This window comes from Mesorhizobium sp. M1329, from assembly GCF_040318035.1.
In the GTDB taxonomy this organism is placed as follows: Bacteria; Pseudomonadota; Alphaproteobacteria; order Rhizobiales; family Rhizobiaceae; genus Mesorhizobium.
In genome coordinates this window covers 1-56321 of the sequence record NZ_JAMYLN010000030.1, presented here as the reverse complement: position 1 = coordinate 56321, position 56321 = coordinate 1, and the positions used below count along the sequence as shown (strand labels likewise).

Sequence of the window (56321 nt, the reverse complement as noted above, 5' to 3'; positions counted from 1 at the left end):
GTCGTCGGCCAGGATCTTGCGCAAGGTGTCGGGCGACCATGTGACCAGTGCCGCATCGGCCGACTGGCCGTTCTTTTCGAACTCGCGCAGCACCTTGCGTGCCGCTTCCGACGCGACATCCTCGCTCGGCGTGTATGCGGCCGCCGTTGCGCGGCCGCGGCGCTGGCGGGATATCGATAGGAGAATGGCAAAAGCGGAAAAGCCAAAACTTGCAATCAGCAAAACCCAGAGCAGGTTTACGGTATAATCTGACATGGAATGTGATCTCGCCTCCGGCCGGCCGATAGCCGTTTTTTATTTGTTTTTCTGGTTCGCTGCCGCGTGACGACAAACAGCTTCCCCCGCTCCCCATTTTTGCAACGCACAAAGAGGCTATCGGTTCCGGACGATTGCAATGCCGGGCGTCATTTTCGACGCGCCGCAGCGCGGCGGCATCAAGTGCGCACGATGAGCGGCACCATCCCTTCATACCGATCGGCGAGAAAGGCGACGACCCGGTCGCCGACACGCTGGAATGTGAGGTCGACCACCGTCGAGCCGACACCCAGATGCCGCAATGTCAACGTGTCGATGCCGATCGGCAGCCTTGGGCGGGTGACCCGGATTTCGCTGTTCCAGCCGTCGATTTCGAGGCCAAGGCAGGCCTGCATCAGCATGAAGGCCGATCCCGCCGACCAGGCTTGCGGCAGGCACGCGACGGGATAGGCGATGGGCGCTTCGCCCGGCGACCGGGTAAAGCCGCAGAACAGTTCCGGCAGCCGCATGTTGAAATGGACAGCCGATTCGAACGTGCCGCTCATCAGCCGGACCACGCTGTCGCGCACGCCATAACGTGCCAGGCCGGCACCGCACATGGCGGTGTCGTGCGGCCAGATCGAGCCATTGTGGTAGGACATCGGATTGAAGAATATCGCATCGTCGGCCAGCGTCCTCACTCCCCAACCAGAGTGGAACGACGCGGAGAGCAGCTGATCGGCGACCATCTGCGCCCGTTCCGGCTCGGGCAGCCCGACATAGAGAAGATGGCCGGCATTCGACGTCCGTACCTTGCAGAGCTCGCCTGCACCATCGATCGCCAGTGCATAGAAATTGAGATCGTCCATCCAGAAATGGCGTTCCACCGCGGCGCGCATGGTTTCGGCGCGTTCCTCCCAATGATCGGCCTTGTCGTCCTCGCCGCGGCGGCGGGCGAGCGCCGCCAGCCCACGGAACGCGGCAAAGACATAGCCTTGCACCTCGACCAGGGCGATCGGCCCCTTTGGCATGCGGCCATCGGCATGGAAGACGGAATCGAAACTGTCCTTCCAGCCCTGGTTGGCGAGGCCGGTCTCGGCGCCGCGCTGGTAGGTCACGAAGCCGGTCGCGCGGCTTGTCTCCTCCGTCCATTCGGCCGCTGCACAGAGCGATGGCCACAGGCTGTCGACGAACGCCATGTCGCCGGTACGATCCGCATAGGCGCAAGCGAGATGAATGTAGAGCGGCGTGGTATCGACACCGCCGTAGTAGCGGCCGAACGGGAGCTCCCGCAGTGCCGCCATCTCGCCCTTGCGGGTCTCGTGCATGATCTTGCCCGGCTGCGAATCGCTGAACGGCGACGTTTCGGTTGCCTGATGCTGTGCGAGAAAGGCGAGTACGCCGCGCGCCAGCCCAGGATTCAGCCACAGCATCTGCAGTGCGGAGATCACCCCGTCACGGCCAAATGCCGTCGAGAACCAGGGTATGCCGGCATAGGGGTAAGGTCCGGTTGCAAGCTCGGTGGTCAGCAGCGCCACATCCGCGCGCGCGCGTTCGATCCAGTCGTTGAAGACGCGGCCGGAGCTGTGCACCGTCGCACCGTGGCGGCGTTTGGCGCGCATGCCAAAGCGAGCGCGGGCGGCGGCAGCCCGAAAACGGTCGCGGTCGGGTGTCTCCGCCACTTCCGGGCCGACCTCGATATAGAGGACCTCGCTGCTGCGCTTCGTCACCGCAACCAGGAAATCCGCACGGCTGGCGGTCAAATTGTCCGGTGCCCGCGAGAACGAGATCGCCGACAGGCGCACGAGCTGGTCCAGCCCGTCATATCGAAGCACCACGGATGTCGGACTGGTCTCGGCGGCGTGGGCTATTCCGCGCTTGAGCCGGGTCGAACCGCGCACCTCGAACATGTCACGGAAATCTGCTGCGAAATGCAACGAAACCCGAATGGCCGACGATTCCTGGCTGTAGTTGGAAAGGGTGATGCGCTCGAACAGCCGGTCCTGCCAAAGCAGCCTGACGCGTTCTATGTGGATCGCGCCCTGCGGAATGTCGCGACCACCGACACTCTGGATCGGCAGATTGGTCAGGTTCGAGGTGAAAAGCACATTGTCCTGGCTGAGCGATGCGCCCAGCAGCGACATTTGCCGGCCACCGACCGTCAGCCGGAATTCCGAAAGCACACGCGTGTCGTCTCGGAAAAAGCCGTCGCCGGCGCCGCGGATGTCGCCATAGGCGTCGGCCACCGCGAAGCAGTCGCCTTGCTTGAGGGCGAACAGCCGGTGCGGCTCCCGGGGCGCAACCTCGTCGAGGGAGGCAAGGGCTACGGCTGGATCAAGCTTACGCTCGTCGAGTTGATTCATACGTCACAAGCTCTGTCGTTTCGTTCCAACGTCCACAATGACGCCGATCAGGATGCTCTCGCTTCACCGGGAGCGCCGATCAGGCGCGAATAGGCAGCCACATAGTCGTGGGCCATTCTCGTGGCAGAAAAACGGTTTTCGAATACGGCTCTCACCTGTCGCCGGTCGAGGCGCAGCAATTCCGGTATCGAGGCGACAGCAGCATCGACTGAATCGACAAGGAAACCGGTCACGCCGTGGTCGATGATCTCCGGCAGGGCACCGCATTTCCAGGCGATTACCGGCGTGCCGCAGGCCATAGCCTCTATCGCGGCAAGACCGAACGGCTCCGGCCAATCGATCGGAAACAGCAGGCCGGCCGCCTTGCCGAGGAATTCCGCTTTTCTGTCCTCTTCGATCTCGCCGACATAGTCGACACGGTCGCCGTCGATCAGCGGCTCGACGGTGTCGTGGAAAAAGGCGCGGTCGTCATCGCCGATCTTTGCCGCAAGCTTCAGTTTCAGCCCGGAGCGCAAGGCGATCTCGATGGCACGGTCCGGGCGCTTGTCGCGCGACAGCCGGCCGAGAAAGGCCAGATACGGCTCGTCTGCATCCGTCTCGAAAGTCGACTCGTAGATATTGATCGGCAGCCCGTGATGGATGGTCGCCAGCCAATTGGCCCTGGGTAACCCGGTTCTCTGGCTGCGCGAAATGGAGATCATCGGAAAGCGCGGAAAACGCTCGTAGGCCGGGGCCAGGTCGACATAGTCGAGCCTGCCATGCGGTGTCGTCACCGTCCGGTCGGGCATGTGTTCGAAGAAAGGAAAATGCAGGAAGTGGCTGAGATGGAAATGGATAATGTCGAACTGTTGCGCTCGGTTCCTCACCTCGGCCAGCATCGCGAGATGCGCCGCGGTTTCGGATTTGTGCGGGCGCGGATCGAGACGGAGCGCCCGCTCGCGACACGCTACCAATTTCGCCGACGTCTTGGTATCGCCGCTGGCGAACAGGGTCACGTCATGGCCAAGCTCGACCAATCCCTCGGTCAGATAGGAGACGATGCGCTCCGTCCCTCCATAGAACCGGGGTGGCACGGATTCATGGAGCGGCGCCACATGGGCTATTCTCATGTTTTGGCATTTCCCTCAAAAAGACTGCTCGTGGCATCGAAATGCATCAGCCGCGCTAACGTTCCCGTACAATGGCAAGATGTCACTCAATTGGGGCAAGATGTCACCCAATTGGAGCTGCCGGGCGCTTCCACCGCTGCTCGTCTGGTCCAGCCAACATTTTCCAGGCCAAGCCCTCTTTTGCCGGGAACCAAAGTCGAGTTCGCGAGTTTAGTGGGGTTCGATCGCACGCATCCGGTCGACGGGGAGGAAATGATGGACCGCTTGCAATTCTTTTCGCCCGTGCGGATTTTGCGCGGACAGGGACAGCCCGTGGAGGAGATCGACAACGTTGCCGAAGCTATGGCATTCTTGCGAAAATGGCCGGCCGGGCGGCGCGGGCCGGTTTACCAGTGCGCCGTGAATTGCTGCGCTGCGGCCATGGCCGGCCGGATGTCGGCCGAGGAAGCGAGAAAGGCTTTTGCCGGCTTCGCCCGGATCACCCGCCTGCTCGAGGGCGATAGGCCGTTGCCGATGAGCGGCGAGGATCGGCATCGCGATCACGCGTTGAGGCGATAGGCCAACTGCCGCAGATCGTCAGAGCAAGGGTATTCAGCCTGAGCGCCCGATCGGCGACCGCGAACAGGCGTTTGAGCTGAGCAACGGCGCCGTTTTCGCTGATGTAATCGCAATAGGCGATGTAATCGGGGTCGCGTGACAGATGGCGTTCCTCGGTGATGGCGCGGAGTGCGTAGACGGAGTTGAGCCCGAACAGGATGGCGGAATGCCGCAGCGCTTCAGCGGGTCCTGCGGCGGTGAGGAAAGGCACGGAGATCAGCCACCAGCAGAGGTTTTTCGAAACATAGGCCGGATGCTTGATCCAGCGATACGGTCCGCAGGTGATGATTCCGCGATTGGTGAGATTGGAAAATCTCAGGCCAAAGCTCACGGTGGACCAGACAAAAATCAAGATGCAGAAGAGGATCGCCGATCCCCAGAAAACCTGGAGCGCCGGTGAGGGCATCACCGCTGTCCAGTTGGCGCCCGTTTCGTAGTTCAGGTAGGCACGGGTAGCGGCGTTGATGGGTTCATAACAGGCAAGACAAACCAGCCAGCCGAACACGGTGGGTTCGACGCCGCGGATATGGTTGTCGAGGACACGCAGCGTGAAGACGTAGCCGACGACCGCGACAAGAACATCCACCATGAACAGGAGATCGATTGCAAAAGCGTGCCAGCGCATGATGTCGAACTGATACGGTTGTTCCAGCCCGGCCAGGATCGAACCCAGTGTGGAGCACAGATAGACGAACATCAGCGGCAGGAAGAAGCCTTTGACGATCCAGCCCCGCACATGCTGGCATATCTGCTCGGTTCGCTGCGGCACGGCGCCGCTAAGAACGAATGCACCGATTTCGGCATATGAATCTTCCGGATCGGTCTGCCGGCGGTCGACATAAGCAACATAAAACGGCGTGGCGACGAGCAGCGCCGGCAAGGTGTCGTAGAGCGCTGTCCAGTAGGGGCGTAAAACTCACGCCGGTATTCCGGCACTATCCAGTAGACTGCGGCAATGGTCGTGAGCGTAACGAAGAAGCCGATGAGCTTGCGCACGACACGCTCGGCTTCAAGCGCTCGCATCGGCTTGGCCTGCAATCCCGTTGAACGCCTTCGAAACGTCTGGAAATAAGCCGTGTCGACCGCGATCATTGCTGCAGCAGTAGCTGCAATGACAGTCATGGCCTGCAAATGCGCAGGCCAGCTTCTGTCGACGGGCATCGCGACGGCCAGCGCAAGACCAAGCAATCCTGCAAGGCCGGTGAGGGGCGCGGTCGCCGATTTCGGTTGGAGCGTCGTACTACTACTCCCGTTGTCGTGAGGATCGATCGTCGTTGCCGGCCGCGTGGTCGCCGCCACGGTTCAACTCGAGTGGCGCCGCCACCGGAGCCGCTTGAGCAGCCGCTACACTCCGCCGCTGCCGTTAGACCCGCCGCTGCTTGTTCCGTCGTTGCCGCCACTGGATCCGCTGCCGCTTGATCCGCTGCTGCCGCTTGATCCGCTGCTGCCGCTCGAACTGCTGCTGCCGCTCGAACCGCTGCTGCCACTCGAACTGGTGGTGCCACTCGAACTGGTGGTGCCACTTGAGCCGCTGCTGCCGCTTGAGCTGCTGGAACTACTGGTGCCGCTCGATCCGCTGCTGCTAGAGCCGCCGATGGGTCCCTTGTTGAAGTTGCGTGGGGAGGGATGGTTGTTGGCGCCCTCGCTTACATTTTCGCAGGTGCACTTGCGCTGATACTTGGTGCCGAAGGCACTGCCTTCATTGCTCGCCTTCTGGCAGACCAACCTATGGCAAATCAAAGTCGCTTCGGTTGTCTCGGGGGTAAGGCTCATGATGACTATTGCGGTTGTCGTGGCCGCCATGCCCGTGATCGTGAACCGGAGTAAATTCCGAAAATTGTGCATAGATACCTCGCTTTCTGACGCCTCGCTTCTCGGGCTCACGCCCAAGCTTCCTCGTTGTCGAGTGGGTGTTTGCGACAAGGCGGCATACGGATCGCTTACGCCTCAGCGATCGGGGCTTAGTGGCGGCATAAAAAGTTGGACGAAGCGCAGACAATGGTGCCGCATTGCGGTATTTCGACCGGAAAAGGCCAAAGATGCACTTTTGGGGGAATGGATCATGTCGAAACGGCTTAGACTGGTGCTGGGAACCGCCGGCGCAATTGCCGTCGCCATTGTCTGGGGGATCGTCGCCACGTCGATGGGTGTGCCATCGATTCTGATCACCGTAGGAGCGGTCGCGATCGGCGCGGGCATCTACAGCTATCAAAACCGGAACTGATCCGGTACCCGGCGACGCGGCATAGCCCAAAACTCCCACGGTCGCAGACTGCCTGCGGCAATGCTCAGTGTACGAAAATTACCAACGACAGCGTTCTGTGGAACGAGTGGCCTGCCGAAGCTATTGTGGTGGCGGTCCGAGACACCCCCGCCTCGGGCCACTGGCTCACCCAGCCGAGTGGTCCGCTGCTACCCAACGGCAGCGGACCCTTCACCGGAGGGCGGACCCCGGAAGACGGACATTGTGCCGAATCGAGGGAGAACGATGGTCGTTGACGAGATTGCAGCGCGGCGCCTGAAAATCCTGATCGAGCGATATATGGAGACCAGGAAGAGGCGCCACGATGTGGTTTCTACCGCAGCGGCTGAGATCGCGATCAGGGCTGTCATGCCGAATTGCCCGGTCTCGCGAAAAGCCCTTGACGAAATGATTGCGGCATGTGCGTTCGAACATGGGCTGGGGGTGCTGTTCGATCGACCTGACGCATGAAAGCCTAAACGCCATGAATCCCAACGCCAAAATCGCGCGGTGCTGTCGTGTACGAATTCGAGGCTGCTCCTGAGGCGCTTGCGACTACGGCGCGTCGCGTCGATCGGCCTCATGCGATGTGCTTCAGGTTCTTGTTTTGATACATGTTGTTATCGCAGAACCGCTGCACATTTTTGCGCGACATGCATTAGACAAACCGACCAACCGGAGCAGCCATGCCGAGATATTTTTTCCATTTCCGAAACAATGAGGGCCGCTTGACGGAAGATTTCGAGGGTCAGGAGTTGGACGGTTTGTCCGCGGCTCAGGATAACGCCATGGCTTCGGCCAAGGAAATCCTGGCCGAGGGCCTGCTCAGCGGCAGCCCGGTCCTGACAGGTCTTTCCTTCGAAATCTGCGACGAGAACCGGCAGCTGCTTTTCCGATTTCCCTTCTCGGAAGCTGCCGAAAAGGCTGGCACTCGACCGTGATGGCCAAAAGCCCTGCAATGCGGGCGAGCTTTGATCGAGCCTGGCTAAAAAACCGCATGTCGCGGCAAGACGGTCGTTGGTGCAAATCAGCACCATAGCCAAATTAGTAGCATAGCTGCCGGCACAAAGCAAGAACAAACATGGCTTGCCTTGCCTAAAAGGCGTGCGTTTCAGGAATTCGAGGGCAGGCGCCGGTAAGGGGCGCCAAGCGACATTGCGATTTCCAACCGATGTGTCGATTTGTCGGGCCGGGTGTTCGTCAACTTCCCGAAACGTCTTCGCAGGATGCTGTGATCAGGAGTTCCTTTCTCCCGCGGTTACGTTTACAGGACGCTCTGGACAGTGTCGTTTGCGCGCCAGCAACTGGACCGGGCTAGGCCCGGCGCACAGTCCTCCTCCGTAGAGGAACCAGTGCGGCGTCGTTTTTGGAGAACAATGATTTGTGGTGGTCAAATAAGCAAAAGAGATTCAAGGGAACGTGGGATGACCGACTGGACGGGCTGTTCTCAGCAGAGGTCGACTACGCCAGGAAATCCATTCTCGATGTTGGCTGCAACATGGGTGTTGTCGCCTATGAGATATCCAAGCTAGGACCGAGTTCGATCCATGGGATCGACATTCTCAAGCCGCATATCGAGACGGCCAGGATGATCTTCCTGGGTTGTCCAGTCCAAAGCCGGTTCGATTGTCTCGATCTTGGCAGCCGGAAGCTGCAAAATGTTCTCCAACCGCAGTACGACATCGTCATGCTGCTGGCGGTCTACCATCACATGCAGTGGAGCCTCGGCGCGGACAAGGCGCGAAGCGTGCTGTGCGATATCGCCAGGCGTGCTCAAACGATCGTTGCCCGCGTCCCTCCTGGCAAGGATAAGGAGATGATCGCGGTGCTTTCGGATGTGGGCTTTTCAATTAAAAGCAATCACACATCGCCTCTTGGAAGCCATCTCATGGTCCTCGTGAAACACTGACCAGGCATAGCGCGGCCGACGACGAATGGCGCAAGAGCCGCGTGGCTGGGGTCCGCCATGCTCGCATGCGAGGAACCGACGGTCATGGGGCCGATGACGTGCAAGGATCCGGTTCGGCATTGACTGCGGTCGGGAACGAAGCCACAGACAGGTGATCGAAACCGTCTCGTGCTTCAAGACAACACGAAGACCGGACGGGATCGCAACGGGCGGCGACGAGATGATTGCAAAGAAACGAGTGTCAACGGCCCCAGCATATCCGCTGATCAAGCGTCTGATTGGCGAAAATCTGCCGCCGCACAAGATACTGTATGTGACAGGTTTGCTGTGCTCGATCGCTGCTGCTGCCGCGGTCGGCGCGACGGCCTGGATCATGAAAGTCATGATCAACACCATCTATGTCGAGCGAGACGCTGCCGCTGTATCGGGTATCAGCGTCGTCATCATCGGCATTTTCCTGGTCAAGGGCATAGCTGCCTACTGCCAGACCGTCACGACGGGAAAGATTCGCCGGGCTATCGTTTCGGACCTGCAAAACCGTCAATTTTCTCGAATGGTGCGTTTCGACATCAGCCGTTTCGCGAACCAGCATCCGGCAAAATTCATCTCCAAAATCATGTTCAACGCGCGCGCCGGGGCGACCGTTATTCTCACCCTCACGAGCAGCGCCGTCTCTGATCTGCTGACCCTGATTGCCTTGGCCAGCGTCATGGTCAAGCAGGACCCGGTGATGTCGCTGATATCCGTGGCGGTTCTGCCGATGCTGTTCCTGTCAGTCGGCGCGATAACCAGGAAGCTCAAGGCGCTGGCGAGGGGCGAGACGGAATTGGCCGCGCAGGTCCAGTCGATCGGCACGGAAGCCGTCGAAGGCATCCGCACCATCAAGTCCTTCCAGCTCGAGGACAAGGCGGTTGCCAGCTTTGCAAAGGCCGTCCGCAAGATGGAAAGACGTGGCATCCAGATCAACCGGACGTCAGCATTGATGAGCCCATTGATGGAGACCGGCGGCGGCGTGATCATCGGGCTTTTCGTTATGTACGCCAGCTGGCAGACCCTCGACAACGGCAAGACGCCCGGCGAATTCATGGCCTTCATTACCGCGTTCCTGCTTGCCTATGAACCTGCCAAGCGGTTGGCCCGGGTCAATGTCGACATCCAGAAGCAAATGGTCGCCGTCGAGCAGATGTATGATTTGATCGACACGCCCGAGCAGCGGCGACTCGCAATCGCGGGCGAGCGCCTGACCGACATCGATGGTGGTATCCGCTTTGAAGATGTAGCCTTCTCCTATGACGGCAACAGCCCGGCACTGGAGGGTGTTTCCTTCGACGTGCGACCTCGTGAGAAGCTGGCGATCGTCGGCCGCTCCGGCGCCGGCAAGACCACCATCGTCAATCTGATCCTGCGCCTGATGGAGCCTGACAAGGGCAGGATCCTGATCGACGGAAAGGACATTTCGAAGATCAGCCTGGCCGACGTTCGCGACAATATCGCACTTGTGTCACAGGACGTCTTCCTGTTCGAAGGCTCGATCCGCGACAACATTCGCGACGGCCGCCCGAACGCCACGGATCAGGAAATCGAGTCCGCTGCGAACCTCGCCCGGGTCACCAGCTTTGCATCGGCGCTCGAAAACGGGCTCGACACGCTTGTCGGGCCGAGCGGCACCAATCTGTCGGGCGGGCAGAAACAACGCGTCGCCATCGCACGCGCCTTGCTCAAGAATGCTGCGGTAATCGTCTATGACGAAGCGACATCGGCGCTTGACGGTGAAAACGAACGGGCGGTTATGGAGGCAGCCTTCGACAACACATTTCAGCGCACGGTGATCTGCATTGCGCACAGGCTGTCTACGATCAAGGCGGCCGATCGTATTCTCGTGTTTGACGCCGGACAGCTTGTCGATGCTGGAACGCATGACCAGCTTGCCAAGCACAGCGAGATATATCGTTCGATATTCCACCTGGAGACGCCCGATCCGATGGCCGAAAGCGGCAAAAAGCTGCGGCAGAGCGTATTGCGCTGAAGGCCGATGACCAGCTTTTATCACGGTTCCTATGTCCGGTATGTGATTGGTGGACTGGGCCTCCAGGTGCGCCGGTACAAAAAGGCGGTGCGCAGGTTGTTTTCCGGTCCCAGGCAGCCGCGTTCCATTCTTGAGCTGCAGGCCAAGGTTGAGGCGTTGATCGTGCGCAGGGACTGGAAAGGCCTTGAAGCCGGTAGCAATGAGATGGCTGTCACGGCCGATCACAATCGCGACCCGGAGCTGATGCAGAAGGCGGGCCAGGCGTTCGAACGGCTTGGCAACTTTGCGCGGGCAGCTGAGCTTCGGCTTTCCGCGCGCCGGCTGCGGAAAGGGAAAAGCGCCAACGAATGGACCGGCGAGAATCTCGGATCGGATACACTGCTGATCGATCTTGTGGAGGATGACCCGCGCAGCCTTGGCCGGATTATCCGCCACGCGCGACTGGCCGGCGCTGCCGCTTCCTATTCGCAAAGCGCAACAATTCGGGTCGAGCCGCGCCTGGTATCAATTGTGCAACGAACGTTCCCGAAGGCGACCGTGGTCCCGGCGCAGCAGGATGTGGTCGGCAACAAACGTGCGACTTTCGAAGATCTCGCCTGGGTTTTCGGACGCGATGCCGAAAAACTTGCTGCCGACTTCGTGCCGCTGCGGGCAGATCCTGAACTCGTCGAGACATTCCGCAAGCGCTATCGCTCGATGACGGATCTGCCGTTGGTCGGTCTCTCCTGGGGCAGCAAATCCCACACCAAGGACGTGCCTGATTTTCCTGAATGGGCACGGTTCATCGCCCAGACACAAGCGACATTCGTTTCGCTCCAGTACGGACAGATCAAGCCGGCGTTGCGGCGCCTTCGCAAGGGCAACGACGGACGTCTTATCTTTGACGATAGCGTCGACCAGATGGTCGACATGGACCGTTTCGCCGCACAGGTCGCCGCACTCGATGCTGTCGTGACCATCAGCAATACGGCGGCCCATCTTGCCGGAGCCCTTGGCGTGCCGACTGTTTTCCTCATCGACGATAATTTTCAGACGGCATGGCCAGTGACCGGCGACCGGACACCCTGGTATCCGAAGGGCATTGTCATTCGCAAGGAGGGGCGCCCTTGGTCGCTGGTGCTCGACGAGGCCGGCCGGCGGCTCTCGTTGATCCTGACGACGCTTTCCGACACTCCCCGGGGACGATAGAACATCGCCGTGCAGAACAGACGAACCATCCTTCAGAAGGCAAAAACCGCCGATCTGCGCCCGCAGGGCGCCGTCGGCAAGCGGCTGCAGAAGGTTCTCGAGCGGGCAAAGGAACTTCTTAGACGTCCCTCGCGCCACGGCGACGAAAGTGCCGAAAGGCACATGAGGCTGATGGAGGAAAGTGTGCAGCGTGGTGACTGGCAAACTGCTCGCGACCATGCACTGGCGCTTGGCGTGCTTGGTGAGCAGCTTGGCGATCTCGGCCTGATCAAGAAAGCGGGGCGTGGACTGAGGCGTCTCGACGGAGGAAATCGCGTCTGGCAGTTGATGGCGGCGAGCAAGCAGCTGCGCGGCAGGCCCGATTGGGATGGCAGTGATCTTGCGGGTCGCACGCTTCTCGTCGATCGTCGCGAAGGCGACCTGGCGATCTTTTTCCAGTTTGCGTCTTTGCTTGGTCCAGTGGCCGCGGCTGCCGGTCGATGCATCGTCTTCGTCGAGCCGCGACTGGTGCCGCTTTATCGCAGAACATATCCTGCGCTCGATGTCAGGATTGAAGGGGCAGAGGACATGGCGGCGGTGGACGCCGATGTCGTTGCCGGTTTCGAGACACTGGCAAAGCATTTCTGGCCGGACGACCCGGCGGCACGCGCGCCCTTCGTTCCGCTGGAGCCGGACCGCCGACTGGTTGCCGAACTGCGCGGCACCTATCTCGATGGCGGCCCAGGTCCCCTGATCGGATTTGCCTGGGGAAGCCTCAACAAGAGCAAGGATCTGCCGGCTCTCGACGATTGGCAGACGCTGTTCGCCAGCCTGCCGGGGCGCCTCGTCGGTCTGCAATATGGCGATGTCGGGCCGGCCCTCTCCGAGTTCGAGCGCCACGCGCCGGGGCGCATCATCCATGACGCTTCCGTCGACCAGTTGACGGACATGGACCGCTTTGCCGCCCAAATCGCGGCGCTCGACGCGGTGGTGACGATCAGCAATACCGGCGCCAACCTGGCCGGAGCGCTCGGCGTGCCGACGATTGTCATGCTCGACGACGGGTTTCGACTGTCCTGGCCTGCCTTCGGCGAGACCGTCGCTGCATATCCGAGCGTTCGACTGGTCCGAAAAGGCGGCCGAGCCTGGGCGTCGGCAGTACAGGAAGCAAGCGGACGGGTCATGCAAATCATCAGCGGAGCTGGCGATGGAAGGTAGCCTACTTCTCGGCCGGTTGCGCCGCGCTGTCGCGCTTGCAGGCTACAAGTACAAGGTCTGGTTCCGACGTCACCGCCGGCAGCTCTTCCTGCGCTGGCGCGACGGCGACATTGCCGATCAGATGGCGGATTATCGGCGAAGCGTCGAGTCCCGCGATTGGCCGGCGGCACTGCCGAAAGCCCTGGCTCTTGGATCCATTGCGAAGTCGAGGGGCGAAGTCCACCTGATCGACGAGCTCAGCAAGGCGCTGATGCGGATGGGCGCCTATGGCGCAGCCGCCGAACTCAGGATCGCACGACGCCACATCGTCAACGGCCGCGTCGATGGCGAGTGGCTGGGCCAGGATATTTCTGGCCAGACACTGCTGATCGATCTGATGGAAACCGAAAAGCAGGGGCTGGCCACCGCGATCCATCATGCGAGTTCCGTCGGCTGTGCCCTGGGGCGCACCGCCCGCTCGATCGTCCTGGTCGAGCGCCGCCTGGTACCGCTCTTCCAGCGCACTTTTCCGACCGCCGATGTGCGGCCGGTCGGCGCTGGCGGCAAGGCCGCCTATGCCGAGGCGCAGGCGTTCGCCGGCGTCCAGCATCTGACTGCCGTTTTCGAAACCGACGAGGCGACGATCCGCGAGCATTTCGTGCCCCTGAAGCCGGATCCGGCCCGGGTCGCTGAACTTCGCGCCCGCTACCGGAAGGAAGGACGGCCGTTGGTCGGTATCGCATGGGGCAGCTCCAATCCCGGCAAAGACCTGCCGCCGCTTGCCGCCTGGCGAAACCTGATCGGCCGCCCGGACCTCCGGTTCGTCTCGCTGCAGTACGGCCAGATCGAGACCGATCTGAAGATCCTGACCGACGGTGAGCCGGAGCGCATTCTTCATGACAGATCGGTCGATCAGCTCGTCGACATGGACCTTTTCGCCGCGCAGGTTGCCGCGATGGACGCCGTGGTGACCATCAGCAATACCGGAGCGCATCTGGCTGGTGCGCTCGGCATCCCCTCGGTTTTCATTCTGGGCGACGGCTTCAAGCGCTCCTGGCCGGTCGAGGGCGACCGCACGCCCTACTATCCATCGGCCGTGCTGGTCTCGAAACGGGAACGCCCCTGGTCCGTGGTGATGGACGAGGCCGAGTCCATTCTGGCGCCATGGGTCACAAAAGTGAGTGGCTAATGCGTGTCGTCCAAAGCGCGTCACTGAATAGGCTTCGACGCGATGCGCATTAAGGGGTTCGGCCGACGGACCGCGGAATGGAGCGCCCGTGTCGAACAGTCGTCGCAACAGGCCAAAAAACATAAGGCATTCCGAACCGGGATATAGTAAAGGCCCAATTCGCCCCGCAGAGGATCGCAATTCTTGCTGGCATTTCTGCCTTGTGTTCGAATCAGCCGTAGGCTTAGGCGCCCAGTAATTGGGTTCGTCTGGCCGGCAGCGGTTCGGGCGCCAGCTCTGATAATCTAAAGGAGGTCTCTCCCATGTCCTTTCTAAAATTTTTCCAGGCCAAAGCGCCGCCTCTTCCTCTTATCGTATCCTTTCCAAAATCAGGGCGCACCTGGCTGCGTGTCATGCTGGACGATCTCGGCGTTGAAGTTCAATACATTCACGACGGAACCGACCACAAGTTACTTCGACCGAAATCGAGCCTCAAGGAGAATAAATCTCGATACAAGAAAAGAAGAACAATAATGCTTGTTCGCGACCCAAGAGATACGGTGGTCTCAGGGTACTTTCAGGTTCAGAAGCGCCACATGCTTCCAGCGGGATCGTTCAGCGATTTTATCAGAAGCGACAATCATGGGATTGAAAAGATCATCAGATTTAATCTGCAATGGTTCGCGGCCATGCCCCGGATGCGCGAAATCCGGTATCTTCAATATGAAGATATGCATCGGGATACGGCTGGTGTCCTTCGCGCGATCCTTGGATTCCTGAACCAGCAGGCTGACGATCGGACGCTTGTCGAGGTGGCGAACAACCGAACGTTCGACAAGATGAAAGTGAGTGAATCGACCGGTGATCTGTCCGATCGATACGGCAAGATATTACAGCCGCGCGATGCGAATGATCCCGAAAGCTTCAAGGTGCGCAAGGGCAAGATAGGCGGTTACGGCGAATATCTTTCCGACGACGACGTGGCCTATTGTGACGAGCAGTTGGCTAAGTTCGAATATTGGGAGAAGCTGGACAAGGTCTTTAGCACGAACGGCTTGTGCTACTCTCGCGTCGATAACGGCGCCCGGATCGCCTTGGGTTAGGGAGCATTGCCGACATGGTGATGCGGACCGGATTCATTTGCGGCTGCGGCCATAGCGGGACGACGTTGATGGCGACGATCCTTGCGTCGCATCCCGACGTCTACTTGCCGCTCCAGGAAACCAACATTTTCTTCAAGTGGACGCCACTGGCCATGTTCCGCTTCTGGAAACTGAAGCGGGCGGCGCTCGATGCTGGAAAGAACGTGCTGCTTGAAAAGACACCGCGGCATATCCGCCGTGTCGCCCGCATTCGCCGGCTCGTGCCCGGCGCGCGTTTCGTCATGCCGGTGCGAGATGGGCGCGACGTGGTAGCGTCCCTGATCAAACGACTTGGCGACCCAAAGGAGGCTCTCGACCGCTGGATCAACGACAATGCGCTGGTGCTTGCGGAACAGGGAAAGCCGGATGTGCTGATCTATCGCTATGAGGACCTGGTCGAGAATCCGGCCAAAGTCGTCGAGCAGATATGCGGCTTTCTCGATGTAAGCTTCAGCCCGGATCTCCTCGACTACCACAAGAACCCGCAGCAATGGTTCAAGCCGACCGACGCCAGCGTCGAGACGCAACATGAGGTGCTCCGGAACCAGCAGGTCAATCAGCCGATCTACGACGGAAGCGGGAGATGGCGCTCCGAACTTGGAAACGCCGAGTTACAGGACCTGGTACAAGGACGAGGTGCCCAGCTTATGAAAGCATTCGGTTATGCATGATGCCGGTTCGGCATCTGCTGGAAATGCCGTCTACCAATCAATCTTGTCGATCAAACCCGTTTTGAACAGGCTGTGAGCTCCTTCGTACAGCATTGACTGTTCGCTCATCGCGCTGAGAGCGGCTTTACCGCTCGATACCTCATGATACTGGCGATATTTGGAAGCGCCGTTCCAATACTGACCTTCCGCCACCGCGACCTGCGCCTTATCGTTGAAATCGGCGAAGAACTTGAAATGAAGCAGGCCGGCCAATCCCTTTATATAGTTTCGCCAGTAGGGCAGCGGTGAGTGAATCGACGTAAAAATCGTCTGGCGATCAACATATATCAGAGGGAACTTGGTCAACTTGTGCTGCCTGGCGAAAAGCCGGGTTCTCGGGCCGCCTGTGATCTTGAGATGCCGGGGGCTCCTCGTCACCTCGTAGCCGCTGCCGTCGAAATGGTCCGCAACTTGCCATGGCGGCACGATGGGATCGAAGGGTACGTCCCAGATGTTTCCGCTCGGATACATGTCGATCATCGGCGCCAGCAGGCGTGTCATTCCGCGCCGCTTGAGCCAGTCGGCCATCGCACCGAGCGGATGCTGATCCATGCCGTCATAGACAAGATATTCGTCCGCATCCACGGTCAGATACCAGCGAGGCTGACCATAAATCTGCACAATACGCTGCCGCCAAAGGTTTCCCAGGTCCGACTGCGAATAGGTGATCGGCGAGCTGAACAGATCGACGTCTGGCTGCTCGGCCAGAAGCTCAGCTGTGCCGTCGGTCGAGCGATCATCGAGGACGGCGAATCTGGTGACGCCGAGTTCGCGATAGTGCTTCAGGAACGGGCGTAGCCTGTCCGCCTCGTTGCGGATGACGAGGATCAAAGGCAAGTCATTCGCTTTAAGGGGCGTTATCGGCCGCAGCGATGACACTTCTGCCCGTCTTCCGAAGGTGTGTCTCAGCCGATATATGGCGGTGTCGGTAATCGTCCGGCGGACAATGGCAGGCCAGGTTGCTTTGCTCAAGCCGTCGATTCCCCTCATGGCGGTCACCGCCCGGCTGGAGCTGGCGCTGATCCGCTGTTTGCAGTTAATTTCTACATGCAGCACCGTTAGGCAAATCGCAAGCAGTTGCGGAGTTCCGGCGGGTGAGCTTTCCAAGTGTTGCCGATGCGCGCTGGCCTCTATAGACATCGTCGGATGGCAACAGGCCGGAGCCCAGACCCCATGTACGCCGGCATTCGTGGCACCGAAATTCAATTCGACAGGCCGATCCTGTTCGTGCGCCAGCGTTATGCGCCTTTTGGTGGCGGCGAGATCATGCTGGAAAACATCATGGCCGCATTTGCCGCGCGTCAGCGGCCGGTGGCCGTGCTCTCCGGCGAATGGCCGCGAAACGACGGCATAGAATTCATCCATTGTGCCGGCCGCCGGTTTCCGCGTTCGCTGCGGGCGACGTCCTTTGCTCAAGCCGCCTGCCGCAAGATCGCCGAGATGCCGCCGGCTCTGGTGCAGAGCAACGATCGCCTGCCGTGCTGCGATGTCTTCCGGGCCGGGGAGGGCGTTCATGCCGCCTATCTTGCCGAGCGGCGGCGTTTCGAGACGCGGCTTGGCAGGGCGGCAATGGCGCTGAGCCCCTTTCACCGCCAGACGCTGCGCCTCGAGCGCGCAACCTATGCCAGTTCGCGGCTCAAAGCTGTCATTGCCATTTCGAAAATGGTGGCAGAGGACATTGTCCGTCACTACGATTATCCGGCGGAAAATGTGCACCATATTCCCAACGGGGTGGATCTCGACCGCTTCAAACCGCAGCTGCGCCAATTGCATCGGGCGACAATCCGCGCGCGCCTTGACGTCGACGCAAACAGGCCGGTCGTCCTGTTTGTCGGCTCGGGCTTTGCGCGAAAGGGGCTGCTCGCACTGATGAAGGCGGTCGCCAGGCTCGATGACGAGCCTGAATTGTGGGTCATCGGCCATGATTCGCGCGCCAACGCCTTCAGGCAGGCCGGTGACAGGCTCGGTCTCGGCGCACGGCTCAAGATGCTGGGGCCGCAGAAAGACATGCTGCCGTGGTACGGCGCGGCCGATATTGCAGTGCTGCCTTCCATCTATGATCCTTTCGGCACAGTGGTCATCGAAGCCATGGCCAGCGGCTTGCCCGCTGTGGTAAGCACCGGCTGCGGAGCGCGCGAGCTTGTCGAGCGGTTCGAGCCGACGCTCGTTTGCGACGCGGCCAGCGAAAGCGACCTCGCAGCAGCGCTCGCGCACGCGCTGCAGTTGTCGTCACGACCTGAAACCGCAGCCCGGGTGAGGGCGGCGGCCGAACACTATGATTTCAATGTCATGATCAAGCGAATGATGGCGCTGTATGAAAGCCTTGATCTGAAATGATTTTCGACTTTGTTGAATTGGGTTAGTACCGTCAGTGTGCCAACAGGCCGGGAGCCGATGCTGCAGATGCATTCGAATGACAGTGGCAGCTTTGATGCCGGAACATTCTGACCGTGCCGGCGCTCTCGGTCATTATCATCACCCGCAACGAGGAGGCGTCCATCGCGCAATGCCTTCGGTCGGTCCATTTTGCCGATGAGATCGTCGTTCTCGACAACAACAGCAGCGACAGAACCAGGGAGATTGCCGGTGCTCTGGGGGCCAAGGTTCTGATGACCGTTGATTGGCCCGGTTTCGGCGCGCAAAAAAACCGTGCGCTGGCCGCGGCAACGGGGGATTGGATCCTCTCGCTGGATGCAGATGAGTGGGTGGAGGCGCCGCTCGGCGCGGAAATAAGGGCCGCAATCGCCGACGCAAAAGCCTATGACGGCTTCGAAATACCGAGAAGATCGCGCTTTTGCGGTCACATTGTCCGCCATAGCGGCTGGTCGCCCGATCTGGTGCTCAGGCTCTTCCGTCGCCGCTCCGGGCGCTTCAGCGACGACACCGTGCACGAGAAGGTATTGGTGAACGGGAAGGTCAGCCGATTATCCCAGCCGATCGAGCACGATTCCATCACCGACTTGGCAGATGCCCACGACAAGATCGGCCGGTACGCAGAAGCGTCCGCCGCGCAACTGCTTGCCGAGGGCAAAAAAAGCTCGATAGGCAAGGCGGTCTTACGCTCCGTCTGGGCCTATGTGCGCAGCTATGTTTTCCGGCTGGGATTTCTGGACGGTTCCATTGGTGCAATGGTGGCCGCGTATTCGGCCAGCTACACCTATCAGAAATGGGCGCGTGTCGCAGTGGGAATGCGAGGCCAGGGCCACCAAAAAAGCAAGGCTGAGGCCAGGACAAATCTGTGACAAACCGGCTTGGTTGACCGCAATTGTTGCCGAGCCATCGCCAACTAGTTAGTGTACGACCGTTAAAATCGAAAGCCAGGGTAGTGAATATGACTGATGCGTTTAGGGTATTTATCGGATGGGACAGCCGCGAGCCGATCGCGTACGACGTCGCGCGACACTCGCTGCTCAAACATGCGTCGGCGCCTGTCTCCGTCATTCCGATCAAACAGGACGAGATGCGTGCCCGCGGGCTGTATTGGCGGGAAAAAGATCCGCTCGCCTCAACGGAGTTCACCTACACGCGCTTCCTCACGCCCTTTCTCGCCGACTACACGGGTTGGGCCCTGTTTTGCGATTGCGATTTCCTGTGGCTTGGTGACGTCGCAGGCCTGCTGAAATATACGGACTCGGACAAGGCGGTCTATTGCGTCCAGCATGACTATACGCCGAAGGCCACAACCAAGATGGATGGCGTGGTCCAGACGTCCTATCCTCGGAAAAACTGGTCGTCGCTGATGCTGTTCAATTGCGCGCATCCTTCAGTCAGATCGCTCACGCCAGACGTCGTGAATCAGGAAAGTGGCGCCTATCTTCACCGAATGCAGTGGGTTGCCGACAAAGATTTGGGCTCATTGCCGGTAGAGTGGAATTGGCTCGAAGGCTGGAATGAAAAGCCTGCGGTCGGCACACCCAAGGCGGTCCACTATACGAGCGGCGGCCCGTGGTTTGCCGAGTGGCAGAATGTCGACTACGCCGACTTGTGGATAGCAGAACGCGACGAGTTCCTGGCTTCCGATCAAGCGGCATCTTCTCAGAGCGCAGTTCGATAAGAACATCGTGTTTGGCGGGTGACCTGGGCGCTTGCGAAAGTGGCATTGATTTTCGTGTCGCCAAGGGCGCAGCAACCAGCCGTCAGGCGCTGGGCGTCGACAACAATGCATGGTGCGGCCGTGGGGCGGGATGGGGGCTGATTTCGCCTAGGAATCTGGCAGTTTCGGCAGGGTAAGCATGCCGCACCCAGGTAAGGATCAGCTCGCGGCAATATGATTGGTTTGGGGTCCGTCAGCTCTTTCATCGGCCTAGCCGGCACGCGAAAGTCGACCATGCCGTCACTGCGAAGACGCCTCGATCGTTTCCTGGAGAACCGCGGGCCCAAAGTACCGCGGCTGCAGCTGAACCATGTCGAGCGCCTGGCGCTGGTCCGTCGCCATGGTGATTTTTCCCTTGCCTATTCGACCGCTGTGCAGAAGGGGCTTCACTACTTCGGCGATGCCCGGGGCTACATCGCTTACGGCAGCAAAACGCGACATCATTTCGCGCTCGGTGATCCAGTGGCTGCCCCGGCCGATCGGCGCGACTACATCAAACGTTTCATCGAGGTTGCCGGCAGCCCGTGGTTCGTGCAGATCGGCGAACAGACGGCGCGCGTGCTTGCCGGGCTTGGCTATCAGGTCAACCGCCTCGGCGTCGACACCAGGCTTGTCCTGCCTGGACACGACTTTTCCGGAAAGCGCAACGAGACAGTGCGCTATTCCGAACGCTGGCTCTTGAGGAAGGGGTTTTCTTTCGCAGAGGACAACGGGACTATCTTCCTCGACGAGATTGCCAGGCTCTCCCAGAATTGGCGGGCCGACCGCATCGTCAAGCGCTGGGAGATGAGATTTCTCAACAGGCCCTTTGCCGATCACCTTGGCGTCGATATGCGCCGTTTCGTCCTGCACGGTCCGGATGGGGAACTCGTGGCCTTGCTGGATTTCGATCCGCTGTTCAGCGACGGTAAGATCATCGGCTACACCACCTCGTTCAAGCGCAAGCACATCGATGCCTCGGCGCATGCCGAGATCGGCCTGACCAAGTTCGCGGTCGACCGCTTTCGCAACGAAGGTGTTTCCGTCGTCACCCTGGGCCTGTCGCCGCTTGTCGAAATCGGACCTAGCGGTTTTGCCGAAAGCGATTTCTGGCGGCACGCCTTCCAGCGTGCCTATGACTCGCCCTGGGTCAATCGCACCCGCTTCAACCTGCAGGGGCAAGCGGCCTTCAAGCGCCGGTTCCATGGTGTCGAAGAGCCGACCTATCTCGCCTTTCGCAAGGGGAGCTTTTTCGAAGCGCTTTCTCTGCTCCGGCTGATCAGGGCCGTCTAGTGCTTGGTGGAGGATGAGGGCTCGTCGTCTCCCAGTATGGTCGACCTCACAGCGGCCAGGCTTGGTCGTTTAGGTGGGAAAGGAATGCCGCGGCGGGATACTAAAAGACCGGCTGCGAACGCCGGAGCACCCTGCGGCGTCCCCCAGTCCGCCGGAGCACTTTGGCAGCCCGACACCGGCTCCGCATCAGCGCGCCAGCGAGCGGATTCACTATTGCTGCTGCGCACCGCCAGGAATAACGAGAGTACCCTGACCCGGCCTTGAGTATCTGAAGCCTATGAAGAACAAAGCAACGATGACCAAACAAATGACGATGACCGCGACGACGCTGCCAGGATGGTGTCCGGTATCTGGCGGTTGGACCATTGCCTTCCCGTATGGCTATCGCCACTGACCTTCTTCATCTTCCAACCGAGCATCACGACTGTCAATGGACAGAGGAGCTGCCCCCGCCATCCAATCAGCCGCCGGTAGCGTCGACCACGTTACGCGCTTGCCGACCGCAGTTGATGATGGACCGAACCACAACTTATCCTACGCACGCCTCCATCGCTGCGAAGCGTTGGATGGCGGCGATCCACCGCGGCTTAGTCAAGCCTGAAACAGGAACGCCGCCGCCGGATCGAAAAAGACCTGCCGGCTGCAGGGCGACACACCCTGCGATTGCATGGCGGCGGAGGTCGGCCTGATGTCAACCTCCTGTCCAGCGGCGGTGCGCGCGACAATCCGCCGGCGCTCGCCGTAAAATGCGATATCGACGATCTCGACATTCAGTTCAGCGCTCGCCGGGCTCCGCTCCATGCTAAAGGCTTCGGGCCGGATCATCAGCCTGCTCTTCTGGCCTTTGCCGAACGTGCCGTTGGACCTCACTCCGGATATGACCGAACCGTCTGTCATGCGGATCGTTGTCGTGCCGTTGGTGGTGTCGAGATGTTCGGCGGCGAGGAAATTTGAATTGCCGATGAAGCCGGCGACGAAGTCGGTCGCTGGCCTGAGATAGAGATCCTCGCCGGTGCCGGTCTGCTCAATGCGGCCATCCTTGAACAGGGCGATCCGGTCCGACAGATGCAGCGCCTCTTCCTGATCGTGGGTGACATAGAGGATGGTGACGCCGGTCTGGCGATGAATGCGGCGGATTTCGCCCTGGATTTCCTCGCGCAGCTTCTTGTCGAGCGCCGACAATGGCTCGTCCATCAAAAGGATCGGCGGATCGTAGGCCAGCGCCCGGGCCAGCGCGACGCGCTGCTGCTGGCCGCCCGACAGCGCGCCGGGTAAGCGCCCGGCGAAGCTTTCGAGCCGCACCAGGCCCAGCATGTCGGCGACCTTTTTCTTCACCTCGGCGTCCGGCCGGCGGCGAACCCGCAGCGGAAAAGCGACGTTTTCGGCCACCGTCAGATGCGGAAACAGGGTGTAGCGCTGGAAGACCATGCCGATGTTGCGCTTGTGCGAGGGCACTGCAAGCAGTGATCTTCCTTCCAGCAAGACATCGCCGGAAGTCGGGTCCTGAAAGCCGGCGATCGCGTAGAGCGTCGTCGATTTTCCCGAGCCGGAGGGCCCAAGAAAGGTCAGGAACTCACCCTTGGGTATGTCCAGCGTGACATCGTGCACGGCGACAATCGCCCCGAACGCCTTGCGCAGATTGCGGATGGAGAGGAAAGGGTGGGTCATGTCCGGAACTTTCGTTGCAGCAGCGCCGTCACCACCATCAGGGCAAGCGTCAGCCCGACAAGCAGGCTTGAGGCGGCTGCGATCACCGGACTGAGGTCCGACCGCAGACTGCTCCAGATCTTGACGGGCAAGGTTTGCAAGCTGGGGCTGGCCATAAAGATCGCAACCACGACTTCGTCCCACGACGCGAGGAAGGAAAAGATCGCGGCGGAGAAGATGCCGATCCGGATCGACGGCAAGGTGATCCTGAGCCTGGCCTCGAGCGGGCTTGCCCCGCAGACGATTGCCGCGTCCTCGATCGACTTGTCGAACCCTTCGAGCGCCGCGGCGATCGGTATGATGGCGAAGGGCAGCGCCAACACGGTGTGGGCGATGACGAAGCCGGTGGTGGTACCGCCGAGGCCGAGGCGAAGGAAGAAGGCGTAGATTGCGATGGCGAAGACAACGACGGGCAGCACCATCGGCGTCAGCAGCAGGCCGCGCAGGATCTCACGTCCGGCAAACCTTTCGCGAACCAGGGCAAAGGAGGCGAGCAGGCCGATCGCTACTGCCAGGATCGCCGTCATGGTGGCGATCCGAGCGCTGGTCAGCGCGGCGTCGAGCCAGGCCGGATCGGCAAAAAGCTCCTGGTACCATTTGAGCGTCCAGCCGGGCGGCGGAAAAGCCAGCCAGCGCGACGAGCCAAAGGAGAGCAGGACAATGAAGACCACTGGCAGCAGAAGAAAGCCGGCGACCAGCGCGGTGAAGCCGAGCAGGGCAAGCCGCAGTCCACCCATGCGGTCATAGTCGAGCAGCATCTCAGATGCCTCCGCTAATGCGCCCGGCACCGACAAGGCGCACCTGCAGCGCGTATAGAGCCATGGTGACGACAAGCAGGATGAAGGCTGCGGCGCTGCCGAGCCCCCAGTTAAGCAGCGACTGGACCATCTGCGCGATCATTTCGGCAAGCATCATGTTCGACGTGCCGCCGAGCAGTGCCGGCGTGACGAAGTAGCCAAGCGACATGACGAAGACCATCAGGCCACCCGCGGCGACACCGGGCAGCGACAGCGGCAGGAGGATGCGGCGGAACGCTTGGAAAGGGCTTGCGCCGCACAGCGACGCCGCACGCAGCGTCATCGGATCGATCGCCCGTAACGTGCCGACCAGCGGCAGGATCATGAAGGGCAGCATGATATAGACCATGCCGATGGTGACGCCGGTGAGATTGTTGATGAGCGGCAGCGGCTGGTCGATGGCGCCGATGGTCATCAGCGTCCGGTTGATGACGCCGGTACGCTGCAGGAGCACCATCCAGGCATAGGTGCGGGTGAGCAGGTTCGTCCACATCGACAGGATGATGATGCCGAAGATGATCGAGGCCAGTCCCGAAGGCATGATCGCCAGCATCCAGGCGACCGGAAAGGCGACAAGGACCGTGACGATGGTGACCAACGCCGCGACCAGGAATGTGTTGAAGAACACCCGCGCATAGGTGCCGTCACCAAGCAGGGCAGCATAGTTCTGCAAGCCTGGCTCGGGCTCCGTGACACTGCGCAAAAGCAGCGCCAGCACGGGGACGACGAAGAACAGCATAATCAGAATCAGGGCCGGCAGCAGGCCATTGAGACCTGCCGGCACCCGCACCGTTCCAAAGTTCCGGCGTGTTTCGACCGACATGACAGCGACCCGGCTACGGGACGAGACGGTACGAACCGTCTCGTCCATTGCGGTTCAAGGGCGGGCTTATTTCGCCTGCCAGGCATACCAGCGCGCAGCGATGGTGTCGCGATTGGCGGCCCAGTAGTTCATGTCGAGATTGATCTGTCCGTCGACATGAGCATCCGGCAGCGATTTCACGGCATCGGCCGGCATCTCTGCCCTGGCCTTGGTGTTGATCGGCGCATAACCGCTGGCTTCGGCAAATTTGGCCTGGCCAGCGGGGCCGCTCGCCGCGGCGAGGAATTTCATCGCCGTATCCTTGTTCTTGGCACCCTTCGGTACCACCAGAACGTCGGCTGCGGTCAGGTTCTGGTTCCAGGAGACGCCGACATCGGCGCCATCCTTGTTCAGTGCGAAGACGCGGCCGTTCCACAGCTGGCCGAACGTTGCTTCGCCAGATGCGATCAATTGCTGCGACTCCGCCCCGCCACCCCACCAGACGATGTCCGACTTGATGGTGTCGAGTTTCTTGAAGGCGCGATCGAGATCCAGCGGATAGAGCTTGTCCGCCGGAACACCATCGGCCAGCAGCGCGATCTCGATGACGCCGGGCGCCGACCATTTGTAGAAGGTCCGCTTGCCCGGGAACTTCGTCAGATCGAACATGTCGGCCCAGCCGGCCGGTTCACCCGAAACGGCGCCCTTGTTCCAGGCGAGCACGAAGGAATAGTAGAAACTGCCGACGGCGTGATCGGTGGTGAAGCGCGGATCGAGGTCGGCCTTCGGCACGGTCTTGAAGTCGATCGGCTCGAGCAGACCGTCCTTGGCCGCCTTGATGGCGAAATCCATCTCGACGTCGACGACGTCCCAGTTGACACTGCCGCTATCGACCATCGCCTTCAGCTTGCCGTAGTCGGTCGGGCCATCCTGCATGACCTTGATCCCGGATGCAGCGGTGAACGGCTCGGCCCAGGATTTGGTCTGCGCTTCCTGGGTCGTCCCGCCCCAGCTGGTGAACACCATGTCCTCGGCCTTTGCGTCCGTCGTTGCCAGAACTGTCGTTGCAATAAATCCGGCAAGGATGCCGGTGATGATCAGTTTCATGTCGTTCTCCTCTGTTGTTTTCGTTGTTGTCTGTTCGCGATCGGTCGTTTTCGCCTTGATCGCGCATCTCCGGCCAGCGGCGGCTACCGCATGACAAAAGGATCGGGAATCGGGTCGTCGGAGGTGCGTATCCACACCGATTTCGAACGCGTGTAGTCGCGGATCGCATCGAGGCCGCCCTCGCGGCCGAGCCCGGATTGGCCGTAGCCGCCAAACGGAACCAGCGGCGAGACCGCCCGATAGGTGTTGATCCAGACCACGCCGGCAAGGATGCCGCGCGCCATGCGGTGGGCTTTTGCCAGATTGGTGGTGAACACGCCGGACGCCAGGCCGAACTTCGTGTCGTTGGCGAGCGAAAGCGCTTCAGCTTCGCTGTCGAAGGCAAGCACCGAGAGCACCGGGCCGAAGAGCTCTTCGCGCACGCAGGCAAGGGTCTGATCAGGCGCGTCGATAATCGTCGGCGCGTAATAGAAGCCGCCCGCCATGCCCGTGGGGCGGATGCCGCCGGTGACCAGCCGCCCGCCGGCGGCCAGGCTTTCAGCAACGATCTTCTCTATCCATTCGCGCTGGCGCGAGGTGGCGAGCGGTCCCATTTCGGTCGCGGGATCCTGCGGATCGCCAATCCTGATCGCCTCGGCCTTGCGCTTGAGCCGGGCGAGGAGTTCGTCCTTCACGGAGCGCTGGACCAGCAGCCGTGAGCCGGCGACGCAGCTCTGGCCGGTGGCAGCGAAGATGCCTGCAACGACCGCGTTGGCGGCGCTGTCCAGATCGGCATCGGCAAACACCACGACCGGGCTTTTGCCGCCGAGCTCGAGCGTCGTGAAGGCGAGGTTTTCCGCCGTATTCCTGACGATCTGCCGAGCGGTCGAGGGACCGCCGGTGAAGGCGACGCGGGCGACGAGCGGATGACTGGTCAGGCGGTGACCGCAATCGTGGCCGAAGCCGGTCAGGATGTTGACGGTCCCGGCGGGAAATCCCGCCTCATGGACGAGCTCGGCGAAGGCCAGCAACGGGGCAGGGCCGTCTTCCGATGCTTTCAGAACGATGGTGCAACCGGCCGCCAGCGCCGGCCCGAGCTTGACGGCGGACAGGAAGAGCTGCGAATTCCACGGCACAATGGCGGCGACCACTCCGATCGGTTCGGGCCGGATGGTTACTTCCATGTCGGCCTTATCGATGGGGACGAATGAGCCCTCGTGCTTGTCGGCCAGCCCGCCATAATAGCGGTAGTAGTCGCCGACATAGGCGATCTGGGCGCGGGTCTCGCGGATGATCTTGCCGGTGTCGCGTGTCTCGAGTTCAGCCAGCCGGTCGGCATTGGCGACCACCAGATCGCCGAGCCTCACCAGAAGCTTGCCGCGTGCCGTTGCCGTCATCGCTGCCCACGGGGCGGAGCGCAGCGCCCGGTGAGCGGCTTCGACGGCGCGGTCGACATCATCAGATGATGCAGCGGGCATCGTCGCCCATGGCGCGCCCGTCGAGGGATCGATGCTGTCGAAGGTCGCCGCCACTTCGACGAAGCTGCCGTCCATATAGTTCCTGAATTGAGTGGTGCTCATCGCAATCTAGCTTTCGGCTCGGAAAAGGCCGGCATCACCCTGTCGATGAAGAGCTGCAGCGATTTCTTCTTGCGCTGATGGGAAAGGCCGCTGTCGATCCAGATCGAATACTGATCGTAGCCGAGCGCTTCGTAGGCCTTCAGCCTGGCGATCACCTCGTCGGCTTCGCCAATGACCAGGTTCTGCTTGATCTTGTCAGGCGCATATTGCGGCATGGCCCCGATCTCGTCTTCGGTCAGCGCTTCCATCATGCCCTGGTGCACCGGCTTCTTGTTCTGGAACCAGGCGCCGAACTGGCAGTAGAACTGCGACAGATCCTGCGCGAGCCGGTCAGCATCCGCGGCGTCCTCGGCGACGAAAGTATGCATAAGCAGCATGATCTCCGGCCTTGGTACGTCGGGGTGGGCATTGCACGCCGCGTTGAAACGCTCCATCAGGCTGGCCACTTCGTCATCGCCCGAGGCAAGCGGCGTAACCTGGACGTTGCATTTGCTGGAAACCGCAAAGTCGTGCGAGTTCGGATCGCGTGCGGCCACCCAGATCGGCGGATAAGGCTTTTGCAACGGCTTGGGCGACGAGGTGGTTGCAGGAAACGACCAGAACTCGCCGGCGAGTTCGAAGTCACCATCCCAAAGGCCCCGGATCGCTGGCACCATCTCGCGCATACGCTGGCCGGCACCCCAGGCCTCGAGGCCTGGGAAAAGTCGCTGGTATTCATAAGCGTAGGCGCCGCGCGCAATGCCGATGTCGAGACGGCCGCCGGTGATGACGTCGGCCATCGCCGCTTCGCCGGCAAGCTTGATCGGGTGCCAGAATGGCGCGACGATGGTTCCGGTGCCGAGCCGGATGCGCCTGGTTTTGGCGGCGAGCCAGGCGATGTTGATGAACGGATTCGGCGAGATGGTGAATTCCATCCCGTGATGCTCGCCGATCCAGGCAGTCTCGAATCCTGCCTTTTCGGCCTGCAGCACCAGCTCCTCCAACTCGCCGACAAGCTCGGAATGCGGCTTTGCCAGATCCGACCGCTCCATGTGGACGAAAAGCGAAAATTTCATCGGTTTCACCCGCGGCCGGAAAGACGAATTTGAGAAGGAGAGGGCTTGGCGAGCGGCCGGACTTCGCCTTCGACCTCGTTGCCGACATAGACGCCGAATGCATCTTCCGTACGTTCGCGCGCATAGCGGGCAAGCATCGAACGCACTGCGGGATCGGCGATCTTCAGATCCGCGATCTTCTCGATGTCGACAAGCCGCATCTGGCGATCGTCGGAATAGGGTCCCTCGACCGTTCCGCGATAATAAACATGCGTGCGCCAGGGTTCGGCGGCATCGTCCCACACCGCGAACAGGAAGCCGAGCTGGGCGTCTATGGCCTTGGCGGCAAGGCGCCCCTTGAGACTGCGCGCATCGTTCGGCGTGCCCAATCCGCGTCCGGCTGGCAATTCATGAAACCCATCGGCCGTTGCGAAGAACAGCACACGGCCCTCATTCTCGAGAATGGCGCCGATCTCCGTATCGGGGGGCGCCGCCGCCAGGGCCTCCTGGCTGAGGCCAGGCGTGACGTAGGTGCCTCTGCAATAACCGAGGGGCTGAGCTCCGTTGTGACTGAAGTCACGGACGCGGCCGATGAGGATCGAGTGATCGCCAGCATCGACCAGCTGCTCCATGCCGCAATCGAACACCGCAACGCAGCCGTCGATCAGCGGATTGCCGGTCCGGCCCGGTTGCCAGCTCACGGCCGCGAACTTGTCCGCTGCTTTGGAAGCGAAGATGCCGGAATGGGCCTTCTGGTCCTCTGACAGGATGTTGATGGCGAAACCTCTCGACGTCGAAAAAGCACTGTGCCCCAGCGCCCTCTTGGCGATGCAGACAAGCACCAGCGGCGGCTCGAGCGAGACCGAGGTGAACGAGTTGGCGGTGAAGCCGCGCGGTTCGCCTTCCGTGCTGATCGTTGTGACGATGGTGACACCGGTCAGGAAGGAGCCGAGCGCGCGCCGGAATTCGCCGCTGTCAAAGACTGCATCCGTCTCCGGGTTCACGCCAGCGTCTCCTGCCGTGTCGAGAAATTCCATGATGTGTTTGGTCACTTTTTCAGGTGAAGCCATTGCCATCATGTGCCTTTCTCCATTGAGCACGAGGCATTGACCGTGCGGCGCAAGCCTCGCCATCGCCGCCGACATGGCCGGGGTCGAATTGCTGTCTTGCGACCCGGTCATAAACAGGGCCGGTGCGGCAAGACTCGGGAGGGCATCGGCATGCTCGGCATCGGCACGGGCAAAGAGGCGATAGGTGCGCGCGTAGCCTTCGGGTTCGACCCTTTCAAGGGCGGCGCGCGCGGTAGAGGCCGCGTCGACAAGGTTCGCAGGCAGCGGGTCGCCGAACCAGCGGGCAAGTGTTGCCGCAATGGCGGAAGGATTGCCACGGGGGCCAAGCGCGGCCGCCCGCTCGCGCACGGCCTGCGTCAAGGCCGCGGGGCGGCGGAACACCGCGTTGAGGCACACGATGGCGCGAACGCGCAAAGGGGCGCGAAGGGCGATTTCCAGTGCGACCAGCGCGCCCATCGAATGGCCGACGATCGACACCGACGCCACGCCAAGATGGTCGAGCAGGCGAACCGCCTGATCGGCGAAATCCGACAGGCTGGCTTCTTCCGGCGGCAGCGGTGAAACGCCGTGGCCGAGCATGTCGATGGCGATCAGGTCATGATGGTCTTTCATCGCCGCGATCTGATCGTGCCAGATCGCGGCGTTCATGCCGACACCGTGAATGAGCAGAACCGGCGCGTCGGAGCCGGCGCGGATGAAGCCGGTGCCGTCCGGAGCCGTGTCCCGGACCCATGCGGTGGCAGCGACGTCAGCCATGCAGGTCTCCGACCTCCTTGAGGTCCTGATAGCGGTCGCCGATACGATGGTGCGGGCGGCCGCCAATCGAAGCGCCAAGCGCCACCACCAGTTCGTCGGGCGCGGGCGCGTCGCCGATTTGGAAATGTACGGTCAGATAGTGGGAGCGGCGGCCTTCGTCGTTCTTGTCCATCAGCGGGATCATGATCGGGGTGTTCGGCCCTCCGCGCAGATTGGTGAAGGCGAGATAGGTCTTGGCGCCGACCGCGCGACGGTAATGGTTGCCGAAATGCAGCGTATGGATCAGCGCCGATGCGTGCTCGATCTCGCCCGCCGTGCCGCAGACCGCGGCCTTGCCATAACCCTCTATTGCCTCGCCGGAACCGGCAACGGCGATAATCTCGCGGGTCAGCAGTTCGCCGAGGACGGGAGCAATGACACGGATCTCCGGCGACAGGTCGTCGGTGAAACCGCGGCCCGCCCAAGGGTTTGTCAGCACGGCGGCGACGCCGATCAGACGCAACGGTTTTGGGGCTTCCTTACCGCCCTCGACTAGCGTGTTCTCGATGTAGGTGACGATCTTTCGAATGGCTGGTTTCATGAAAGTCCTCGGTCGCCATGGCGCTGTGCAACGCCGAAATCTTTACATCATATTATGGTATACCATACTATGGAGCACCAGGAGCCTTGTCAATCGGCTATGGAATCTGTTTTGTGGCCGGATCGGGGTAGGGAGAGAAGATGTCAGGCGATACGCTGCGGATCGACCGCTCTGCCAAGACGCTGAGGACGCTGGCGCTGGAGCGCATGCGTGAAGCGATCATGGGCTTCCATTTCCAGCCTGGTGAAAGGCTGGTCGAGCGGCCGCTATGCGATCAGCTCGGGGTTAGCCGTTCCGTCGTGCGCGAGGTCCTGCGGCAGCTGGAGGCGGAAGGCCTGGTGCAGATGATACCGGGCCACGGACCCGCCGTGGCCAAGCCGGATCTCGGCCGCACCGACGAAATCTATGAATTGCGGGCGCTGCTCGAGGGCATCGCGGCGCGGGCTTGCGCCCTAACGGCCACGGACGCGCAGATCGCTTTGCTCGATGACGCCTTGACGAACCTGCTTGAGGCGTGGGCGTTCGGTGCGCCTGTCGAGGTGATGCGGGCAACGACCAAGTTCTACGAAACGCTGTTCGAGGCCGCCGACAAGCGCATTGCCTGGGAAATCGTGACGGGGCTGAATGTCCGCATCAATCAGCTCCGCTCAATGACGATCGCATCGGAGAACCGCCGCGAGCCGGCGATCGCCGAAATGACCGAAATCATGGATGCAATCCGGTCGCGCAAGCCGGACGAGGCGGAGGCGGCGGCGCGGCGGCATGTCGAATCCGCGTGGCAGATCGCCCGCAACACGCTTCGCCTTGGCTGACTGGTTTGCCGCCAACGCGGTTCATCGTTCCATGGAAGGCGTCTAACTGGTGCGTACAGCGAGGTGTGTGACGTGACCAAATTGCTTTCAGTTGCGGCGGCAAAATCGTATATCGGGTTTAGTTGGGTGTGCATCTCTTGCCAAATTGCTCTGTCATTCGAACGGAGTATCGGACGGACTGAGACAGAGAAAATAGTAAAATGAATATGCTACGTCACAAACTTGCCGTGGCGCCGATGATGGATTGGACGGACGTCGCGAAAAGCAAGGTATATTCAGCAACTTAGTGGAATGAATTCCTCTAAGTTGTACTGTCGTTGTACTCTTCCGGAGCGCATGGGCAAAAACCGGGGCGCATTTCGGGAAGGGGGACGAGTAGCGGATGGGCGGTCCTGCCGGTTATCTCAACTCCAGGCGCAACGAGGGCCACGGCAGCGCTAGTTACTTTGAAGGCACGTACTTCAGACAGTGCGATTTCGCGCCGCTTATCGTGGTATGAAGCGAGGTCCTGGAGATGAAGGCCTTTCCGAGCGACCGGTGATCTGGCTTTCGCTGGCTTTGAGCTTTGCCCTCCGAAGGCAGAGAATCCTGTCGGGTGCGTCAATTTTCTTTTGTAGTTCAATGTATTAGCTGGCGCGCGTACGAAATGTGTGTGCGCAAGGCAATGTGCCCGTAAGCAGTGGACCAAGCTTTTGGACACTAACTGACTAACGCATTGGTACAATTGGGCGTTGGATTCATTCATTTTTTGCGTAAGCGGCGCGGAATGGAAGTGCCGGCGGCCATGGGCTCGGCAATAGCGATTAATTTCCAATCGACAGGTGGCGGCAAGGCGGCGATCACGGTTGATTTTGTGCTGACGGCAAAGGAGGTCAATCCGGTTATCAAAGCCATGCAGGACGACGGCATCGAGATCACCGCGCTGAATAGCCACATGCTCGATGAGCAACCGCGGCTCTTTTTCATGCATTGCTGGGCGAATGACGATGCGCAAAAGCTGAGGAAAGGCCTGCGCAAGCCCTCGACAAGGTCGCCGTCAAGAAGAGCTAGGCTTCCGGTCCGCGTGCATCAGACGTGCCTCTTAGGCTGGTTCCTTCGAACCAACACCGCGCCGCGATGACGATCCCAGTCATAGCACCACCGATTGCAGCCCGGCTGTTCCCACGGGGTGGAAGCGCACCTGGGCCAGCAACCCCTTGCCTTCCGGACCGCTGTCCAGAACCAAATGCGCCCCATGCCGTTCGGCGATGCGCTGGACGATCGACAACCCTAAGCCGCTGCCCGGGATGTTCTGATTGCTGCCGCGGTAGAACCGTTCCAGCACCTGCGCCCGTTCATCCTCCGGGATGCCAGGGCCCTTGTCGCATACTTCGAGCACGACCTCATTTCCTTTCCGTCGCACCGCCACGTCAACCGTGCCGTACGCGGGGTATAGCGCATTTCCGGATTCATGCGGATTAACGCAACCCGTGCCAGATTCCGCCGCGACGTCTGACACCCAGTCGCCGGGATCGAAATAAGACCCAACTCAGCGAAGGTTCGCGCATTCCATTCCGACCCAGCGAGTCGGCTGCCAGGCGCATCCAATCCACCTGCGCGGGTGTCGGCTACCCCTCTCTGCAATCCAGGAAGGCGACAATGGCGTTGCCGTCCGTAAAGAACGGATTTCCTATGGCATTTTTGCCTGCCATCGGCTCGGTCACGACAGCTTCATCCATCTTTCCGGCGCATTTCGACTGAAGGAGGACGGCGCGCAATGCATCCCGCTCCTTGTCTATGTCCGGGTCCACCTGATGGATCAGGAGACCTCTTCCGCTTTTGGTTTTCGCTTCCTTGTCGAAATGAACAGTGCCGAGCCAAACCGAGCCGCCGGAAACGCGAAAGTCGGTCTCCCACAAATGCAGATGGTGTCGCTCTCGCGGCGAGCCCCCGGGATCCACATGTTGGAAGCCTCGTTTGTTGGGCTGTCCCTGCCAGAACGTTGGAAGCCCCGGCGCGCGTGGAGAAGGCTGGTTGTGTAGCTCCGCGACAACCAAGCGCCAGCTGCTTGAGAATGTGAGTCTGTCCGTCGGTTCCCATCCAGCCTGAGCAAAGGCGTTCTCCAGATCAGTCTCGCTTCCGATCAAAATGACGTTGATTGGCTCCATCGGCCTTCCAGTTATGTCTTCGCTGAACCGCGGCGCCAAGGCGAGCATCGCCGCCGGAAAATTCTCTTTGGGCAGGTCAATCGGTGCGTTTGTGGGTGAGCTTTTGTCAACAAACGGGTGCATGTGGTTGAACACGCCTACAAAGCCGGCCCAGACTATGACGAGAGCTATCCCCGCCGCCCTGGACCATGCTCCTCTCAGGCGCGCTATGGCGCCGGCGGCAGAAGCTCTCGCAACGCAGAAAAAGGTGATTGTCGCTGTGAGCCAGGCTGCGCCGAGGCCAAAACTCGCAATCACGTCAGATGGCCAATGGACTCCGAGATAGATCCGCGAGAAGCCGATGGCGAGCACTGTTGCAATCGTCATGGCCGCGATCGCGGCCTTCGCTTTCCAGGTTTTCACCTGGTCGATCGCGAACCACCCGACCAGTCCGTAGAAACATATCGCGACGAAGGCATCACCGCTCGGAAAGCTCGGACCTTGAGCCGGGATCAGTGCATTGGCCAGGTCCGGACGGGGGCGGCCAAAGCCGACCTCTCCCAACTGTACGAGAATCTCGCCGCCGCCAATCGAGACAAGCAGTGCCAGAATCCAAAGCCATCGGCGCGTGAGCGCAAGGTAGAGGCTCAGCAAGCTGGCGCCTGCGGTGACGACCTGCCAGTTCCCCAGATAGGTCAGGAAGAGCATGACCTTGCTCAGGCCGGGAGTACGATACATTTGAACCAAGGACAGGAGACGCAGATCGGCGAGAACGACCGCCTCGTTGGCGATCAAATCCTGAACGACCGAGAGGAAAAAGAACAGGCATACGGACGCCAGCGCTGCACCAACCGTCAGCCGCAACCCCAAATGGCTCGGAGCTGAACCGCTTGGCAAGCCAGCCCCGAAAACGCGGGTGGGATGCGATGCGGCGCTGAAGGCCCGGATTTCTCTGGATTGCCTTGCGGATGCACTGAAGCAGTGAGTTCGCCAAGCGCCGCATCAAGCCCACTCCGTTGCAATTTGCTGGAACAACATGTGTTTGCAGCGAACCTTTAAATGTCATGATTTTTCAAGGGAGGCGCGAGCACGCACACCGAGCGCGGCCTTATGCGGTAGAGCAATGGAGGTATCGCCTCGACAGTTTCGCCATCCATAGCGATGCGCAAATGTCGTCGGCGCGCTTTGATCTCCAGACTTTGAACCCGGAAGAGCTCGACATCGCGGACTGGGTCGATCAACCCTAGGGCGGCCTTGAATGGCAGCAGCGCGAGCGCCAGCCAGGATAGCGGCTTGACGACGTAGACGCACAGCTCTCCTGAGGTAAGGCTGCCGCGGTGGCCGAGCGCGCGCAAATCGTAGAAATTGTTGCCAACGAACACGCAAAGGGTCCGCTGTTCTGGCCCGTCGTCGACCGAAATCCTGACCCTCTTCCACGATGAAGCCCTGAGCGTCCGGACAAGCGCCGGGCCGAGCGCGGCAAACTTTCCCACCCTCAGCCGCATCTGCTCGGCGGTACGTTCGGCGACAAGAAACGGATAAATGCCGATGGATGAGTTGTTGAGGAAGACGCGGCCGTTCACCTCCGCAACGTCGACCTGCTCCACATGCTCCGCAGCGATGATGTCCATGGCCGCGTCCAGATCATTCGACAAACCGAGATCCCTGGCGAAATGATTGAGGGTACCGAGCGGTAGAACGCCCAGCACGACATCCGTGCCCGCGACGGCCGACGCCGCGGAGCCGAGGGTGCCATCGCCCCCGCCGACCACGAGGGTCCTTGGTTTGCCGCCGGGTGATTTCGCCGTGACAAAGCTGTGGGCCATCTCCGCGATCTGGCTCCCGCCCGCCATTCGCACCTCGGCTTCCAATCCGCGCGTCTGAAACCCGTTTCGAACGAATGCTTCGACATCGTAGTCGGCGCGCTGGATTGTGCCGGCGCTTGCATTGAGGAGGACCAGGACTGTCATGTGCGCGCCATTTGAGAAAGGGTGAGAATATCCCTTGGTTGCAGTTCTGTGGCCGCCTCACTGCCCAAAGCGTCGCGTCCGCTGCTGGAACGACCGGATCGCGCGCAAGAAGTCGATCTTGCGGAACGCCGGCCAGTACACGTCCGTGAAGTAGAATTCGCTGTGCACACTCTGCCACAGCAGAAATCCGGATAAGCGCACCTCGCCGCTGGTGCGGATGATGAGGTCTGGGTCGGGCAGATCAGCCGCGTAAAGGTGGCGAGCGATGGCTTCGGGGGTGACGTGCTCAATGATGTTCGGCAACGCGATCCCTCGAGCCGCCTCGTCTCGAAGCAGGGAGCGGACTGCGTCGGCGATCTCTTCGCGCCCGCCGTAGGCGACCGCAATCGTCAGCGTCAGGGAATCGTATTGCGCAGTCGCCGCTTCCGCCATTCGAATGGCAGCGATGACCGATCCCGGTAGGATGTCGAGTCTGCCGATTGCCCGCACCCTGATACGTTGTCGATGTGTGAGCGGATCGCCGGCAAGAGCGGCGATCTTGGACTCGACTGCCGCGAGAATCCCAGAAATTTCCTCGGGCGAACGTTTGAGGTTCTCCGTCGAGAACACCCAGAGCGTAACAGCAGGGATCTGCAACTCGGCACACCAACCAAGCACGTCGTCGAGCTTCTCAGCACCACGCCGATAAATCTCGTTGAAATCCTGCGATCCTCTTTGACGTCCATGGCGCCTGTTGCCGTCCAGGATGAAACCGACATGGCGTGGGAATACCCGTCCCCGAATCTGACGCAGCAGCCGACGCTCGTAGACCCAGTACAGCAGGTTAGCAAATCGCCACTTACTACTGCTTTCCTCGGACTTGGCATTTTGCTCTGCGTTCATATGCGGGCTATCCACCTTTCTCTGCCGGACCATACCCCCATAGCCGGGATCCCGACGTAGCTCCCGTCGCACCGCCCAGCCGAGCGAGCCCAATCAACCGGGCGGCATGATTGAAATTACCGTCTGGCAGAACCGTTCGATAGTGTTCCACCATCTTGATCAATTTGAATACTTCCGTCATCGGCCAGCAGAACTTGGCCGTCCCAGACGGCTGTCGAACCATGATCGGGCCGGGTCACCAGGCGGCTGGCGTCGAGGGACGCGGCAAGAAGGTCACGGGGTCCGTTCGCGTCGGGCTGCGCCTGCGCCACCGTGAAGAGGGGGAAGCGATTACCCAGCTGTTCCTCGACAGCGGACCCGATCCAGAGTTCCGTCAGGTGGCCGTTTCGGAGGTCAATGTCGGTCGCCCACATGCGAAGCACGAAACGCGAACTGGTCCCGCCCAACTCGGTGCGATGGACCAGCGTGAGGCTCGGTAGGCGCCCGCGCTCCATGTAGGGCGACGTTGGAAGGTCCATCGGACCGGGGCGCGGCGTGAACCAGGCGAGAGCGCCGGCCAACGTCCACGGATGCGGCGAGCGCCAGCCCTTTTGCGCCAGATCTGCTTTTAGGCGTTCCAGGCTTCCGGCCCATTGGAATGTCAACGGTTCCTCGATCTCGCCTGCGAGATCGATCCGCTGCCCGGGCATTTGCTGCCAATCCCGCGCCCACCAATCCGCCGCGAGGATCGACGGTGCCTCATATCGGACTGCGTAACGCTCCATGTCCTTGGCGTGGTTGCGGTAGACATGGAATCCACCTGCGAAGACCAGGCCGGCGCAAGCCACAGCCAGGAGACCTGCGGCGCCCTTTTCGGTCGGTTGATGATGCAAGTAGGCTATGCAGAGCAGGGCCAGCCACGTCGTCGCGAATGCCAGTCCGCCGGCCACGTCGGAAAACCAATGGGCACCGAGATAGAGCCGGGAGAAGGCGATCAAGGCAACCAAAACGGCCGCCGCGAGGGCCACCGGGAGACCCAAAGCCGGCCGGACGCTCCGAGCGATCAGGAAGGCCAGAAAACCATACAGGACGGCGTTTTCGGTGCTGTGGCCGCTGGGAAAGGAAAAATCGCTCCAACCGGAATAGAGGTCCCCGGTGGGACGCGCACGATGGAGCGCCACCTTGATGCCCGTGTTGATGGCTGCAGCGCCGCCGATGGCGGCCACCCAGTATGCCGCTGTGCGCCAGGTGCGCGTCCAGGCCAGCCATAGGAACACGACGACGGCAATCGCAATCACGACAGCCGTATCGCCCAGTTCCGTGAAGCCGACCATCAAGGAATCGCCAAACGGCGTCCGGAGATCCTGAAGGATGCGATAGACTGCGGCATCGGTGCGTACCAGCGGATCTCCGCTGACGACATCCTCGAGGATGCCGAAGAAAGTCCAGGCGGCCACGACGAGCAGCAGTGCAAGCGCCGCTAAGATCTTCGTTTCCTTCTGGGCCGGATCGAGCAACGAGCGGATTTGACGGCTAGTCCAGGTATCGCGGGCATCTGCCCAGCGTCTAAGGCGCTCCAGATAGACCAGAAGGATGGGAATGCCCCGGCGCACCGTGTGACGCACAACCCAAACGGTGACCCACAGGATGAAAATCAGCGCGACAAGGAGCACTGCGAGTCGGCCGGCGGCGGCGCCGGCAACGCTGAAATATGCGCCAACGAACACGCCAGGCAGGATGTGCGATGGCGCCCAGACAAACGCCGAGAGGATGTTGGCGTAGTAAAAACGGCGGGCCGGCATTCGCAACATGCCTGCCACGAGCGGGATAAAAGCGCGGACGCCCGGCGTGAAGCGCGCCAGAAAGACGCTCTTGCCGCCGTGCCGTTCGAAGAATGCCTCGCTGCGCGCGATGAGTTCGGGATATCGGTTCAACGGCCAACGCAGGAGGATTTCACGGTGGTAGCGATGGCCAAGCCAGAAAGACAGGCCATCGCCGACGATCGCGCCCAGAAAGGCTGCAATCAACATCGGCCAGAGCATTAGCACGCCGCTCGGGACAAGAGCGGCAAGGCCGACGATGATGGCCGTTCCAGGAACGACTGCGCCGATGACCGGAACGGACTCCGACAGAGCCAGCAGAAAGATCGCCGCATACGCCAGATGCGGATGCGAAGCGATGTAGTCCGTGAGCGCCGAGAAAAAGGACATTTATCGTCCCTCGTTTTGGCCAACGATCCGGAACACCCGGCGGAGGCTTTTTACGGGGGAGGGGCTCATTGCGAATTCGCTCCCCTGACCAGCCCCGGCGGCTTTGCGAAATCTTCGTGAATGATCTGCTCGGAGCCGGGAATGAATTTCCCGTCATGGCCGTAGCGAAGCACCACGACTGCATCGAAAACGCTTTCGGGCCAGTACCCATCGGGCAGGACTGCGTGCGGGTCGCCGCCAAGCGCCTCGATGATCCGCGGCAACGTGCTGTGATGCCACGCAATGAGCACGGACTTTCCGTGGGTTTCCGTCATCAACGCATGAACGAGGCCCGCGATGTCTTTATTGCTGAATCTCAAATCGATAGGAATCCCGAGTGCTCGGCTTAATGGCTCCAGGGTCAGACGCTCGCGCGCACTGTTTTTGGAATCGGCGGTCGCAATCAGCGTATCAGGGCGAAATGCAGCGCCGTTCAGCGTGAGATGCTGAAAATATCCGACATAGGCCTGCGCGCGCGACTCTCCCGCGGGAGATAGCCCTGTCCCGCTTTCGGGCTTTTCGGCATGACGTATGATCAGCACCGTCGCGTCCGCGAGCCCCGCCGTCGGAGTTTCGAGAGCAGCGCTGGTGGAAACCGGGGTCACCAGCGAGGTGACTAGCAAAGCCAAGACAAACGTAAGTACGCGGGACTGATCGAGCCAGCTCGATAAAAGGGGTTTGTGTGGCATGCGGAGCCTTCCCAATTCTGAGCTGCTGCCCTTGTCGCGACACTGCGGACTTTGCTGCCGCTCATTTACAGAATTCCGGTCACCCATCGATCAATGCGGGTGTCCTCCCGATAAGCGACCCGGACCAGCCCGGCGGCGACAAGGGCGGTAGCGACGCCGCCCAGGATGTCGCCGACATAATGGGTGCCGACGTAGACACGGGAAATCACGACGAGCAGGGCGGCTGCGAAGTACCACATCGCCTTCCGGGCGCGGGCGCTGAATGCATAGCTGAAGACGATGGCAAAGCTTGCGGTGGCATGATCCGATGGAAACGACGGATCGGCGCTGCTCGCGATAAGCAGGTGTGACACACCGGCGTCGTAGGGGCGCATGCGGTGGACCAGGAGCAGAATGATCTGGTTGAGAGCCAATCCAAGCAGGAACGACAGGCCGCAGGCAACCGCAACATGCCTCTCGGAGCGACCGCCGCCACCCCACCACCAGGACGCCACCACGGCCAAGATCAACACGGGCACGCCCGCCTGCGTGACGGCGATCATGAACAAATCGATCAGGTTGTTGTGCCCTGAAAGGTTGTTGATCCAGCCCGTGACCTGGGCATCCAGATTTTCCATTCCATCACCATTCCATTTCGAAAGAAATCGCGAGACGGCCCACTCTCATGACGCCTCCCGCTTACCCAACCGCCCGCTTACCCAACCGCGCTCGAACAGGAAGCAGGCCCACCAAGGTCAGCACGGTGAAGACAGCGCCTGCGAGAAACGTGCCTTGTGGCCCCATCGCATCCCAGAGAGCCCCTGCGACCACGCTGGCAATGAGGAGCGCCACGCCGGTGACGAGGTTGAACATGCCGAAGGCGGTCCCGCGCAATTCCGCCGGGGCGGCATCGGCGATCAACGTTGCCAGCAATCCTTGCGTAAAGCCCATGTGCAGCCCCCAGAGGACCACGCCGAGCACAAGTCCGAGTGTCCCCAGCGCAAAAGCGAGAACCAGATCGGCGGCGAGGAGCAGAAACAGGCCAACGATCAAGATTGTCAGGCGGTTCACACGATCAGACAGCACGCCGACGGGATAGGCCGACAGTGAATAGGCGAGGCTCATGATCACCAGGACAACCGGGGCCAGCACCATCGGCAGACCGATGGATTGCGCACGCAAAATGAGGAATGCTTCGCTGAAGCGAGCAAGGGTGAAAACTGTCGCGATTGCCACGACCCACCAGTAGGTCGCTCCCAGCCGGTGTAACTCGTCGCGATGCAGCGGCATGCGGACAGGGCGTTGCTCCTTCGGGCGCTCCGGCTCTTTCACGGCGACAAGGATCAGTCCGACCGACAGGAATGCCGGAATGGCGGCGATCCAGAATACCGTCTTAAAATGAAAGGCTGTCACCCACATCAGGCCGATGGCGAGGAGCGGACCGAGAAACGCACCGATCGTGTCGAGCGACTGGCGCAGGCCAAAGCTCGCGCCACGCAGATGCGGCGGGGCGATGTCGGCGACAAGCGCGTCACGCGGCGCGCCGCGAATGCCCTTGCCAATCCGGTCGATGAAACGCGCTGCGACGAGCCAATCGATCGAGGGCGCCAATGGGAAGATCGGCCTGGTGAAGGCAGCCAGGCCGTAACCGAACGCGGCGAGGAGTTTGCGCTTGCCGAGCCAGTCGCTCAATGCTCCGGAAAAGACCTTGGTGATCGAGGCGGTCGCTTCAGCGATGCCCTCGATGACGCCGACGGTAAGGGCTGAAGTTCCAAGCACCGTCACCATGTAGATGGGCAGCAGCGCGTGGATCATCTCCGACGAGATGTCCATCAGCATCGAGACGAAGCCGAGGACCCAAATGCCCGCCGGAATCCCCTGCCGGGCTCCCGGGCGATCCGTTGTCTCGGTTGTCATCGCGCCTGTTCCGTCATCCTAGCCGCTCACCTCACCGATTTTCATCGTGTGCGTCGAAGACCCGTTGAGCGTAACTGTCGAGCAAAGCCTCGCAGGCCCGCAGACGTTCGGCAGCTTCATCAGCAAGTGATGCACCGTAGAAATCGAGCTTCTTGATCTTCTCCAGCCAGCCCTGGAGCTTCTTCAGATCGGTGTCTTCCTCTTCGAGTTCGGCATAGGTGAACTTGTTGATCGTGATCTCCTTGGCGATCTCGACCTCGAAGCCGGCGCACCGACCGAGAAACTCGCGGTACTGGTCGTCGCGATCCGCCTTGAAGCGGGCGACTACCTTGTCCTCTTGAGCGCGATCAAGGGCGACCGTCTCCAGGATGACGGATTCGCCGCCCATCTTGGAAATATCGTTCTCCAGCATTTTTAGCCGACGCACATGATCGTCCGTCTTCGGCAGCAGACAGACACCGTTCTGAAGGTAAATCGCGCCCATGCCCTTCAACCGCCGCCATAGCGCAACGCGCTTCGTGGCGGGCTCCGGAGGCACCTTGTACGTCAATAGAAGCCAAGTTGGGACAACCATCGCAGCAACATGATGTAACGGCTGTAACAAGTCAACGACAACGCGCCCCGCTTCGACCACCTGAAGGCGTTCTTGAAGGGCTCGGAGGCTCTGACGAAACGAGCAGTCGCACTTGAGAGGCACTCCTTAAACAGGAATGGAGGGAGCTGCGTCCCCAGCAATGAGCGTCCGCAAGGTGTCAGTGGCTGCCCGCTCCGCCTCCCACACAAGCCTTCCTGAACCCCATCTGAACGCCGCCTTCAGCATCGGTTCGAACGGCATCTCCTAAAAAGAAGCCGTTCAACTCGCGGTCCCGTCCGCTAAAGGAGACGCTCTCATGATCCGCAATTCTTTCATCGCAACCGCGCTCGCCGCTCTTGTCGGTATCACCGCCGTCGCCCCGGCCATGGCCAACGATGTACGCATCGAGCAATATGGCTGGTCGAACTCAGCCGGCGGCGCCCAGAACGGTTTCAAGAACCGTATCCGGGTCTACCAGAACGGCCGCTTCAACAAGGTGATCGGTCAGCAACGCGGCCGCCACAACCTTTCGGCCATCGGCCAGGAAGGCGTCGGCAACTATGGCGCCACCTACCAGAACGGCGACCGCAACGTGGCCGGGGTCGGCCAGTTCGGCTCGAACCATACCACCATCTTGACCCAGGACGGCAACGGCAACATCGCTGCCGGCGTGCAGGTGGGTCATGGCTGTGATGCCAATGTCAGCCAGGGTGGCAGCGGCAATGTCGCCGCTTTCGTCCAGGCCTGCCAGTAATCGGCAGCACGAGCAGGCGACCGCGGAAAGTGTCTGCGGTCGTGGCTAACGAACGCCAAGGAGACGAACCATGCCACGCATAAGCAAACACCCCTGCCGCGTCGCGGCACTCGTCTTGGTCCTGGTCTCGGCCAATGCGCTGGCAACCATGGCCACCGCCAACCAGCCCGTCGGGCCGGTGCGCTGCGAGATCCGTGTCAAGCCGGAAGGCGACATGGTTTCGCTGGAGGCGCTCGCCCATGTCGACAGAAACGTGAGCGGCACCTATTCCTTCCATGTCGAAAGTGCCGGACGCACGGGCGGCACCAATATTGAGCAGGGCGGCGCTTTCAGCGCCGCGCCGGGCCCCGCCATGCTCGGCACCGTCACGCTTGACGCGAAGGGCGGCATCTACGACGCCAAGCTCGAGGTAGCCGTCGGCGGCAAGAGCATCGGCTGTGCCGAGCGGGTCGGTGGCGCAACCTGATCGCGTCGCCAGGTTTACGAAAAAAGGCGTCGGGGTCGGGGCGCCCTTTTTTATGAGCGTCGGGCCTGGGCACAATGACTGAACCACAGCTGAACGACCAATTCCGGCAGGGTTCAGCGACGAAATGAGAAGGTTGGCACAAGGCTAAGGCAGCCGGAAAATGGAGACAAAGATGACACTCAATATGTTCAAGACCTTCACAGCCGCTCTAGTTGCCGGCAGCATCGGCCAAGGAGCGCTTTTCGCACCGGCCTTCGCCGGTGGCTGGGTTTCTACGACCTATGCCCCTGCCAACGCCCGCGACGCCGGCGCCCTGGCGACCGGCCTGCGGGTCTATTCGCTCTATCACGGCCTGCGCGGCGCCAGTATCCGCCAATCGGGACGCCGCAATGTTGCAGGCATCGCCCAGAACGGCCGCGGCAATCTGGGTATCATCCAACAGCAGGGTAATGGCCATTCAGCTACCCTGCGGCAGAACGGCAATGACAACGCTTACGGAATTTTCCAGTTCGGCAGAAACACCGACGCCAATGTGGTGCAGAACGGCGATGGCGATAGCGGTGCCACCTTCAGCTACGGCTGGTAGAGGCTGAAGACCGGTGGAGACTCGGACACGGGAACTACTCTTGCTCGTTGCCGGGGCTCGCTTGCCCGGCGCCGACCTCAGGAGCGCCTTCTCGCTATCCAACTTGGAGCACGAAGGTGCGCCCGATGAAGCCCTCGGAAATCGCTCGAACTGGGAAGTGCGAGGCCATCCTAGTAGCGCCAACCCTGCTTGAATTCCCTTATGAACCAGTGCTCGACGTCATCTCGCACCGATGTTGTGGTCTGAAATCTCAAGTGTCCGGGCGATTTCTCCTGAAGCCAAGAAAAGAAATCGGAAAAGCTTGGATCGTCCGGCTGATGCGGAAGGCCGCGTTCCTCAGCCCATTTTGTGCAAAAGAAGCGCACAGCTTCTTCGGCTTCATCCTTTTTTGGTTCTCTTGCTCGCGGTTGGCTGGTGGTGGGTGGTCTACAGCCAGGTTATCTCGAACGCCTATATGAGCTATCCGCAGGCGATGCCGTGCCTCATCTCCTCGTCCGATCGCTGCACGCGCAACGGACCTCATCGGGAGCGCTAGCTACGTCGGAAGGCGCGCATTTCGGACAGTGCGATTTCGCGGCGCTTATCGAGGTATGAAGCCAGGTCCGCTTATCGAGGTATGAAGCCAGGTCCTGAAGATGAACGCCTTTGGCACTCTTCTGGCTTCTTTCTGCTCGGGTTAGCGGAAGCTCAATTTCTCCAATGCTCACTTTGCGTAAGAACTTGGCGAGCGTCAGGTGGGAAAAATAATCCTTGCACACGGTCTCAGCGGGGACAATCACGCGTCCCTCATACTGCGCCATGAGTAGGAAGAGTGTGTTCAATATCTTCGCTCGCCGCCAACCATCCGAGGGATGATCAACGGGGTTGCAGCGAAGTTCAATTGGAGCAATCGACGCCAAATGGATAGCGCAGTCGTTCAAAGCGTGTGCAAGGAAAGTAGGGCGAGCAGGTTCGCAGTGAAAAAAACTGATTTGTGCGAAGTGACGCCGCAGCATTCTGGCATAGAAAACTCATAACCTGAAGGTGGTAGCTTCAAATCCTACCCCTGCTAAATTTCCTACCCGCCTATACCATAGCAGCCGAAACTGAGATCCGGTGCGCTAGGGCCCTGCGATGTGGAGAACGGCAGCGATTTGCATAGCTCAAGGCAGTCTTTCCGCTTTGCGCCCATATTTTGCCGTTCAGACCACCGTTGCAGCTTCCTGAAAGCTGACGGTCTGCTAAGCCGGCACGAAGGCCTCGAACGGGGTGGTAGCGGTTACTCCGCCAGTCAGCCCGCTGCCCAACGACAATAGTCGCGTTGATGTCAACGCGAGCATTCAAAGTTTCATGCAAGTACTCCTAGGATATCCGCCCGCGTGGTCGCTGCCACCGTGCGCTGCAATGAACATGGCGACGGCCGACCGGCAATAGGATTCGATCTCGTTGTCGTCCTCTGCTCTCGCCTCATCGAAGCGTGCGACAATCAGGAGATCGGAGCCTTTGAAAAGCGCGGCAAACAAGCGGGCGGACTGGAGAGGATCGGACACCTTCAGAACCGCCTTCGCTTGCAACTGACGCAACAGGGCCTCGATTTGCGCGATGATGTGGGCGGGTCCAGCTTCGTAGTGGAGCTTGCTCAACGACTTTTGACTCGTCATGTCGGCCAGGACCATGGCTTCGACATTGCGGACCTCCGGTCGCAACAGCGTGCGAAGCAGCGATGATCCCACCGCCATGAGCTGATCTTCGGCCGAACCGTCGACGCCTTCAAAAAGGGCCCGTGGTATCAATTGATGGCAGCGGGCCGCAAACGCCGCGCCAAACAGCGCCTCTTTGTTCTCGAAGTGCTTGTAGATGCTGAGCTTGGATATTTTCGCTCGCTGGGCGACCTTATCCAATGTCGTCGCTTGGAAACCCAATTCCGCAAAGAGTTCGCCCGCGGCGTCGACGATCGTTTGGCCAAGCGCCTCGTTGGCGGGCCGACCCCGCCGCGCCTGGGTTTTTTTTGGGGTCGCCACAATTCCAGTCCTTGACAGTATCCTAATTCTTGAATTACGATACCACACAGTTCCTAAAATGTGCAAGCCAATGGATAGGCTTCAACCGCACCCAGCCCAACCCCTCCATCCACAACACGGAGCTTATCACCATGGATGATGTCATCATCATCGGCGGCAGCTTTGCCGGCCTCGCCGCCGCCCTGCAGCTCGGCCGCGCCCGCCGCAAGGTCACCGTTCTCGATACCGGCCTGCCGCGCAATCGCTTCGCCGGCCACTCGCATGGTCTGCTTGGCCACGATCACAAGCCACCGCTGGACATCCTGGCCGAGGCCCGGCGGCAGCTGGCGCGCTATCCCACGATCAGGCTGGTCGGTGCCCGGGCCGACAGCGTCTCCGGCGCCATCGACAAATTCTCCGTCCGCACTGCCGATGGCGAAAGCCTTGGGGCGCGCCGCCTGATCCTGAGCTATGGCATCACCGACCAGATGCCTGACGTTCGGGGCTTTGCCGAAGGCTGGGGCACGTCCATCGTGCCCTGTCCCTATTGCGACGGCTTCGAAGTCGCCGGCCAGCATTGGGGCCTCGTATGGTCCGGCCCGCAGTCGCACAATCAGGTCAGGCTGTTCCACGATTGGACCGACAGATTGACGGTCTTCGCCGATGGTCAGGACATTCCGCCCGATATCCGGGCCGATCTGGACCGTCGTAACACACCTCTCGTCGAGGGCCGGATCACTGAAATCGCCCGTCACGGAGGGCATGGCGCCAGCGTCAGGCTCGATACCGGCCCCGGTGTCGCGGTCGACATCCTGTTCGCGCATCCGCGCAACAAGCCTTCCGCAAGCCTGCATGAAACACTGGGCCTCGCCACAATCGATACACCCCTCGGCATCGTCCTCAAGGTCGACGAGCGCCGTGAAACCAGCATGCCCGGCATCTACGCTGCGGGGGACCTTACCAACCCCCTCATTCCCTCGGTCACCACGGCATCATGGCAAGGCGCAATGGCGGGTATCTTCGCCCAGCAGTCGATGCTGGTTTGAGAGCACAGATTGGAGATGAGCATGGCCGTCGAACCGGACAGCGCGGGTGTGCGCTTCCCTCCGCCCTTCCTCTATCTCGGAGCGCTGCTGTTGGGACTGGCGGCGGAGCGGTTCGTCACCCTCCGCTTTTTCGGCGTCGACTGGTGGTTGCTGGTCGCGACGGGCGCGCTGCTGTTCGTTGCCGGCTCGGCGATGATGCTTTCGGCGGCGGGGCTGTTCCGGCGGCTGGGCACCAACGTTCCGCCGTCGCAGCCAACGACGATCATCGCAACGACCGGTCCTTATCGGTGGACCCGCAATCCCATGTATCTCGGCATGGCGCTTATCTATGCCGGCCTTGCGATCGGCTTCGACGGGCCGATCGCCTTCGCCTTGCTCCCGTTGGTGCTGATCGCAATCCAGACGCAGGTGATCGCCCGCGAGGAGCGCTATCTCGAAGCGAAGTTCGGCAACGACTACCGCCGCTACAAGGCCAACGTTCGCCGCTGGTTCTGACTATTCCGTTGCCGCCTGCGGGCCTCCCAGGACTGGGGCACCCGATCCTCAACTGACCGCTCTTAGAGAAACCCGACAAGCATGGACTTCGAACACGTAACCTTCGACCTGCGTCGGGCCCTGTCTCATCTGATTTCGGCATCGCTCACATCTCTATGGACCAAACTGGCCCTGCTGACGGGCGGCTTTCTCCTCCATGTCCTTTGGTACGGCCTCGTCATCGTGCTCCTTTCCACGCCCCCAGCTCGCGCGGTTTACGATCGTGCCGGGCAGTGGATCGAACGCGTGGTTGGCACCGCACTTGCTGTGTTCGGCCTACGCTTGATCTCCGAAAAGCTTTGAACGCGGAGTGCTGTTGCGCCAGAAGGCAGCTAATTCCGAGACCGGCAGGTGGCCTGGAATGCCGACGACGCACCTCAACCGCGAGAGGTCAGCCACACCCCCACCAGAGTCACCGTCAGGCCAATGAACATTGCCGGGGCAAGCGGTTCCGAGAACAGCATCCAGGCCCAGAGCATGGTGACCGGCGGACTGAGATAGATCGCAGCGCTCACCTGCGCGACCGGGTAAAGGCGCAGCATCGTGTAGTAGACGGCGTAGGCCAGGAATGTGGCAAACAGCACGAGCCACACCATGCCGATGGCAAACTCGCGGGTCATGGGCGGCTCCAGGCTTCCCTGATAGACACCGCAGAGGCCGAAGAGGACCGCACCGGTCAGCGAATGGATGCACAGGCTCTGGTGGACGGGCATGTTCAGGGATGCCTTTCCCCTGCGCAGAACGGACGCGGCGGCGAAGACCAGCATGGAGCCGATGGTGAGCGCATACGCCCAGACAGGCGCCGTGCCGAAGCTGAGGCTGTCAAAGGAGACGATCAGCACGCCGGCCACGGCGATAGCGGTCCCCAGCCATTGCCGTCCCGAAAGCCGTTCGCGCAGAAGCGGCTGCGACAGGGCCGCGATCGCCAGCGGCACCAGATCCGAGATCAGCGCAACGAGGCCTGTCGGCACCCTCTGCTCGATCGCCAGCGCGAAACCGCCGAGATAAATGAACACGGCCATCACGCCGAATGCCATCTGCGGCAGCACGGCCGAAAGCCGCATCTTCGGACCGAACGCAAAGGTGAAGGGAAGCAGGATAAGACCCGACAGCAAGGTTCTCCAGAACAGAAGGACGGCCACACTGGCCTGCTCGCTTACGTAGCGGATGCCCACGAAGCCAGAACTCCAGCCGATGATCAGCAACGTGCCGAGCAGCGGCAGAAGCAGGCGGGAACGCGGGGTAAGGGCAATGTCAGCGGAGTGAGCCATGGCAGTTCCGGTCGGCGGGAGGTCCAGGGATAGGTGCTCCGGACAAGACCTGCACATGACAAATATCGATCATGTCATGAAGTCTGGATGGCATTCGTAATTCGATCTTGCCGGATTGCATGGCAGGGCACATCATTCGCGTCCCGACATGACTCCGGAGCGATGGATGATTGAGACGAACAGCAGGCGACTGGACATCGATGCATTGCGCGCCCTGCGGGCTATCAAGATGCATGGCGGTGTGACACGCGCTGCTGACGCGCTTGGCCTGTCGCAGTCTGCCGTCAGCCACAAGATCAGGCGTATGGAGACCAGCCTTGGCTGCGACCTGCTGGACAGGCGGCCGGGCGGGGGCACGTTCACCGCCGACGGCGACGCGCTTCTCGCCTACGCCGGCAAGATACTGGGCCTTCACGACGAGGCGCTTGTCAGCCTGGCGAAGGCGGATCTGGCGGGACGCATCCTGCTCGGGCTGACCGAGGACACGACCTGTTCGGACCTGTCGCGGATCCTCGGCCGCTTCCGGCGTCTGCACCCGCAAGTGGCCGTCCGGACGAAGGTGCGCATGAGCCTGGTGCTCCGATCCATGCTGGAGCGGGGGGAACTGGACGTCGCCATCATCCAGGTCTTCGCGCACGAGGTAAGGCCGGCGGATATCGTGCTTTTGCGCGAAGACCTGCATTGGGTGAAGTCGCGCGACCTGGAACTGGAGGGGGGCAGTGCCGTGCCCTTCCTTTCGTTCGATGAGGATTGCTTCTATCGTCGCTGGGCAATCGACATCGGGCAGGACGGCGGCGCGGATCTGGAGACCGTGTTCGAATGTTCCAGCGCTGCTGGCATCGTCGCGGCTGTGCAGGCTGGCCTCGGCGTCGCGCTTCTCAGCGATCGTCACCTGCGTCCGGATATGGAAATCATTGGCGAGCGTCTGCCGGCTCCGCCGCCACTCGCCTATGTCGCGCGGCGGGCAAAGAAGGCGAGAAATCCCGCGCTGGAGAGTTTTGTATCCGAGGTTCAGGCCGAAATCAGCCGATACGGCAAGCTGGCGTTAGCCGGTTGAGTCTCAGGATACTCGAAAGTGGCCTGTCCGGCCCGGGCGCGGGGTGTCGCCAACACCATTATCAGGAAAGAACGGTGGTTGGCTTAGTCATCTGCTTCCGAATGAACATCGCCGGATAATTGAGGGCCGCCGCGTGGCGGCCGCTCGATCCATGGCTTGTCAGATCACTTGGCCGCCGGATACCTCGATACGCTGGGCGGTGATCCAGCGGTTGCTCGGGCCGAGTAGGCCTGCAACCATTGGCCCGATGTCGTCCGGTACGCCCACACGACCGAGCGCAATCATGCCGGCGAACTGCTTGTTGAGGTCGGGCATGTCACGAACGGCGCCGCCGAGGAAGTCGGTCTCGATAGCGCCCGGAGCCACCGTGTTGGCAGTGATCCCGCGTGCGGCGAGTTCCTTGGCCATATAGATGGTCAGAATCTCGACCGCGCCCTTGGCGGCCGAATAGGCCGAGAAGCCGGCTGCCGAGACACGGGTGAGACCCGAGGAGAAATTCACGATGCGGCCACCATCGGCCAGCAGCGGCAACAGGGTCTGGGTGAGAAAGAAGACGCCTTTTACGTGGGTATTGAAGAGGGCATCGAACTGCACCTCGGTCGTCTCGGCAAAACTTGCCATTTCGCCCTGGCCCGCGTTGTTCACCAAGTGGTCGAAGGTGTTGCGGCCCCAGTTCGCCGACAGGGCATGCCGCACACTGTCTTCGAAGGCCTTGAAGGAGGCGACATCAGTCACGTCGAGTTGGAGGGCGACAGCCTTGCGACCAAGGGCCTCGATCTCGGCGACAACGGCTTGCGCATCGGCAACGCCGCTCCGGTAGGTCAGGATGACGTCACCGCCTTGACGCGCAATGCTAATCGCGGTGTTGCGGCCGAGACCACGGCTACCGCCCGTAATGATGGAAACTGTGCTCATATCCGTTCTCCATAAATCTGTTTGTTGTTGACAGACATCTTATGACAGGGGCTGAGGCCCGACGGTTGTCGGATCCTCGGCGAGCCTTGCCTATTTCTCCAGGCCAACGCCGGATGCGGGCTGCAGAATGCGATCGACCATCTGCGAGGCAGAGCCGAGATAGTTTTCCGGATCGGTGAGGTAACGCAGACGCTCGCGCCCGAGTGGGACCGCCACGTCTTGTGTGTCCACGAGAACGTCGAAGAGGGGTTTTCCGGCTTCGACCGCACGCCGGCAGGCGGCATAGACGAGGTCGTGTGCGGTCTGGCGACCGGTCAGAGGAGCGAGGGCCATCATCACCGCTTCCGCCACGATGAGGGCTTTCGAGATCGCCAAGTTCGCCAGCATCCGGTCTGGGTGAACGACGAGGCCGCCAAGCATGAAACTTGCTTGCAAAAGAGCCCCGGAGGCAAGCGCGAAACTTTCGGGAACGGCGGCCCATTCGAGATGCCATGATCCTGTGGCACGCTCGAAATCATGCACCATCGCGTCGAGCATCAATCCCGAATGCTGTCTGACCATTTTTGCCGCGGCGATGATGATTTCGCAGGAGATGGGATTTCGCTTCTGCGGCATCGTGCTGGAAGCGCCGCGATGTCGGGCGAACGGTTCCGAGACCTCCCCGATCTCCGTCGCCATCATCACGGAGACGTCGAAAGCGATCTTGGCGAGGCTACCGCTGATCAACGCCAACACCTGTACGACTTCCACCATGCCGTCTCGGGCCGCGTGCCAGGTAATCGTGGGCGTTGCCAGACCAAGGATCCTGGCGAGCTCCGACTGCACGGCCAACCCTTGTCCGCCAAGGGAAGCCAGAGTTCCGGACGCCCCTGAGAACTGCACCACGAGAACACGCGGACGCAATTGCATGAGGCGTTCGCGATGTCGTTCGAGAGCCGACACCCAGACGGCGGCCTTGTAGCCGAATGTGATCGGCAGCGCCTGTTGAAGATGGGTTCGCCCCGCCATCGGCGTGTCGCGGTGATCGGCGGCAAGCCTGCGCAACGCGGCGATCGTGTCGTCGAGCTGCCGTTCGACGAGATCCAGCGCATTCCGGACTTGCAAGACCATGGCCGTGTCCATGATGTCCTGCGTCGTCGCACCCCAGTGCAGATAGCCGCCGGCCTCGCCACAGGCATCGGCCAATTGCTCGACGATCGGCAGGATGGGATAGCCGACAAGTTCAGTCTCGCGTGCGAGGCGGACCATGTCGAAACGGATCGTCCGGGCTGCGGAGGCGATCGAAGCGGCAGCCGCCTCAGGAATGGGACCAAGACGCGCTTCGGCCGCGGCGAGTGCAACTTCGGTCTCGACACACCGGTCGACGAAGGCGTCACTGTTCAACAACGAGCGCATCTCGTCAGCTACGAAGCTGCGCCCAAGCAGCGGTGAGTCGAGAAGGGAAAGCGCGCTCACAGCCTGTCTCCGTTCCGCGAAACGGTGCGGACATCCGCCAGAACGGTCGATCTGACTACCGAGAAAGGTATGGCAGGACTATCGATTGAGACCATTGGTTTGCTCCACTCAAACCGGGCGCCGGCACTTCTGGCACCCGTCAATTCCGTGTTCGTCAGGCGATGTGGACATGCTTGGTGACGGTATAGGGCTCAAGGATTTCGATCCCGCCCTCAGTGCCGATCCCGCTATCCTTCCAGCCGCCGAGCGGTGCCTCGGGCAGGTGCGTCAGACCAGCGTTTACAGAGACAGCGCCGCACTGGAGCGCATCGACGAGACGACGCTGCCTCTTGCCGTCATTCGTAAAAACGTAAGCCGACAGCCCGAATTCGAGCCCGTTGGCAGCTTTGAGCATCGCCTCTTCATCGGTGAAGGGCAGGATCGGCGCGACGGGTCCAAACGGCTCCTCGTGAAGAATAGCGGCTTCGGCAGGCACATCCACCAGAACCGCCGGAGCATAAAAGAAGCCGCGCCCAGCAAGGCGATCTCCACCGGCAAGGACCTTCGCACCCCGCTGCCGCGCATCCTCGACGAGGCGGGCAATGGCTTCGACACGCCGCTCATTTGCAAGGGGGCCCACATCCGTGGCCGGGTCCAGGCCATCTCCGACCGTCAATCCGGTGGCAACCTCGGCAAAGCGTCTTGCGAAGCGCTCGGCAATGCTTGCCTCGACGAAAAAGCGTGATGGAGAGAGGCAAATCTGGCCGGCATTGGTGAACTTGGCCCGCGCCAGCAGTTGCGCAGTCGCCTCCGGATCCACGTCGCCGCAGACGACGACCGGTGCGTGGCCGCCGAGTTCCATCGTCACGGACTTCATGTGAAGTCCTGCCGCCGCTGCGATCCGTTTTCCGATCGGGATCGAGCCCGTAAAGGTGACCTTCGCGATCACCGGCGACTCGATGAGTTGGGTCGAGACCGCGTTGGCATCACCGAAGACGACGGCGAGCGCCGCCGGGTGAACGCCGGCCTCAAGCAAGGCTTCTGCCATCGCCAGGACGCAACCGGGCGTTTCCTGCGAGGGCTTGCAGATAATCGCGCAGCCGGCGGCCAGCGCGCCGGCGAACTTCTTGGCGGCGAGCGCCATCGGAAAGTTCCAGGGCGTGAGTGCCGCGACGACCCCTACCGGATGCGGCTGCACCTCGGTGAGCTGGCCGGCTTGCCGTCCCGGCACGATGCGGCCTGCGATTCGCCTGGCTTGCTCTCCGCCCCATTCGATGAAGTCGGCGGCGCGAAGAACCTCATCGCGCGCCTGGGACAGAACCTTGCCCTGTTCCAGTGTCAAGATGCGGGCAATCCGATCGGTGTCGCGCCGGATGATGCTCGCGGCATCCTTCAGGATGCGGCCACGCTCCCAGGCGGGTACCGCCTGCCAGGTTTGCAGTCCGCCCTGCGCGATGCCGATCGCGTTTTCGATGTCGGCCGCCGACCCGTAGGCCACCTGACCGAGATTGTCGCCCGTCGCGGGATTGATTACATCGACGGCGACGCCTTCAGAACCCTCGAGGTGCTCGCCGTTTATCAGAAGCTGAAACGCGCTGCTCATCTGAATGTTATCCTTTCTGGTCCTTGAAACCACGGACGGCTCCGATCAATCCTGCAAGGCGGTGACGATCGCCATCGTGAAGGCGGGGATGTCGGAGGGCATGCGGCTGGTGATAAGGTTGCCGTCCACCACGACTTCCTCGTCCACCACGGTTGAGCCGGCGTTCTTGAGGTCAGTCCGGATCGAATACCAGGCCGTTGCACGGCGCCCGCGCAAGACATCGGCTTCCACGAGGAGCCACGGTCCGTGGCAAATCGAGGCAATCGGCTTGCCGGCATTAGCGAAGTCCTTCACCAGGGCTATTGCCTTTGGATCCATCCGCAGCTTGTCGGGATTAACGACGCCGCCCGGTAGAACCAGCGCATGGAAGTCTCCCGCGTCGATGTCGGAGATCAACTTGTCCGGCGTGATCGTCTCGGGCGACTGATCCGAGTTGCCGGTCTCGGAATTGTAGATGCAGCCGCGGATCGGATCGCCCTTCGGCGCAGCAAGCGTGACCCTTGCACCAGCGTCCATAAGCAGCCGCCGTGGACTGTAGAGTTCGGCGTCTTCGAATCCGTCGGTTGCCAGTATCAGAATGTTTCGGTTCGTCAGCTTCGTCATGGGCTCTCTCCTTGCTCTCAATGTGCGAGCTGCCTGCTTCAGTTGCGGAGAAATTTATCGAAGCCCACCTGAGCGGAATTGTCGTGAAATTCAGATTCCTTGCCTAATCCGCCAAAGCGGCTTGCGTGAACGACCGTCCGCGCTCAGGATGCCGATGTTTTGTCGATCGGAGTCAAAAGCGATGAACAGCACTTTGCTCGAATACGTCCGCCGCTTCGCAGATAGCAATGCCGACAAATTCGGCGTTGCCCGCACGCCGTTCCCAGGCCTGTTCGCCATGCGTGCGACGGCTCCGAGCGAGCTTCAATATGCGATCTCGAAACCACTGGTGGCGCTCGTTCTTCAGGGGGCCAAGCGTGTTACGATGGGGAACAGGAGTTTCGAATTCGGGGCTGGAGACTCTTTGCTGATCGCTGCCGACGTTCCGAATGTCAGCCAGATCACGCGAGCCAGTGCCGGAGTGCCATACTACTCGCTCGTTCTCGATATCGATCCGGCAATGACGCAGTCCCTCGTGATGGAGATCGGCATTGCCCAGGCCGAGGTAGGTGCTTCCATTCGCGTGGATCCTACCGAAGCGGAGGTCGCTGAAGCGGCCCTGCGTTTGATGAAACTACTCGATCGTCCCGCTTCAATCCCTGTCCTGCAGAACCAGCTTATTCGTGAGATGCACTACTGGCTGCTGACAGGTCGCCACGGTGCAGGCATCCGAGCGCTCGGGGTCACCGACAGCCATGCAAACCGTATCGCGCGGGCCGTCGCGCTTATCCGAGCCGCCTATGCGGAGGCGCTGACGGTGGAGAAACTGGCCGAAGTCGCCGGCATGAGTCTTTCATCTTTCCACCATCACTTCCGCGTCGTAACATCGCTGTCTCCACTCCAGTTCCAGAAGCAACTGGGCCTGATAGAGGCTCGGCGAATGATGATTTCTGAGGGCGCACCGATCAGCAATGCGGCATACGCTGTTGGCTACGAAAGCGTCCCCCAGTTCACGCGGGAATATGGCCGGTTGTTTGGAGCATCACCCGCAAGGGATGTTCGAGACAGCTTTGGCAAGAGCCAGATCGCTGCCTAGGTCACGTAGCTTGGACTGCCTCTAATCCTATCGTTTCATGTACGGAATCTCTGCCTCTGCGCTGATGGCCTTCGCCAGGAACATGCTGCGGCGTGGATAGCGGCGGGGTGAAGTAGGTGCGGAAACCGTCGGCTACGGCTCGGTGAAACGGATCGATGCGCTGTTCGGTATCGAGCGGGACATAAACGAGCTTACAGTCGATCAACGCCTGGCACATCGTCTATGATCTGCAGACCTGGCTTCAAACCGAGCGGTTGAAGCTGTCACGTAGTTCACCGGTCGCCGAGCCGATCGACTACATGCTCAAGCGCTGGGATGGCCTCACGTTATTCTTGGAGGATGGCAGAATCTGCCTGACGAACAATGCGGCCGAGCGAGCCCTGCGAAGCTTCGCGCCGGCAGAAAATCGTGGCTCTTCGCCGGATCGGATCATGGGGCTGAACGTGCCGCCTTCATGGCCACGCTGATCATGATGGGAAAGCTGAACCACATCGATCCGGCCTACCTTGCCGACGTTCCTGCCCGCATCGCCGACACGCCGATTACCAGGCTGGAGCAACTGCTTCCGTGGAACTGGATACCGCCGAGTGTCGACACTCAAAGCGGCCTGACCTACTCTCTAAGTCTAGCGGTCAACAGATCTACCAGTCTCAGCTAACGCGTGAAGGCGTTTTGCAGGAGTGCTGCGGCAGCATGCCGGAGCTATGTTGTCCATTCAGGTGATGTGTCCGACCGTAGCGAGCTGGAGACATACCCGCGTATCGAGCAAAGGCGACGCTGAAAGTACTGGACGAACTGTAACCAACGCGTTCAGCGACTTGATCCAAGCCAAGCTCTTGTCCGCGAAGGAGACGTCCGGCCAAAGCCATACGCCAAGCCAAAATGTATTCCATCGGCGGCATGCCCACTGTCCGGCTGAAACGGGCGAAGAAGGCTGAGCGCGACAAGGACGCTTCGAAAGCCAGTCCAGCAACCGTCCAGGGATATTCCGGGCGCGCATGGAGGGCGCGCAGCGCGGCCGCAACGCGATCATCTGCAAGACCGCGAGCCAAGCCTGGCGGCGCATTCTGCATCTCACTACCGCATCGCAATGCCGTAAGCGCTGTTGTGGGACCACCTTTCGGGAGTGGTCGCGATCTGTGAGGTTGCCGATTCTGTATTGGGATCGGAGATCGGCTTG

56 protein-coding genes and 2 pseudogenes (1 of these 58 running past the window's edge) are annotated in these 56321 nt (G+C 60.9%); 27 read left to right on the top strand and 31 right to left on the bottom strand.

Annotated elements, in window-relative coordinates; all coding sequences use genetic code 11:
- From NKH21_RS25440 to NKH21_RS25430, 3 genes are all read right to left on the bottom strand, one after another.
- Positions 1-255 carry the beginning of an alpha,alpha-trehalose-phosphate synthase (UDP-forming) gene (locus NKH21_RS25440; RefSeq protein ID WP_352466252.1) on the bottom strand. Its footprint begins 1527 nt before the window's first position, so 255 of the gene's 1782 nt are visible here — the first part of the coding sequence; it begins with the start codon at positions 253-255; its stop codon lies off the left edge, out of view.
- A gap of 179 nt (positions 256-434) precedes the next feature.
- On the bottom strand, positions 435-2597 hold the full coding sequence (locus tag NKH21_RS25435) for an amylo-alpha-1,6-glucosidase (RefSeq protein WP_352665051.1): 2163 nt from the start codon (positions 2595-2597) through the stop codon (positions 435-437).
- 47 nt (positions 2598-2644) lie between these two features.
- On the bottom strand, positions 2645-3706 hold the full coding sequence (locus NKH21_RS25430; RefSeq protein WP_352665049.1) for a glycosyltransferase family 4 protein: 1062 nt from the start codon (positions 3704-3706) through the stop codon (positions 2645-2647).
- On the opposite strand from NKH21_RS25430, the gene NKH21_RS32860 reads away from it, so the two are divergent.
- Positions 3692-4264: a DUF982 domain-containing protein gene (locus tag NKH21_RS32860; RefSeq protein WP_502911914.1), complete on the top strand. Its 573-nt coding sequence runs from the start codon at positions 3692-3694 to the stop codon at positions 4262-4264. The genes NKH21_RS25430 and NKH21_RS32860 overlap by 15 nt on opposite strands.
- Here NKH21_RS32860 and NKH21_RS25420 read toward each other — a convergent pair.
- Both NKH21_RS25420 and NKH21_RS25415 read right to left on the bottom strand, forming a co-directional pair.
- Positions 4185-5000 carry a methyltransferase family protein gene (locus NKH21_RS25420; protein WP_352868225.1) on the bottom strand — a complete coding sequence of 272 codons (816 nt, stop codon included), beginning with the start codon at positions 4998-5000 and terminating at the stop codon, positions 4185-4187. The two genes, NKH21_RS32860 and NKH21_RS25420, sit on opposite strands and share 80 nt — an antisense overlap.
- Positions 5000-5602, bottom strand: a complete 603-nt coding sequence (locus tag NKH21_RS25415; protein ID WP_352868222.1) for a hypothetical protein — start codon at positions 5600-5602, stop codon at positions 5000-5002. The genes NKH21_RS25420 and NKH21_RS25415 overlap by 1 nt, the downstream gene beginning before the upstream one ends.
- 34 nt (positions 5603-5636) lie before the next feature.
- Between NKH21_RS25415 and NKH21_RS25410 the strand changes: the two genes are divergently transcribed.
- From NKH21_RS25410 to NKH21_RS25360, 11 genes are all read left to right on the top strand, one after another.
- A complete protein-coding gene (locus NKH21_RS25410) occupies positions 5637-5978 on the top strand; it encodes a hypothetical protein (protein WP_352868219.1) in 342 nt (113 codons plus the stop codon).
- 6 nt (positions 5979-5984) lie between these two features.
- A complete protein-coding gene (locus NKH21_RS25405; RefSeq protein WP_352665038.1) occupies positions 5985-6527 on the top strand; it encodes a hypothetical protein in 543 nt (180 codons plus the stop codon).
- A gap of 264 nt (positions 6528-6791) precedes the next feature.
- Positions 6792-7016 (top strand): hypothetical protein, encoded by a 225-nt coding sequence (locus NKH21_RS25400; protein ID WP_352868216.1) that lies wholly within the window; start codon positions 6792-6794, stop codon positions 7014-7016.
- Between the two features lie 215 nt (positions 7017-7231).
- Positions 7232-7486: a DUF6894 family protein gene (locus NKH21_RS32855; RefSeq protein ID WP_353046777.1), complete on the top strand. Its 255-nt coding sequence runs from the start codon at positions 7232-7234 to the stop codon at positions 7484-7486.
- A 425-nt stretch (positions 7487-7911) separates the two neighbouring features.
- A complete protein-coding gene (locus NKH21_RS25390) occupies positions 7912-8454 on the top strand; it encodes a class I SAM-dependent methyltransferase (RefSeq protein ID WP_352665034.1) in 543 nt (180 codons plus the stop codon).
- 238 nt (positions 8455-8692) lie between these two features.
- Positions 8693-10480 (top strand): ABC transporter ATP-binding protein, encoded by a 1788-nt coding sequence (locus NKH21_RS25385; RefSeq protein WP_352868212.1) that lies wholly within the window; start codon positions 8693-8695, stop codon positions 10478-10480.
- A gap of 6 nt (positions 10481-10486) precedes the next feature.
- Complete coding sequence (locus tag NKH21_RS25380) at positions 10487-11668, top strand: glycosyltransferase family 9 protein (RefSeq protein ID WP_352868209.1); 1182 nt, start codon at positions 10487-10489, stop codon at positions 11666-11668.
- Positions 11669-11677: 9 nt separating this feature from the next.
- A complete protein-coding gene (locus NKH21_RS25375) occupies positions 11678-12865 on the top strand; it encodes a glycosyltransferase family 9 protein (protein WP_352868206.1) in 1188 nt (395 codons plus the stop codon).
- Complete coding sequence (locus NKH21_RS25370) at positions 12855-14033, top strand: glycosyltransferase family 9 protein (protein ID WP_352665024.1); 1179 nt, start codon at positions 12855-12857, stop codon at positions 14031-14033. Before NKH21_RS25375 ends, NKH21_RS25370 begins: the two co-directional genes overlap by 11 nt.
- A 302-nt stretch (positions 14034-14335) precedes the next feature.
- The gene (locus NKH21_RS25365; RefSeq protein ID WP_352665022.1) at positions 14336-15115 is read left to right on the top strand and encodes a sulfotransferase domain-containing protein; all 780 of its coding nucleotides are present in this window, start codon (positions 14336-14338) and stop codon (positions 15113-15115) included.
- A gap of 14 nt (positions 15116-15129) precedes the next feature.
- Positions 15130-15825, top strand: a complete 696-nt coding sequence (locus NKH21_RS25360; RefSeq protein WP_352665020.1) for a sulfotransferase family protein — start codon at positions 15130-15132, stop codon at positions 15823-15825.
- A 30-nt stretch (positions 15826-15855) separates the two neighbouring features.
- Here the strand turns inward: NKH21_RS25360 and NKH21_RS25355 are convergent, their stop codons facing one another.
- Positions 15856-17070: a glycosyltransferase family 2 protein gene (locus NKH21_RS25355; protein WP_352665018.1), complete on the bottom strand. Its 1215-nt coding sequence runs from the start codon at positions 17068-17070 to the stop codon at positions 15856-15858.
- On the opposite strand from NKH21_RS25355, the gene NKH21_RS25350 reads away from it, so the two are divergent.
- The 4 genes from NKH21_RS25350 (at position 17038) to NKH21_RS25335 (ending at position 21229) form a co-directional block, all read left to right on the top strand.
- Positions 17038-18201 carry a glycosyltransferase family 4 protein gene (locus tag NKH21_RS25350; RefSeq protein ID WP_352665016.1) on the top strand — a complete coding sequence of 388 codons (1164 nt, stop codon included), beginning with the start codon at positions 17038-17040 and terminating at the stop codon, positions 18199-18201. The genes NKH21_RS25355 and NKH21_RS25350 overlap by 33 nt on opposite strands.
- 113 nt (positions 18202-18314) lie before the next feature.
- Entirely contained in the window at positions 18315-19106 is a 792-nt protein-coding gene (locus NKH21_RS25345) for a glycosyltransferase family 2 protein (RefSeq protein ID WP_352665014.1), read from the top strand.
- Positions 19107-19195: 89 nt separating this feature from the next.
- Positions 19196-19918 (top strand): glycosyltransferase, encoded by a 723-nt coding sequence (locus NKH21_RS25340; protein ID WP_352665012.1) that lies wholly within the window; start codon positions 19196-19198, stop codon positions 19916-19918.
- Positions 19919-20191: 273 nt separating this feature from the next.
- Complete coding sequence (locus tag NKH21_RS25335) at positions 20192-21229, top strand: phosphatidylglycerol lysyltransferase domain-containing protein (protein WP_352665010.1); 1038 nt, start codon at positions 20192-20194, stop codon at positions 21227-21229.
- Between the two features lie 591 nt (positions 21230-21820).
- Here NKH21_RS25335 and NKH21_RS25330 read toward each other — a convergent pair.
- The 8 genes from NKH21_RS25330 to NKH21_RS25295 form a co-directional block, all read right to left on the bottom strand.
- Entirely contained in the window at positions 21821-22897 is a 1077-nt protein-coding gene (locus NKH21_RS25330) for an ABC transporter ATP-binding protein (RefSeq protein WP_352665008.1), read from the bottom strand.
- Positions 22894-23694 (bottom strand): ABC transporter permease, encoded by an 801-nt coding sequence (locus NKH21_RS25325; protein ID WP_352665006.1) that lies wholly within the window; start codon positions 23692-23694, stop codon positions 22894-22896. Before NKH21_RS25325 ends, NKH21_RS25330 begins: the two co-directional genes overlap by 4 nt.
- 1 nt (position 23695) lies before the next feature.
- The gene (locus NKH21_RS25320; protein ID WP_502911915.1) at positions 23696-24556 is read right to left on the bottom strand and encodes an ABC transporter permease; all 861 of its coding nucleotides are present in this window, start codon (positions 24554-24556) and stop codon (positions 23696-23698) included.
- 66 nt (positions 24557-24622) lie between these two features.
- Positions 24623-25642 (bottom strand): ABC transporter substrate-binding protein, encoded by a 1020-nt coding sequence (locus NKH21_RS25315; RefSeq protein ID WP_352665004.1) that lies wholly within the window; start codon positions 25640-25642, stop codon positions 24623-24625.
- Between the two features lie 83 nt (positions 25643-25725).
- Positions 25726-27201 carry an aldehyde dehydrogenase gene (locus tag NKH21_RS25310; RefSeq protein ID WP_352665002.1) on the bottom strand — a complete coding sequence of 492 codons (1476 nt, stop codon included), beginning with the start codon at positions 27199-27201 and terminating at the stop codon, positions 25726-25728.
- The gene (locus NKH21_RS25305) at positions 27198-28256 is read right to left on the bottom strand and encodes an LLM class flavin-dependent oxidoreductase (RefSeq protein ID WP_352665000.1); all 1059 of its coding nucleotides are present in this window, start codon (positions 28254-28256) and stop codon (positions 27198-27200) included. The genes NKH21_RS25310 and NKH21_RS25305 overlap by 4 nt, the downstream gene beginning before the upstream one ends.
- 5 nt (positions 28257-28261) lie before the next feature.
- Positions 28262-30061: an alpha/beta fold hydrolase gene (locus tag NKH21_RS25300; protein WP_352868198.1), complete on the bottom strand. Its 1800-nt coding sequence runs from the start codon at positions 30059-30061 to the stop codon at positions 28262-28264.
- Complete coding sequence (locus NKH21_RS25295; RefSeq protein WP_352664996.1) at positions 30054-30641, bottom strand: amino acid synthesis family protein; 588 nt, start codon at positions 30639-30641, stop codon at positions 30054-30056. Before NKH21_RS25295 ends, NKH21_RS25300 begins: the two co-directional genes overlap by 8 nt.
- Before the next feature lie 140 nt (positions 30642-30781).
- Between NKH21_RS25295 and NKH21_RS25290 the strand changes: the two genes are divergently transcribed.
- Positions 30782-31453: a GntR family transcriptional regulator gene (locus NKH21_RS25290; protein WP_352664994.1), complete on the top strand. Its 672-nt coding sequence runs from the start codon at positions 30782-30784 to the stop codon at positions 31451-31453.
- A 763-nt stretch (positions 31454-32216) separates the two neighbouring features.
- A pseudogene (locus NKH21_RS25285) lies at positions 32217-32503 on the top strand (DUF1259 domain-containing protein); the annotation flags it as partial.
- A 79-nt stretch (positions 32504-32582) separates the two neighbouring features.
- Here NKH21_RS25285 and NKH21_RS25280 read toward each other — a convergent pair.
- From NKH21_RS25280 to NKH21_RS25240, 9 genes are all read right to left on the bottom strand, one after another.
- On the bottom strand, positions 32583-32951 hold the full coding sequence (locus tag NKH21_RS25280) for a sensor histidine kinase (protein ID WP_352868194.1): 369 nt from the start codon (positions 32949-32951) through the stop codon (positions 32583-32585).
- 109 nt (positions 32952-33060) lie between these two features.
- Entirely contained in the window at positions 33061-34443 is a 1383-nt protein-coding gene (locus NKH21_RS25275) for an LssY C-terminal domain-containing protein (protein ID WP_352868191.1), read from the bottom strand.
- Positions 34444-34634: 191 nt separating this feature from the next.
- Positions 34635-35549, bottom strand: coding sequence for a diacylglycerol/lipid kinase family protein (locus NKH21_RS25270; protein ID WP_352868188.1), 915 nt, complete (start codon positions 35547-35549; stop codon positions 34635-34637).
- Between the two features lie 57 nt (positions 35550-35606).
- Positions 35607-36431, bottom strand: coding sequence for a polyprenyl diphosphate synthase (gene uppS, locus NKH21_RS25265; protein WP_352868185.1), 825 nt, complete (start codon positions 36429-36431; stop codon positions 35607-35609).
- Between the two features lie 116 nt (positions 36432-36547).
- Positions 36548-38620 carry a bifunctional DedA family/phosphatase PAP2 family protein gene (locus tag NKH21_RS25260; protein WP_352868183.1) on the bottom strand — a complete coding sequence of 691 codons (2073 nt, stop codon included), beginning with the start codon at positions 38618-38620 and terminating at the stop codon, positions 36548-36550.
- Between the two features lie 65 nt (positions 38621-38685).
- The gene (locus tag NKH21_RS25255) at positions 38686-39348 is read right to left on the bottom strand and encodes a flagellar basal body-associated protein FliL (protein WP_352868180.1); all 663 of its coding nucleotides are present in this window, start codon (positions 39346-39348) and stop codon (positions 38686-38688) included.
- Positions 39349-39413: 65 nt separating this feature from the next.
- The gene (locus NKH21_RS25250; protein ID WP_352868177.1) at positions 39414-39965 is read right to left on the bottom strand and encodes a phosphatase PAP2 family protein; all 552 of its coding nucleotides are present in this window, start codon (positions 39963-39965) and stop codon (positions 39414-39416) included.
- A 61-nt stretch (positions 39966-40026) separates the two neighbouring features.
- A complete protein-coding gene (locus tag NKH21_RS25245) occupies positions 40027-41244 on the bottom strand; it encodes an MFS transporter (protein ID WP_352868174.1) in 1218 nt (405 codons plus the stop codon).
- A gap of 31 nt (positions 41245-41275) precedes the next feature.
- On the bottom strand, positions 41276-41818 hold the full coding sequence (locus NKH21_RS25240) for a Chromate resistance protein ChrB (RefSeq protein WP_352868249.1): 543 nt from the start codon (positions 41816-41818) through the stop codon (positions 41276-41278).
- A 316-nt stretch (positions 41819-42134) separates the two neighbouring features.
- Here NKH21_RS25240 and NKH21_RS25235 point away from each other — a divergent pair, with 316 nt between their 5' ends.
- From NKH21_RS25235 to NKH21_RS25225, 3 genes are all read left to right on the top strand, one after another.
- The gene (locus NKH21_RS25235) at positions 42135-42572 is read left to right on the top strand and encodes a curlin (RefSeq protein ID WP_352868171.1); all 438 of its coding nucleotides are present in this window, start codon (positions 42135-42137) and stop codon (positions 42570-42572) included.
- Between the two features lie 70 nt (positions 42573-42642).
- Positions 42643-43038, top strand: a complete 396-nt coding sequence (gene csgH, locus NKH21_RS25230) for a curli-like amyloid fiber formation chaperone CsgH (protein ID WP_352868168.1) — start codon at positions 42643-42645, stop codon at positions 43036-43038.
- A 172-nt stretch (positions 43039-43210) separates the two neighbouring features.
- On the top strand, positions 43211-43624 hold the full coding sequence (locus tag NKH21_RS25225) for a curlin (protein WP_502911913.1): 414 nt from the start codon (positions 43211-43213) through the stop codon (positions 43622-43624).
- Between the two features lie 482 nt (positions 43625-44106).
- On the opposite strand, the gene NKH21_RS32850 is transcribed toward NKH21_RS25225, so the two are convergent.
- Both NKH21_RS32850 and NKH21_RS25215 read right to left on the bottom strand, forming a co-directional pair.
- Complete coding sequence (locus tag NKH21_RS32850; RefSeq protein ID WP_502911912.1) at positions 44107-44619, bottom strand: pyocin activator PrtN family protein; 513 nt, start codon at positions 44617-44619, stop codon at positions 44107-44109.
- A gap of 324 nt (positions 44620-44943) precedes the next feature.
- On the bottom strand, positions 44944-45624 hold the full coding sequence (locus NKH21_RS25215) for a TetR/AcrR family transcriptional regulator (protein WP_352868163.1): 681 nt from the start codon (positions 45622-45624) through the stop codon (positions 44944-44946).
- Between the two features lie 131 nt (positions 45625-45755).
- On the opposite strand from NKH21_RS25215, the gene NKH21_RS25210 reads away from it, so the two are divergent.
- From NKH21_RS25210 to NKH21_RS25200, 3 genes are all read left to right on the top strand, one after another.
- On the top strand, positions 45756-46649 hold the full coding sequence (locus NKH21_RS25210) for an NAD(P)/FAD-dependent oxidoreductase (protein WP_352868160.1): 894 nt from the start codon (positions 45756-45758) through the stop codon (positions 46647-46649).
- Between the two features lie 21 nt (positions 46650-46670).
- Positions 46671-47144 carry a methyltransferase family protein gene (locus tag NKH21_RS25205; RefSeq protein ID WP_352868157.1) on the top strand — a complete coding sequence of 158 codons (474 nt, stop codon included), beginning with the start codon at positions 46671-46673 and terminating at the stop codon, positions 47142-47144.
- 81 nt (positions 47145-47225) lie between these two features.
- Positions 47226-47486, top strand: coding sequence for a LysE family transporter (locus tag NKH21_RS25200; protein ID WP_352868154.1), 261 nt, complete (start codon positions 47226-47228; stop codon positions 47484-47486).
- A 74-nt stretch (positions 47487-47560) separates the two neighbouring features.
- Here NKH21_RS25200 and NKH21_RS25195 read toward each other — a convergent pair whose 3' ends face one another.
- A complete protein-coding gene (locus tag NKH21_RS25195) occupies positions 47561-48454 on the bottom strand; it encodes a DMT family transporter (RefSeq protein ID WP_352868151.1) in 894 nt (297 codons plus the stop codon).
- Between the two features lie 166 nt (positions 48455-48620).
- Here NKH21_RS25195 and NKH21_RS25190 point away from each other — a divergent pair, with 166 nt between their 5' ends.
- Positions 48621-49511, top strand: coding sequence for a LysR family transcriptional regulator (locus NKH21_RS25190; RefSeq protein ID WP_352868148.1), 891 nt, complete (start codon positions 48621-48623; stop codon positions 49509-49511).
- Positions 49512-49670: 159 nt separating this feature from the next.
- Here NKH21_RS25190 and NKH21_RS25185 read toward each other — a convergent pair whose 3' ends face one another.
- From NKH21_RS25185 to NKH21_RS25170, 4 genes are all read right to left on the bottom strand, one after another.
- Positions 49671-50426, bottom strand: a complete 756-nt coding sequence (locus NKH21_RS25185) for an SDR family NAD(P)-dependent oxidoreductase (protein WP_352868145.1) — start codon at positions 50424-50426, stop codon at positions 49671-49673.
- A 90-nt stretch (positions 50427-50516) separates the two neighbouring features.
- Positions 50517-51821, bottom strand: coding sequence for a class-II fumarase/aspartase family protein (locus NKH21_RS25180; protein WP_352868243.1), 1305 nt, complete (start codon positions 51819-51821; stop codon positions 50517-50519).
- 214 nt (positions 51822-52035) lie between these two features.
- Positions 52036-53463 (bottom strand): NAD-dependent succinate-semialdehyde dehydrogenase, encoded by a 1428-nt coding sequence (locus NKH21_RS25175; protein ID WP_352868142.1) that lies wholly within the window; start codon positions 53461-53463, stop codon positions 52036-52038.
- Between the two features lie 45 nt (positions 53464-53508).
- Positions 53509-54066: a type 1 glutamine amidotransferase domain-containing protein gene (locus NKH21_RS25170; protein ID WP_352868139.1), complete on the bottom strand. Its 558-nt coding sequence runs from the start codon at positions 54064-54066 to the stop codon at positions 53509-53511.
- A 181-nt stretch (positions 54067-54247) separates the two neighbouring features.
- Here NKH21_RS25170 and NKH21_RS25165 point away from each other — a divergent pair, with 181 nt between their 5' ends.
- Complete coding sequence (locus tag NKH21_RS25165; RefSeq protein WP_352868136.1) at positions 54248-55141, top strand: AraC family transcriptional regulator; 894 nt, start codon at positions 54248-54250, stop codon at positions 55139-55141.
- Positions 55142-55280: 139 nt separating this feature from the next.
- Positions 55281-55799 (top strand): annotated as a pseudogene (locus NKH21_RS25160) (IS66 family transposase); the annotation flags it as partial.
- On the opposite strand, the gene NKH21_RS25155 reads toward NKH21_RS25160, so the two are convergent.
- The coding region (locus NKH21_RS25155; protein WP_502911911.1) for a helix-turn-helix transcriptional regulator at positions 55792-56321 on the bottom strand (530 nt) is incomplete at its 5' end. The pseudogene NKH21_RS25160 and the gene NKH21_RS25155 sit on opposite strands and share 8 nt — an antisense overlap.

Excerpts from the sequence above, each read along its gene's own strand:
- NKH21_RS25435 (WP_352665051.1), bottom strand. The coding sequence starts at position 2,597 with ATGAATCAACTCGACGAGCGTAAGCTTGATCCAGCCGTAGCCCTTGCC.
- NKH21_RS32860 (WP_502911914.1), top strand. The coding sequence starts at position 3,692 with ATGGGCTATTCTCATGTTTTGGCATTTCCCTCAAAAAGACTGCTCGTG.
- NKH21_RS25430 (WP_352665049.1), bottom strand. The coding sequence starts at position 3,706 with ATGAGAATAGCCCATGTGGCGCCGCTCCATGAATCCGTGCCACCCCGG.
- NKH21_RS25420 (WP_352868225.1), bottom strand. The coding sequence starts at position 5,000 with ATGTTCGTCTATCTGTGCTCCACACTGGGTTCGATCCTGGCCGGGCTG.
- NKH21_RS25400 (WP_352868216.1), top strand. The coding sequence starts at position 6,792 with ATGGTCGTTGACGAGATTGCAGCGCGGCGCCTGAAAATCCTGATCGAG.
- NKH21_RS32855 (WP_353046777.1), top strand. The coding sequence starts at position 7,232 with ATGCCGAGATATTTTTTCCATTTCCGAAACAATGAGGGCCGCTTGACG.
- NKH21_RS25380 (WP_352868209.1), top strand. The coding sequence starts at position 10,487 with ATGACCAGCTTTTATCACGGTTCCTATGTCCGGTATGTGATTGGTGGA.
- NKH21_RS25370 (WP_352665024.1), top strand. The coding sequence starts at position 12,855 with ATGGAAGGTAGCCTACTTCTCGGCCGGTTGCGCCGCGCTGTCGCGCTT.
- NKH21_RS25365 (WP_352665022.1), top strand. The coding sequence starts at position 14,336 with ATGTCCTTTCTAAAATTTTTCCAGGCCAAAGCGCCGCCTCTTCCTCTT.
- NKH21_RS25360 (WP_352665020.1), top strand. The coding sequence starts at position 15,130 with ATGGTGATGCGGACCGGATTCATTTGCGGCTGCGGCCATAGCGGGACG.
- NKH21_RS25350 (WP_352665016.1), top strand. The coding sequence starts at position 17,038 with ATGTACGCCGGCATTCGTGGCACCGAAATTCAATTCGACAGGCCGATC.
- NKH21_RS25340 (WP_352665012.1), top strand. The coding sequence starts at position 19,196 with ATGACTGATGCGTTTAGGGTATTTATCGGATGGGACAGCCGCGAGCCG.
- NKH21_RS25335 (WP_352665010.1), top strand. The coding sequence starts at position 20,192 with ATGCCGTCACTGCGAAGACGCCTCGATCGTTTCCTGGAGAACCGCGGG.
- NKH21_RS25330 (WP_352665008.1), bottom strand. The coding sequence starts at position 22,897 with ATGACCCACCCTTTCCTCTCCATCCGCAATCTGCGCAAGGCGTTCGGG.
- NKH21_RS25325 (WP_352665006.1), bottom strand. The coding sequence starts at position 23,694 with ATGCTGCTCGACTATGACCGCATGGGTGGACTGCGGCTTGCCCTGCTC.
- NKH21_RS25320 (WP_502911915.1), bottom strand. The coding sequence starts at position 24,556 with ATGTCGGTCGAAACACGCCGGAACTTTGGAACGGTGCGGGTGCCGGCA.
- NKH21_RS25315 (WP_352665004.1), bottom strand. The coding sequence starts at position 25,642 with ATGAAACTGATCATCACCGGCATCCTTGCCGGATTTATTGCAACGACA.
- NKH21_RS25310 (WP_352665002.1), bottom strand. The coding sequence starts at position 27,201 with ATGAGCACCACTCAATTCAGGAACTATATGGACGGCAGCTTCGTCGAA.
- NKH21_RS25305 (WP_352665000.1), bottom strand. The coding sequence starts at position 28,256 with ATGAAATTTTCGCTTTTCGTCCACATGGAGCGGTCGGATCTGGCAAAG.
- NKH21_RS25300 (WP_352868198.1), bottom strand. The coding sequence starts at position 30,061 with ATGGCTGACGTCGCTGCCACCGCATGGGTCCGGGACACGGCTCCGGAC.
- NKH21_RS25295 (WP_352664996.1), bottom strand. The coding sequence starts at position 30,641 with ATGAAACCAGCCATTCGAAAGATCGTCACCTACATCGAGAACACGCTA.
- NKH21_RS25290 (WP_352664994.1), top strand. The coding sequence starts at position 30,782 with ATGTCAGGCGATACGCTGCGGATCGACCGCTCTGCCAAGACGCTGAGG.
- NKH21_RS25270 (WP_352868188.1), bottom strand. The coding sequence starts at position 35,549 with ATGACAGTCCTGGTCCTCCTCAATGCAAGCGCCGGCACAATCCAGCGC.
- uppS (WP_352868185.1), bottom strand. The coding sequence starts at position 36,431 with ATGAACGCAGAGCAAAATGCCAAGTCCGAGGAAAGCAGTAGTAAGTGG.
- NKH21_RS25260 (WP_352868183.1), bottom strand. The coding sequence starts at position 38,620 with ATGTCCTTTTTCTCGGCGCTCACGGACTACATCGCTTCGCATCCGCAT.
- NKH21_RS25255 (WP_352868180.1), bottom strand. The coding sequence starts at position 39,348 with ATGCCACACAAACCCCTTTTATCGAGCTGGCTCGATCAGTCCCGCGTA.
- NKH21_RS25250 (WP_352868177.1), bottom strand. The coding sequence starts at position 39,965 with ATGGAAAATCTGGATGCCCAGGTCACGGGCTGGATCAACAACCTTTCA.
- NKH21_RS25245 (WP_352868174.1), bottom strand. The coding sequence starts at position 41,244 with ATGACAACCGAGACAACGGATCGCCCGGGAGCCCGGCAGGGGATTCCG.
- NKH21_RS25240 (WP_352868249.1), bottom strand. The coding sequence starts at position 41,818 with ATGGTTGTCCCAACTTGGCTTCTATTGACGTACAAGGTGCCTCCGGAG.
- NKH21_RS25235 (WP_352868171.1), top strand. The coding sequence starts at position 42,135 with ATGATCCGCAATTCTTTCATCGCAACCGCGCTCGCCGCTCTTGTCGGT.
- csgH (WP_352868168.1), top strand. The coding sequence starts at position 42,643 with ATGCCACGCATAAGCAAACACCCCTGCCGCGTCGCGGCACTCGTCTTG.
- NKH21_RS25225 (WP_502911913.1), top strand. The coding sequence starts at position 43,211 with ATGACACTCAATATGTTCAAGACCTTCACAGCCGCTCTAGTTGCCGGC.
- NKH21_RS32850 (WP_502911912.1), bottom strand. The coding sequence starts at position 44,619 with ATGCTGCGGCGTCACTTCGCACAAATCAGTTTTTTTCACTGCGAACCT.
- NKH21_RS25210 (WP_352868160.1), top strand. The coding sequence starts at position 45,756 with ATGGATGATGTCATCATCATCGGCGGCAGCTTTGCCGGCCTCGCCGCC.
- NKH21_RS25205 (WP_352868157.1), top strand. The coding sequence starts at position 46,671 with ATGGCCGTCGAACCGGACAGCGCGGGTGTGCGCTTCCCTCCGCCCTTC.
- NKH21_RS25200 (WP_352868154.1), top strand. The coding sequence starts at position 47,226 with ATGGACTTCGAACACGTAACCTTCGACCTGCGTCGGGCCCTGTCTCAT.
- NKH21_RS25195 (WP_352868151.1), bottom strand. The coding sequence starts at position 48,454 with ATGGCTCACTCCGCTGACATTGCCCTTACCCCGCGTTCCCGCCTGCTT.
- NKH21_RS25190 (WP_352868148.1), top strand. The coding sequence starts at position 48,621 with ATGATTGAGACGAACAGCAGGCGACTGGACATCGATGCATTGCGCGCC.
- NKH21_RS25185 (WP_352868145.1), bottom strand. The coding sequence starts at position 50,426 with ATGAGCACAGTTTCCATCATTACGGGCGGTAGCCGTGGTCTCGGCCGC.
- NKH21_RS25180 (WP_352868243.1), bottom strand. The coding sequence starts at position 51,821 with ATGCGCTCGTTGTTGAACAGTGACGCCTTCGTCGACCGGTGTGTCGAG.
- NKH21_RS25175 (WP_352868142.1), bottom strand. The coding sequence starts at position 53,463 with ATGAGCAGCGCGTTTCAGCTTCTGATAAACGGCGAGCACCTCGAGGGT.
- NKH21_RS25170 (WP_352868139.1), bottom strand. The coding sequence starts at position 54,066 with ATGACGAAGCTGACGAACCGAAACATTCTGATACTGGCAACCGACGGA.
- NKH21_RS25165 (WP_352868136.1), top strand. The coding sequence starts at position 54,248 with ATGAACAGCACTTTGCTCGAATACGTCCGCCGCTTCGCAGATAGCAAT.